Here is a 57,466-nt window from a genome sequence, read left to right as displayed (position 1 = left end):
TACGCGCTGCGCCGTGGCTTTCTGATTCCGTTTCGGCAGTTTCCGTTTCACTTTCGGCCCGTGCGTGCGATCGCCGCTTGCGGTCGGCATCCCCTTCCCCGACATTGATCCGAAAACGCGGCGCGTCATGCCGCCCCTGGATTTCGAGGAGACGGGATTCATGGACCATGAGGTCGACTACCTGATCGTCGGCGCCGGATCGGCCGGTTGCGTGCTTGCCCACCGGCTCAGTGCCGACGCGCGCAACGCCGTGCTGCTGCTCGAAGCGGGTGGCGAAGACAACAATCCGTGGATCCACGTCCCGGTCGGGTACTTCAAGACCATGCATAACCCCGCGCTCGACTGGTGCTATCGCACCGAGCCGGACGAAGGCGTGGCCGGCCGGCAGATCGACTGGCCGCGCGGCAAGGTGCTCGGCGGATCCAGTTCGCTCAACGGCCTGCTCTACGTGCGTGGGCAGCGTGAGGACTACGATCGATGGGCGGCGCTCGGCAATCGCGGCTGGAGTTATGCCGACGTTCTCCCGTATTTCAGGAAGTCCGAGGATCAGGAGCGCGGCGCGAACGCGTGGCACGGCGTAGGAGGACCGCTGAAAGTCTCCGACCTGCGCTTGCGCCGGCCCATTGCCGACCATTTCATCGCCGCCGCACAGGAAATCGGCATCCCGCTCAATGAGGACTACAACGGCGCGGTCCAGGAAGGGGTCGGCTACTTTCAGCAGACGGCTTATAACGGTTTTCGCTGGAGCACCGCGAAGGGCTTTCTCAAACCCGCGCGCAAACGCAGCAATCTGATCGTGGAAACGCGGGCGCAGGCGAGCCGGATCCTGTTCGAAGGGCGCCGCGCGGTCGGCGTGGAGTATCTGCAGGACGGTGTGAAGAAGACTGCGCGGGCGCGCGTCGAGGTCATTCTCGCTTCGGGTGCGATCGGTTCGCCGCAAATTCTTCAGCACTCCGGAGTTGGCCCGGCTCATGTGTTGCGCAATGCGGGCGTTGCCGTACTGCACGACTTGCCGGGCGTCGGCCAGAACCTGCAGGACCATCTTCAGGTGCGGCTCGTGTTCCGCACGCGCGAACGCACGCTCAACGACGAGGTCAACCATCCGTTGCGCAAGGCGTTGATCGGCTTGCAATACGCGCTCTGGCGCACCGGGCCGCTCACGCTGGCGGCCAGCCAGGTGGCGATCTTCACGCGCTCGAACCCCGCGGTCGAGCGCCCCGACATCCAGTTCCACATGCAGCCGCTGAGCGCCGACAAGCCCGGCCAGGGCGCGCATCCGTTCTCGGCATTCACGGCGTCCGTCTGCCAGTTGCGTCCCCATAGCCGCGGCAGCGTCGAAATCCGCTCCGCCGACCCGCTTCAGTACCCCGCCATTCGCGCCAACTATCTGTCCGATGCGCGCGACCATCCCGTCGTGATCGGCGGCATTCGCGTGGCGCGCCGCATCGCCGCCGCGCCGTCGCTTGCGCCGCACATCGTGTCCGAGTTCGTGCCAGGCGAGCGGTATCAGAGTGATGCCGAGTTGCTGGAAGCCGCGCGCCAGTTCAGCCAGTCCATCTATCACCCCGCGGGCACCTGCAAGATGGGCCGCGACGCGACCGCGGTCGTCGACGATCGCCTGCGCGTGCATGGCCTCGCTGCGCTGCGCGTCGTCGACGCGTCGATCATGCCCGAGCTTGTTTCCGGCAACACCAACGCCCCCGTGATCATGATCGCGGAGAAAGCCGCCGACATGATTCTCGAGGACCACGCGAGCCTCACCGAGCCGCAACGGGAGCATGCCGAGGCCCACCCCTGAAGTCACCACACTCAGGGGCTCAAGCAAGTAGTTCATTCAGCACCGAAACGACACGCAGTAAATAAAGGATACCTGACGAAAAAACCGGATTTTCAAGGAACCGCACCGCACCAGGTGCGCCCAAAAAGGAGACAGCCATGAACGCATTGCCCCGCACCGACGCCAGGCAGATGAGGCGCGTGGTCGTCGCGAGCCTGATCGGCGCGACCATCGAGTGGTACGACTTCTTCCTCTACGGCGTCGTCGCCGGCATCGTCTTCAACAAGCTTTATTTTCCGAGCGGCGATCCGCTCATCTCGACGATGCTCGCCTACGGCACCTTCGCGGTGGGCTTCCTGAGCCGTCCGCTCGGCGGCATCGTGTTCGGTCACTTCGGCGACCGGCTCGGCCGCAAAAGCATGCTGATCATGACGCTCTCGATCATGGGCGTCGCCACCGTGCTGATCGGCACCGTGCCGACCTATGCGCAGATCGGCCTGTGGGCGCCCGCGCTGCTGCTCGTCCTGCGCGTCGCGCAGGGCCTGGGCCTGGGCGGCGAATGGGGCGGCGCCGTCCTGATGTCGTTCGAATACGCGCCCGAGGGCAAGCGCGGCCTCTATGCGAGCATTCCGCAGATCGGCCTCGCGATCGGGCTGTGCCTCGCGTCGGGCGTGGTCGCGCTGCTTTCGTCCGTGCTCAGCAATGCGCAGTTTCTCGCCTGGGGATGGCGCGTGGCGTTCTTCCTGTCCTTCGCGCTCGTGGCGATCGGCATGTATATCCGCCTGCGTGTGCTGGAAACACCCGAGTTCGAACGCGTGAAACAACAGGGCGCCGAGGTCCGCGTGCCGATCGCCGAGGTGCTCTCCCGCTATCCCGGCAACGTGCTCGCCGGCATGGGCGCGCGCTTCATCGACGGTGTGTTCTTCAACGTCTTTGCCGTTTTCACGATCGCCTATCTCACGCAGACGCTCAAGCTCTCGCGCACCGACGCCCTGCTCGCCGTGATGGCCGCCGCTTTCACGATGATCTTCACGATTCCGTTTTTCGGCCGCCTTTCGGACCGCATCGGCAGGACCCGCATCTACTTCTGGGGCTCGCTCTTCACGGGCTTGTCGTCGTTCTTCGGCTTCTGGCTCATGAAGCACAGCGGCGGCTCGCCTGTGTTCGTGTGGATCGCGGTGATCATTCCGCTAGGCGTCATCTACGCGTCTGTGTACGGACCCGAGGCGGCGCTCTTCGCGGAGCTGTTCGACGCCAACGTGCGCTACTCCGGCATCTCGTTCGTCTATCAGTTCTCCGGCATCTTCGCGAGCGGCATCAGCCCCATCATCGCGACCTGGCTCTTGCAGCGCAACGGCGGCGATCCGTGGCTCATCTGCCTCTACACGATGTTCGCGGGTCTCGTGAGCGCGCTCTCGGCCGCCTGGGTGGGCCGTCGCCATCACACGCGACATCTGGCCATGAGCGGGGTGCGGTAAAGGGTTCGCCGCGCTGCGCGCGCGGCATGGAATGCGGCACTAGGCGGCGGCATGCACGCAACACGCGAGCAGTCCGTCGCGCAACGTCGCTTCGGTTTCCGGATCGATGAAGCCGATGAAGACGATGACGCTCTCCGCGCTCGCCGCCGCATGCTCGCTCTGCGCGGGCGGCGTCATGCGCAGCCGGCGGGCAGCGACCTGGCACACGCGGGTGCCGATGCCGCCATCCGCATCGGCCACGCGCACGAAACCCTTCGCGCGCAGGATCGTGCGCGGCAGCGCCTTGAGCCATGCACGCAGGCGCGCCTTGTCCAGCACGTCGGGCGCGGCAAGCGTCACGCTTGCGAAGGCGGGCAACACGCCGGCGTTCGACCCGAGCGGCTGGTGCTGCCAGCGCCTGGCATCGGCGAGCGCGCGCGTTTGCGGCACGCTTGCGTCGAACAGCAGCGCGGGCGGGACGCGGCCGTGATCCGCGGCCACGACGATGTCGGTGGGCGCCAGCGCGCACACGTCCGCGACGGCTCGCTCGCGCGCACCGGCCTCGATCAGATCGAGCTTGGTGACGATCACCGCACTTGCGCTGTCGATCTGCTGCTGCGCCATCGTGCCGACCAGCGGATCGGCGAGCGTGTGCACGAACTCGAGCGCATCCGCAATCACGAGCACCGCCGTGAGACGAAACGCGCCGTTGAGCAAGCCCACCTGGGCGATCTTCGCTGGGTCGGACACGCCGCTCGCCTCGATCAGCAGCAGGTCTGGCCGCTCTTCGCGCGCGGCCAGACGAGCAAGCGCATCGACGAGCGCACCCCCGATCGTGCAGCAGATGCAGCCGTTGTCGAGCTCGATCACGTCGTCGCTGCGCGCGCGCACGAGCCGGGCGTCGATATTCACGGCGCCGAAGTCGTTGACGAGCACCGCAATGCGCTTGCCGTGCGGCGCCTCCAGCAACTGGTTGACCACCGTGGTCTTGCCCGCGCCGAGGTAGCCGCCGATCACCGCGAGGTCGATCGGCGCGTGCGCGGTCGCGGGCGTGGCGGCGGGATTCATCGCGGGGCACGCATGACGCGTCCGCCGAGCACTGTGCCCCACACCGGCACGTCCTTCAGTCGCTCGGGCGCACAGGTGCTCGGGTCTTCGTCGAGCACCGCGAAATCGGCGAACTTGCCCACCTCGATGCTGCCGATCAGGTGATCGAGCCGCAGCGTGTACGCGGCGCCGAGCGTGATCGCATGGAGCGCCTCGTCGACCGTGAGCCGCTCCGCCTCGCCCAGCACGCGGCCGCTGGCCGTTTCGCGCCGCACCGCGCACCACGCGGTAAACAGCGGGCTCAACGCCGTGATGGGCGCGTCCGAATGCAACGCGCAGGGAATGCCCATGCGCTGCGCCGAGCCGGCCGGGTCCATGCGGTTCGCGCGGTCCGGGCCCATGGTCTGGCCGTAGTGCGCATCGCCCCAGTAGTAAATGTGGTTCGCGAAGAAGTTCACGCACAGGCCCAGCGCACGGATGCGCCGCAACTGCGCCGCGTCCGCCATCTGGCAGTGCTGCAGCGTGTGCCGGTGGTCGAGCCGCGGATGGCGCGCGAGCAGCGTCGTCAGCGCGTCGAGCACGACCTCGGTCGCTTCGTCGCCGTTGGTGTGGATATGCAGCTGCAACCCTGCGCAGTGGTACGGCTCGAACACCTCGACCAGTTGCGCGGGCGGAATCAGCCACAGGCCGTTGGGCTGCCCGCCCGCATAGCCTGGCCAGCGCACGCGTGCCGTGAAGCCCTGGATCGAGCCATCGACGATGAACTTGACCGGCCCGAAGCGCAGCTTGTCGGTAGTGCCCGCCATCGCCTCCAGCACGCCGGCTGCGCTCTGTGTTGGATTACGCTGCGGCGCGAACGCGGGCACGATGCGCACCGGGTACTCGGGGTCGGCCGTGACGCTGTGCAAGGTCTGGTTGCCCTGGGGCGAGAGATCGTTGACGAGATCGGTGGCCGTCGTCACGCCCGAGAGTTGCGCAACGCGGCCGAAATTCCAGACCGCGTGCGGCTTCTCGCTGGCCGCGATCGCGAGCTTGCCGCCAATCACCTGGTAGATCGGGAACATCGCCGCGAACTCCTGCAGTTCGCCCGTGGGCCGGCCCTGCGTGTCGCGCGCGATGCCGTCCACGTCGGTGTCCTCGTCGATGCCGGCGAGCGCGAGCATCGCGCCGTTCACGTTCATCAAATGCACGCTCGCATGGAGAATCGCGATCGGGCGGCTCGCCGAGACCGTGTCCAGTTCGCGTGTCGTCAGACGCGCCGCACCGAAGTAGATCGGATCGAAGCCCCACGCGAGCAACGGGCCGTCGTCGGTCATGGCGCGTTCGGCTTCCGAGAGGCGTTCAAGCACCGCGTCGAGCGTGCGCAGCCCGTGCCACAGCTTGCCGTCCGGCCCGCGACGGTCGTAGTAGCCCACGTAGACCGCATCCCATACCGCGCCTTCCATCAGGTGGCAATGGCCTTCGACGAGCCCCGGCATCAGCACCTTGTCGCGCAGCGTGTCGTCGCGCGTGCAGGCGCCGTATTGCGTCTCCCACCGCGCGGCGTCCTCGCTCGTGCCGACCGCGAGAATGCGCCCCTCGCGCACGGCCACGTGCGTCGCGTGCGGCTGGCCGGGGTTGAGCGTGAGGATGCGGCGCGCCGCGAAAACGGTGACCGGCTGACCGGCAGAAGCAGACGAGGCTTGCGGATTCATTGACAGGCTCAACTCCTATGAATGATGGTGAAGCGGATCGGGCATGCCATAGCGCCGCCCGGACGGCCGCAACAGGATATGTCCCACGAAGACGACGAGCACGTTCACAGCCAGGCACACGAGCCCGAGATTGATGCCGCCGAAGCCGATATGCAGCACGTAGCACACGATCGCGAGGCCCTGGCCGCAGACAATGCCGGCCGCCACCGCGCCTGGCCGCACCTGGCGTCCGGCGAGCAGGATCAGCATGCCGGGGAGGAACTGCGTCACGCCGTAGTAGGTCAGGTTGATGAGCAAGAGCATGAGGTTCGGCGTGAGCAGCGTGGTGGCGATCGACACCAGCAGATAGGCCACGATCACGAATTTCGCGGTGCGCTTCTGGCGCGTCTCGGGCAGGTTCGGAATGAGATTGCGCGTGACGATCGGCCCGATCGCGAGACAGATGCCCGCCAGCACGAGCAGCCCCGAGAGGGCGGCGCCCGCCGCGACGAGGCCGAGCAGCCAGTCGGGCAGCAGGTGGACGGCGGCCGCGAAGAACGCGTCGTTGGGCGAGGCGAGCTTGAGGTTCGCGCTGATCGCATAGTACGAGGCCACCACGAGGAACGGGTACATCATCATGTAAAGCGGCATCGCGATCTGGGTCCGGCGGATCGTGTTGGGCCCGCGCGCCGTGAAGAAGCCCTGCGCCGCGAACGGCATCATGTAGAAGCCGAGAGACTGGAACAGCATCGTGCTCATGGAGAAGCGCAGCTGCGGCGGCGTCATCGCGTTGCTCACCTGATGGCTCGCGGCATGGAACACCTCGTGCGTGCCGCCGGCCATCCACGCGGCGGCCACGCCGGTCACGACGATCGCGAGCAGCATCAGGATATCCTTGAGCACGGCAATCCAGGCGGAGGCGCGCACGCCGGAAATGGCGATATAGGTGAACGCGAGCGCGGCGCAGACGACGATCAGCCAGACCGGCTGAACGTGCCAGCCGAGTCCCTTGAGTGCGGACACGAGGCCCGTGAACTGAAGTTCGCCCCAGGGGATCAGGAACAGGATGGACGAGCCCGCGACGATCAGCTCGAGCACGCGGCTGCGATAGTGGCCCTTGAAGAGGTCCGCCTGGGTAATGGCGTTGTGCCGCTTGCCGGCCTCCCAGATGCGCGGCCCGATGAAATAGCCGATCGGGTAAGCCAGCAGGATGTAACCGAGAAACCAGATGCCGTAGGTCGGCCCTTTCGCATAGATGCCCCCCGGAAAGCCGACCATCGTGCCGATGCTGTAGATCTCGCCTGCCGTGAGGAAGAACACGAGCGCGACGCCGAACTGGCGCGACGCGACGAAGAAGTCGTGCACGCTCTGCTTGCCGTGGCCGCGCCGGGAGCGGATGGCGAGATACAGCGAAAAGGCGATGAGGAGCGAGAAGACGAATGTGGACATGCGCGGCTCTCCAGGGTGGAGACGATGGGATGGGCGGTGGCGCGCGGATGCGGTCTGCGCCGCGGGCGCTCGCTAGTGCTCGTTCGCGTAGCGGTGCCGGTCGAAGCAGCGCCAGCAGATGAAGAGACACCCGGAGGTCAGCAGGAACCAGGCGAAGATCCACGCGTAGATGAAGGGCACGCCGAAGACGTAGCGGTCCTGCTGTGCGGCCACCCACGGCAGCGCGCCGATGACGCCCAGAAAAGGGAGGCCGATTCCGATCAGATACCTGAGCATCCTTGTCTCCTTTTGGGGGCCCGGGCGCGCTGCTCCAGTCGCGAGCGAGGCTGGCCAGGCCGTCTTGTTGTACCGAGTATCGGCTGACAAAAACGCGCGCGGCTAGTGCCAGACGCGCCTTATCGTTGAGTCCAGGCCGCGTCCAGCTCGCGCCCAGGCCGGCGCCGCCTCGTGCGGACGCCGCTCAGGCGCCGCGCCGATAGCTGAGATAATGAAACCGCCCCAGCCTCAAACCCCACTCCAAGGAGCCACTGTGAGCCAATCCGCATCCTCGTCCGCCCCCAATCCGGTACGCCGTGTCGCGTTCCTGGGCCTCGGCGTGATGGGCCATCCCATGGCCGGTCATCTCGCCAAGGCCGGGCTCGACGTCACGGTCTACAACCGCACCGCCGCAAAGGCCGCGCAATGGGTCGCCGAATACGGCGGCCGCGCGGCCGCCACGCCGCGCGAAGCGGCCCAGGGCGCCGATCTGGTGCTCGCCTGCGTCGGCAACGACGACGACCTGCGCAGCATCGCGCTCGGCGCGGACGGCGCCTTCGCCGGCATGGCCCGCGACACCGTGTTTGCCGACCACACGACCGCCTCCGCCAACGTCGCGCGCGAACTTTCGGCCAAAGCCGCCGAACATGGCCTGCATTTCATCGACGCGCCCGTGTCCGGCGGCCAGGCGGGCGCCCAGAACGGCAAGCTCACGATCATGTGCGGCGGAGAAGCCGCCGCCTTCGAGCGCGCGAAGCCCACGCTCGCCCACTACGGGGCGGCCGTGACGCTGGTGGGCGCAGCGGGCGCCGGCCAGCTCGCCAAGATGGTCAATCAGATCTGTATCGCGGGCCTCGTGCAGGGGCTGTCCGAGGCGATCAACTTCGGCGAGCGCGCCGGGCTCGACATGGCGCTCGTGCTCGACGTGATCGGCAAGGGCGCCGCCGCGAGCTGGCAGATGGACAACCGCGGCCAGACCATGATGGCCAACAAGTTCGACTTCGGCTTCGCCGTGGACTGGATGCGCAAGGACCTCGGCTTCTGCCTCGACGAAGCGAAACGCAACGGCGCGGCGCTGCCGGTCACGGCGCTCGTCGACCAGTTCTACGGCGACGTGCAGCGCCTGGGCGGCAGCCGCTTCGACACGTCGAGCCTCATCTGGCGCCTGCGCAAGCTCGACGGCGGCGCATAAGGCGTACCTGGGCGACGGCCCCCGCAAGGCACCGGAAGCCCCCGGACGCCTTCAGGGCCGCCGCACGTAGTGCCTCACGCCTCGCCTCCCCTGCGAGGCTCAACGCCACCAGCGCAGCGGCCGCCGCAGCGTGTGCCGCTCGAGCCGCACGGTCGGCATGCTGTCGAGGAACGCGAACGCCCCTGCCTCTTCCGGGCCCATGCGCCGCTCGCGTTCCTCGTCGGCCTCGACCGTGCGCGCGGTATCGATGAAGAGCGCCGCGACGATCCCCAGCGCCAGCAACCCGGCCGAGATCAGGAACGGCACGTTGTAGCTGCCGGTGTGCTGGATCAGGTATCCGAACACGACCGGCGACACCATCCCCGCAATGCCGAAGCCCGTGTTCATCATGCCGCCCGCCGTGCCCGCGTACTTGCCGGCGATATCGAGCGGCAGCGTCCACAGCACCGGATTCGTGATCTCGAGGAAGAAGAACGAAGCGGAGAGGAACAGCACCGCGACCATCGGGTTCGAGACGGACACCATGGGCAGCAGGAAAATGAGCGAGCCGCCCATGCCCGTCACGAGCACCGAGCAGCGCGCGAAGCGCAGCCGGCCCGTCCACTTGTAAATGCGGTCGGAGACCACGCCGCCGAGCGTGTCGCCCACCACGCCCGCGAGCAGCGGCAGCGCCGTGAAGAGCGCGAGCTGCTTGAGATCGAAACCGCGCGACTCCTTCAGATACGACGGCAGCCACGTGAGATAGACCCACAACAGCCAGCCATAGCAGAAGTCGACGAACGTGACGAGCCACATGCGCCGCACGAGCGCGCGCCACGGCGTCGCCTGGCGCTTCGCGCGGTCGCAGTCGCCCTTGCAATAGCCGATCTCGGCGGTTTCCTCGGGTGTGACGCGCCGGTTCTGTTCGGGCGAGTTCGTGAATACGAAGAGATAGAGCACCGTCCACATGAGGCTCACGATGCCGAGCAGAATGAACGCGTCGCGCCAGCCGCCTGCCACGACCACCGCGAGCACGAGCGGCGGTGTGATCGCGCCGCCCAGGCGCGCGAAGCTGTGCGTGATGCCCTGCGCGAAGCCGCGTTCGCCCACCGGCATCCAATACGTGAAAGCGCGTGTGGCCGTGGGAAACGCCCCGCCCTCGCCCACGCCGAGCGCGAAGCGCAGCCCCACCAGCATCGCGACACTACCGGCAAAGCCCGTGGCGAGCGTCGCCGCGCCCCAGATCAACGAAAGCACGGTGAGCACGATCTTCGGACCGAACTTGTCGGAAAGCCAGCCGCCGATGATCTGCATGACGGCATAGGGATAGGCGAAGGCGGAAAAGACCAGGCCGAGCTGCACCGCGCTCAGGCCCATTTCGTGGCGGATCAGCGGTCCCGCGACCGCGATATTCACGCGGTCGATGTACGAGATGAAATACATCAGACACATGACCGCGAGAATGATATGGCGCGTCTTGACGCGCTGCGCGTGCTGCTTCATGTCGTCGTCTCCTGAGTCTCTCTTTTGTGTCGCCGGGTCGGATGCGCGCATTGGCGCGCGAGGCGCAGTCGTGTATCAGCCCGAGGGCGTCACGAGCTTCAGCCGTTGGACCTTGCCCGAGGGGCCGCGCGGCAGTTCGTTCACGAAGCGGATCTCTTTCGGCGTTTTGTAGCGGCCCAGTTCGCGCAGGCAGTGCTCGCGCAGAGCGTCCGGGTCGGGCGCGCCGTGCCAGTGCGCCTCGCGCGCCACCACGAACGCGACGATCTCCTGCCCATAGGTGGGATCGGGCACCCCGACGGCCGCCGCGTCGAGCACGCCCGGATGGCGCAGCAGCGCCTCGTCGATCTCGCGCGGCGCGATGTTCTCGCCGCCCTTGATGATCAGTTCCTTCGAACGGCCGTTGATGTAGAAGTAGCCCTCGTCGTCGCGATAGCCGAGGTCGCCGGTGTGCAGCCAGCCGTCGGCGGTGAACGCCTTCGCCGTTTCCTCGTGGCGCTTGTAGTAGCCGCGCATGAGCTGGGCGCCGCGCAGCACGATTTCGCCGCACTCGTTCGGTCCGCATTCACGGCCGTCACGATCGATCACGCGCGCTTCGCCGCCCGATGGCAGGCCGATACTGCCAATGCGGCGCTGCGATGCATCGTACGGATTGCTAAAGACGGGCGCGGCGGTCTCGGTCATCCCCATCGTTTCGATGACGCCAATGCCGAAGCGCGCCTCGAAGGCGCGATGATGATCGGCGGGCAGCGCGGCAGACGCGCTGCGACAGAACTTGAGCGCCGAGAGGTCGAGCCCGCGCGGTTCGTCGCCGTTGAGGAGATAGGCGACGATGGTCGGCACCACGTTGATCCACGTGCAGCCGTAGCTGGCGGCGTCGCGCCAGAACGTGCGCCCGGAGAAGCGCGGCGTCAGCACGACCGAGCCCGCGTGCCAGAGCGGCGCAAGCAAGGTCACGACGAGGCCATTGATGTGATAGAGCGGCAGCGATGCCAGCACGCGGTCGTCGTCGGCGAGCCGGTGCTCGAGGCTGATGTTGCGCGCGTTCGCATGGAGGCTTGCGTGGCTGAGCAGCACGCCCTTCGGCGAGCCGGTCGTGCCTGAGGTGTACATCAGGAGGGCGATGTCGGCCCCATCGGGCCCGGACCGGGCTTCTTCCACGGGCGCTGATTCCAGGACCGGGAGGCCCGCGAGGCTCGCCGCCGCCGGCACAGCGCTCGCCTCATGGGCGGTCACAGTTTCGAGTGCGGGCAGCACCGGCAAGGCAACGGCATCCGGCTCCGTACGCACGAGCGCGATGTTGCGCGACATGCCCTGCTCGCGCAGCGCGGCGAGCGCCGCCGCGAGCGCGACGCTGGTCTGCGCGCTCGCGAAGATCATCCGCGTATCCGAATGCTCGACGATATAGGCCAGCTGCGACGCCTGGCAAAGCAGGTTGAGCGGATGCGCGATCAGTCCGCTGTACATCGCGCCGAGCAGCAGCGTGGCAGTCTGGATGCCGTTGCCCATCAGGACCGAAACGACGTCGCCCGGCTTGAGGCCGGCGTCGCGAAAGCGGCTCTCGAGCGCGCGGCAACGATCGAGCAGTTCGCCGAAGGTCAGCGTCGCGCCCGCAGTGGCGCTGTCGGCGGCTGCGTCGGCATCTTCCGTGGGGCCTTCGTCGGGCGCGGCCAGCAGGAAGGGCTTGTCCGGGTACTGCGCGGCGCGGGCTTCGATCAGCGCGCGGATCGTGGCGGGCGCGCTCATTGGCCGAACCTCCGGAAATAGTCGCCGAGCAAGGTGTCGAGCTCGGGTACGTGTTCCGTGATGGGGTACGCCACCCGCGTGATGTTCAGGTACTGGCGAAAGCCGAGATTGTCCGAGAAGTTGTTGCGCCCCCAGGTCCCGCAGCCCATCGAGAGCGAGAACGGCAGGCCGTTGTCGAAGTTGCCGCCCGTCGCAAAGCAATGCGCCTGGTTGACGATCACGCGCGCCACCGGCAGCGTCGAACCCAGCGTCACGGCTTGCTCCGGGTCGTCCGTATGCAGGCCGACCGAGTGGCCCGCGCCCATATACGCGTAGAGGCTGCGGACGATATCCGCCGCAGCGTCGAAATCGCGCGCGCGGTAGACCGTGAGCACCGGCGCGAGCTTTTCGCCCGAAAAAGGATGCGCTGCGCCGAAGCCGCTCTCCTCGACCATCAGGAACGCGCCTGTGTGCGCCGCGACCTCTGCCACCTCGTCGAGGCCGGCGGCGCGCGCGATCTGTTCCGCGGATTTTGCGGTGCAGCGCGCAGAGAGCTTGCCGTCGGTCCACATCGCCGCCTGCAACCGCGCCTTTTGCTGCGCGTCGAGCAGCACGCCGCCACACGCGGCGAGTTCGTGCAGCATCGCGTCGTAGACCGCCTCGTCGATCACGACGCTGTTCTCCGACGAGCAGCTCGTCGCGTTGTCGAAGGTCTTCGACGCGGCAATCTTGTGCGCCGCATCGCGCAGGTTCGCCGTGCGCGTGACGATCGACGCGACGTTGCCGGCCCCCACGCCGAAGGCCGGCGTCCCGCTGGCGTAGGCCATGCGCACATTGGCCTGCGAGCCCGTCGCGACCACGAGGTCGGCTTCGCGCATCAACGCGGCGGTGGCGACCTTGTCCACCGGCGCGGGCAGCATCTGGACGAGCGCCGGGTCCTGCCCCGCTTTGGCGAACTGCGCGTGGATGAAGCCGATGAGCGCCTCGCACGCGCCATAGCCCTTCGGCGAAGGCGCGACGATCACCGCATTGCCGCATTTGAGCGCGTTGACGATCTTGTTGACGGGCGTCGCGGCCGGATTGGTGGACGGCGTGATCGCCGCGACCACCCCGACCGCGCGCGCGATTTCGACGATGCCTGTGGCCTCGTCACGCGCAATCACGCCGCAGGTCTTTTTCCCATGCAGGTCGCGCAGCAGCCCGAGCGTCTTGCGGTAGTTCTTGCGGAACTTGTCGTCGGCGTTCCCGAGTCCCGTGTCGCGCACCGCCAGCTCGGCTAGCTCGCGGTTTCGGCCGGGCTCCATGATCGCCCACGCGGCTGCTGCTGCAGCGGTGTCCAGGGTTGCCTGCCCGGCGAACTCGAACGCTTGCTGCGCGGCACGCGCGCGCGCCACGAGCGCGGCGATCTGCGGCGCGGGCGCTTCGGGTTTGCCCGCACCGGCGGCATTGGCGACGGTCTCTCTCACATTCATCGGCGCGCTCCGATCAAATAATTGGCTGTACTGCCAATCTATTCATCGGCGCGTGAATGCGAGTCCCGATTCCCGCACATTCGGTGACACTCGGCTATGACGGCGCGGAATATGCGATTTTCGGGACTTTCACCAGTCCCGAAAATCGCATTGGGAGATGCACAATGACGGGAAAGCTGGCGTCGACCGCACAACGCAACCGACGCAGGAGACAAGCGTGTCCACATCGAACCAATCGAATGCGGCGGCAGTCCGCGCGTTCCGCGTGCTGGAAACGCTAGCCCAGGCGGGCCGTCCGTTGGCGATGATGGATCTGGTGGATGCGCTCGGCTTGCCCAAGCAGACCGTGCACCGCATCCTGGCGCAGCTCACCGACGCGTGGCTCGTCACGCGCGGCGCCAACGACAAGCTCTACGAGTGTTCGGCGCGCGTGAGAATGATGGCGGTGAACGTGCTGATGCATGCGGGGCCGGCGGCGGCGCGGCATTTGCTGCTCGAACAGCTCGTCGAAAAGATCGGCGAGACCTGCAATCTCACCATGCTCGCCGGCAACGACGTGGTCTATGTCGACCGCGTGGAGACCGAATGGCCGCTGCGCATGCATCTGCAGCCGGGCTCGCACGTGCCGCTGCACTGTTCGGCGAGCGGCAAGCTGCTGCTGAGTTTTTTGCCCAAGGAGCGGCGCGACCGCATGATCGACACGCTGCCGCTGCGCGCGCATTCGGAGCAAACGATCACCGACCGCGAAGCGTTGCGCAAGGAGCTGGCGGTGACACGACGGCGGCAACTCGCGATCAACAATCAGGAGCATTTACAGGGCTTGATCGCGATCGCCGTGCCCGTGATGCTGGACCGCAACCGTGCGTGCGCGGCAATCGCCGTGCAGGCGCCGGTCGGGCGCGTCGCGCTCGACGATCTGCTCGCCTTCGTGCCCGACCTGAGGCATGCCGCAACGGAAACCGCGAAGACGTTCCGCGAGTAGCGTGCGTGTAGCCGCCGGTTAAGGCTCGAGGCTGGATGCCTCCCACTCCACTAGGAACGCTGATAGTAGAGATTCTGCGGATGCCGCGCTTCGGCAAAGAAAAACCAGCGCTCCGCCACCAGTCCCGCGTACTGGATCACAGCCGCGAGGCAAAACACCGCGAACGAGAGCCCAACGGATCGAATGCCGCCGCCGATCGCCACGAGGCAGAAAGGAGCGAGGAACGCCGCGATCAGGAACGTCCACTTGATGCGTTTGAGCGCGCCTGGCGTCTTGCCGTGAAAGAACTCGCGCAGATTGAAGGCGCCTGCCGTAAACCCGCGCGACTTCTGCTCGACGCGTGCCGCGCGAATGCCGGTCGCGCTTTGCACGGTCGATTTCGGGCGCAGGCGCGCGTTGCGGACCAGCGAGGCCGTACGCGACGCGCAGCCCGCCAGCGTCAACACGCAGGCGCAGACGGCGAGCGGCACCGCCATGGCCGGTGCAAACTTTGCGGCGCACGCGGTCGCGAGCGTGAAGCCGGACGCGCAGCCGAGCAAGACGAAGTTGACCAGCGTGAGCGGCGTCGCCCATTCCTGCAGAAAGCGCAGACACGCGTAGATCATCGCGGTGCACACGAACAGCAGCAGGCTCGCGACGACAGCCACGCCCCCTATTGCGAGGGAATACGACGCCCCTAGCAGGTGCGCGAGGCCATAGGCGAACGTGCAGGCCAGAAACGCGGGAAGACACAGACATTCGCGCGACAGCCACGAGGTGCGCCACATCGCAATGGCCCGCCATGCCCGCTCGGGATGGCCGAGATGGAAGAACGACGCCACGAGCCCCAATGCGCCCAGCGCGCACGAAAGCGCCGCGCCGACGACATAGAACATCGCCGGAACCGCCGCCACGTCGCCGAAGCCGAGCCGTTGCGACAGTTCCACGCCGACGAGCGCGATCAGCAACCCCTGGCCCGCACCGCTCAGCGTGGTGAGAAACACCACGGAAAATGCCGGATTCATACCGTTCTCCACTCTTCGATTCGGGGCGCGCCATGCGGGCGCGCTGACGTGCTCATACGCGCGTGGCGATCGACGCGAGATTGAGCGCGCCGTGTTCGACCTGCGTTTCCAGCGTTTCGGTCTCCCCCGCGCCCGCTGTCTTGCACGAACACGAGCCGCTGCCGCAGGACGTCACCGGTTGACGCGGCAAATAGTGATTCGACGGCCGGGTTCCCCACTCGGGCATCAGCTGATAGCCGCCCCGTTCGCGGATCGCCTTCGACACGACCGACTCCGGATCGTGAATGTCGCCGAAGAGGCGCGCCGAGGTCGGGCACGCCAGCACGCACGCGGGCTTGCGGTCGCGCTCCGGCAGCGCTTCGTTGTAAATGCGGTCGGAGCACAGCGTGCACTTGGTCATTTCCTTGCGCGCTTCGTCGATTTCGCGCGCGCCGTAGGGGCAGGCCCACGCGCAGTACTTGCAGCCGATGCAGCGGTCGTAGTCGACCAGCACGAGGCCGTCTTCCTTGCGCTTGTAGCTTGCCCCGGTCGGACAGACCGGCACGCACGGCGGGTCCTCGCAGTGCAGGCACGACTTGGGAAAATGAATGGTGTCGGCAAGCGGATACTCGCCGGCTTCGAACGTCTGCACCCGGTTGAAGAACGTGCCCGACGGATCGGCGTCATACGGGCGAAAGTCGGCAAGACTGCCCGCCTCGCCCGACGTGTTCCATTCCTTGCAGCTCGTCACGCACGCGTGGCAGCCCACGCAGACGTTCAGATCGATCACGAGCGCCATCTGTGTCATAGCATGCTCTCCGTTTCACTTGCGTTGCGCGGCTTTCGCAAGACGCGCGGCAAACTCGCCGCGCCCGGCGAAATATGTCTGCACGACGCGATGGATGAAGCCCCCCGCGCCACCGGTGCCAACGGCGCCCGGCAGCGCGGGCATGGGGGCGAACTGCGGTAGCGTGTGGTCGGCGTGCGCCTCTGCCGGGTAGATGCGCACGCGCACGTCGTACCACGCGGCCTGCCCCGTGATCGGATCTGAGTTCGAGGTGCGCGTGTGATCGGCGCGCTTGACGGGAAGCTCGTCGGCGATCAGGTGGTTCAGCAGGAAGCCACGCTGCGATTCGTTGGCGTCGGGTCCGAGATTCCAGGCGCCCGCCGACTTGCCGATGGCGTTCCACGTCCAGACCGTGCCCGGCTCGACCGCTTCGCTGTAGCGCGCGAGGCAGCGCACCTTGCCCCACTGCGATTCGACATAGATCCAGCCGCCGTCCTCGATGCCCTGCGCCGCCGCCGTGCGCGGATTCATGTACAGATAGTTCTCGCCATGAATCTGCCGCAGCCAGGCGTTCTGCGAGTCCCACGAGTGGTACATCGCCATGGGACGCTGCGTGACGGCCGCGAGCGGATACTGCGCGTGATCGGTCGCGTCGTGCTCGAGCGGCGCATGCCAGAACGGCAGCGGGTCGAAGTATTGCTCGATGCGCGCGCGCAAATGCTCGGGCGGCTGCCGGCCCTTGGTCTTGCCCTGGGCGGCGAGCCGGAACTTCTGCATCACGTCTGAGTAAAGCGCGATCACGATCGGCTCGTTGAACTTGCGAAAGCCCTTTTCGACGGCGAAATCCAGATAAGGCCCGTTGCAGTTACGCATGTACTGCAGCGACTCGGGCAGCGTGTAGTGGTAGACGCAGTTGTGCTTCGCGTACTCCTCCCACTGCCGCGGGTTCGGTTCGCCGACCAGCGCCTTGTCGCCGTCCTTGCCGCGCCAGCCGATCAGGAAGCCCACGCCCGAGCCCGGCGCCGTCTGGTGATTGATGATGAAGTCCGGATAGTCGCGGTATTTGCGCGTGCCTTCGGGCGTCGTGAAGGCCGGCAGCTTCAGGCGGCTCGCCAGCTCGACGAGCACCTCCTGGAACGGCTTGCATTCGCCCGTCGGCGGAACGACGGGCACGCGCACGGAGTCCACAGGACCATCGAATTCGGAAATGGGCCGGTCGAGCATCGACATCGCGTCGTGGCGTTCGAGGTAGGTCGTGTCGGGCAGAATCAGGTCGGCGAAGGCCGTCATCTCCGACTGGAACGCATCGCACACCACGATGAACGGAATCTTGTACTCACCGTTCTCGTGCTTGTCCGCGAGCATCTTGCGGACTTCCATCGTGTTCATCGACGAATTCCACGCCATGTTGGCCATGAAGATCAACAGCGTATCGATGGGATATGGATCGCCGCGCCACGCGTTCGTAATGACGCTATGCATCAAACCATGCACGGCGAGCGGGTACTCCCACGAAAACGCCTTGTCGATGCGCACGGGCTCGCCCTTGGCGTCGATAAACAGATCTTCCGGCGCGGCGGGCCAGCCCAGCGGACCGTTCGCGAGCGGTGTGTTCGGCTTCACGTCGTCGGGACTGTTGGGCGGCTTCGCGGAGGGCGGCACGGCGCGCGGATAAGGCGACTTGTGGCGGAAACCGCCGGGCCGGTCGATGGTGCCGAGCAGCGACATCAGCACGGCGAGGCCGCGTATCGACTGAAAGCCGTTCGAATGCGCGGCGAGCCCGCGCATGGCGTGAAAGGCAATGGGCGCACCCGTCACGGTTTCGTGCGTTTCGCCCCAGGCGTCGGTCCACTGAATCGGCAAGGTGACCTTCTGATCGCGCGCGACATCGGCCATTTCCTGAGCCAGCCGGCGGATCGTCGCGGCGGGAATGCCGGTGATCTGCGCCGCCCACTCCGGCGTGCAGTCGGCAACCTGCTCACGCAGCAACTCGAACGACGGCGCGACCGGCGTGCCGTCCGCGAGCGTGTAGCGCCCTTCCAGCGCGGGTCGCACGCCCGGCGCGTGATGCGGCACTTCGCGCTGGCTCGCGGCGTCCCACCAGAGGTGATTCTGCGGAAAGAGCGGATTGCGCACTTCGACCGTCGGGTCCTGCACGAACAGGCCATATGTATCGCGGTCGGCGCGCAGGTCGAGCAGTTCACCCGCATTCGTATAGCGCTCGACGAACTCGCGGTCATACGCATTCTGTTCGATCAGCTCACGCATGAGCGCCATGAACAGCGCGCCATCCGTGCCGGGACGGATCGGCACCCACTCATCGGCGATTGCCGCGTAGCCCGTGCGGATCGGATTGATGGCGATGAAGCGGCCGCCCGCGCGCTTGAATTTCGAAATCGCAATCTTCAGCGGATTCGAGTGATGATCCTCCGCGGTGCCGATCATGAAGAACAGCCTCGCGCGGTCGAGGTCCGGTCCGCCGAACTCCCAGAACGAGCCGCCCATCGTATAGATCATGCCGGCCGCCATGTTCGCCGAGCAGAAGCCGCCGTGCGCCGCATAGTTTGGGGTGCCGAACTGTTTGGCGAACAAGCCTGTGAGCGCCTGCATCTGGTCGCGGCCCGTGAAGAGCGCGAATTGCCTCGGGTCGGTCGCGCGCAAGTGCGCGAGGCGCTTTTCGAGCATGTCGAATGCGGCTTCCCAGGAGATGGGCTCGAACTGGGCGGTGCCACGCAGGGCGTCCGGTTTGCGCAGCAGCGGCTGCGTGAGGCGCGCCGGCGAATACTGCTTCATGATGCCCGACGAGCCTTTGGCGCAGATCACACCCTGATTAAGCGGATGCTCGGGATTGCCGTCGATATAACGAACCTCGCCGTCGCGAAGATGCACGCGTATGCCACAGCGGCACGCGCACATGTAGCACGTCGTGGTCTTGACCTCGAGCTTTTCATTCTGCGTGCGGGGCTGATGTTCCATCGCTCCTCCAGATACGCTTGCGGTGCAGCTGCACAAACTTTGTGCCGATAGTGAATATCGTATAAATGAGCGGCCAATAGAAAAACTCGCAATTTGCGATCTCATTCATCAGCGCGCCCGATAGTTGCGGGCGGCGCGCGTGGAGTGACGTCTGGATTCGAAACTGGACGGGGCTGCGGGGAACGAGGCCGCGCGGCGGCAGAGCGCGTTACGCGCGCATGAGCGTGGGTTGCTCCACTTCATGACCGAACAGGAGACTGACGATTTCGCGTGTCGGCACGCTGGTAATCAGTGTCGATACCTTCTGGGGACGAAACCAGCGGCACCTTAGGATCTCGTTGCTCGGCGCAGGTCTCGCGTCGTCGTGCAGCACGGAGAAAAAGACGTGGTGCCGCTTGTTGAGCCCGCCGAACTGGAACAGGTATCCCAGCTCGCAGCCCTCGAGCGTGGTTTCTTCGGCGAGTTCACGCAGCGCAGCGTCCGCTGGCGACTCTGCACGCCGGATCGTGCCGCCGGGCAGCGACCATCTCGATCGTCCCCGTTCGACGAGGAGAATCCGTCCTCGCTGCCAGCACACGACAGTGGCTCGTTCTTTCATGCTTCGCGTTTCATGACAGATGCCTTCTGCTTCGTATGAGTCGATCGTTGTCCGCCCATCTGCGCCTGTTCGATCGCCTGGCGGACCCGCGGTAGGGGGTAGCAACGATCGAGCCCGAAGTCAGGGCGATACAGGGTCGGTACTAAAAAGTGCATCGAGGAGGTTCGACGCCGAGCGGTCCGCGAGCCGCGCCAGCGACTCGACCATGCGGACCTGGCAGTCGGCGAGCGCAATCGCGCGCACGCCCGGCGAGCCGCCGAACTCCGTGCGCGCGATGACACCCACGCCAACGCCCTGCGTAATCGCGGTTTGCAACGCTTCGCGACCTTCCACGTACAGCACGGGACGCACTTGCAGGCCCTTGCGGACCAGTTCCGCTTCGAGCAGTTGCTGCGTGACGGATTGCGTTTCGCGGAAGATCATCGGTTCGAGCGCGAGCGCTTCATAGCTGAGCACAGCCTGCGTGGCCAGCGCGCTGCTGGCAGGAACGACAGCGACGAGCGGCGCCTCGCACAGCACCCGCGTTTCCAGGCCGGCATGCACGACCCGTGCGGCAGAGATCGCGGCATCGACGACGCCCGCCAGCACGCGCTGCATGCACTCGGTCGCGTTGGCCACCGAGAGTTTCACCACGATCCCCGGATGGCGCATCCGGAACGCGCCGATCAGCCTCATCGCCAGGTCCGGTGCGTCGGCGACGAGGGAAAGCTCGCCCGACTCGAGCTCGCCCGCGGCTTCGAGCAAGCGGCGGGCGTCGCGCTCGCAGGCCACCATCTGGCGTGTCACCGCGTAGAGACGCCGGCCGAGGTCCGTCGGTTCGACACCCCGCGCGGTGCGCTCGAAAAGCTGGACGCCATAGTCCTGTTCGAGGCGCCGCACGTGATCGGAAATCGCCGGCTGGGTAAGCGCAAGCGCGCGGGCCGCCTTCGAAAAGCCGCCCTGCTCCGCCACCGCATGAAATGCCCGCAATTGCGCGTAATGCATGTTGCCACCCTGGGAGGACGATGCCGTTGACCCGCTCGCGAGCAGCCCTTCGGTTGCCCGCAATGACTCAGTCAACTCTTCATGCGCAACGAGCGCGGATCGTATGGCGCTTGCAGATGCAGCGTCGCCGGAATCGGCTCTCCCGCCACGTCGATCGTGTAACGCCCCTGGGCGAGCCACGCGGCATCGACAGGCCCATCCGAGCGCGAGACATAGCCCATTGCAACCGGGCAACCCAGCGTGTGGCCGAAGGCGGCCGACGTTACCGAGCCAACCGGTTTGCCGTCGCGCAGAATGCCTTCGCCGCCCCATAGCATGCGATCGCTTGCGCCGTCGGCGCTGAACACGGCGAGCCGACGCTGCAACGGCTGGTCGCGCAGACGCAGCAGTGCGTCGCGCCCGCGAAAGGCGATGTCCTTGTCGAGCTTGCACGCAAAGGCGAGCCCGGCTTCGAAGGGGTTGTGCTCGGGCGAGAGGTCGCGGCCCCACGCGCGGTAGCCCTTTTCGAGGCGCAACGACTCGATCGCGTAGTAGCCCGCATTCACCAGCCCGAACGCTTCACCCGCCGAGTGCAGCTTCTCGTAGACGCCCACGGCGAATTCGACGGGAACGTATAGCTCCCAGCCTAGTTCGCCAACGTAGGACACGCGCGTTGCGCGCATGGTCGCGTAGCCGATATCGACCTCGCGGCTTTGGCCAAACGGGAAGGCCGCGGGACGCCAGTCGGCTTTCGACACACTCTGCAGCAGCGCCCGCGAGTGCGGCCCCATCACGGCGAGCACCGCGTACTGGCCGGTGACGTCGACGAGCACGCAATGCCGGTCGTGCCCGATCGCCTTCTCGAGGTAGTCGAAGTCGCGCGTCGCCTGCGCGGAGCCTGTGACGACGAGATACTGGTCTTCCGCCAGGCGCGTGAGCGTCACGTCCGACTCGTAAGCGCCGCGATCGGTCAGGATGCCGGAATAGATCGTGGTGCCGACCGGCACGGCGACGTCATTGGCGACGATGCCCTGCAGGACCGCTTCCGCGTCACGCCCCTTGACGAGCAGCTTGGCAAACGACGTCATGTCGAACAGCGCAACGCGCTCGCGGCAGGCGCGGTGCTCCGCGCCGCTCCACGCCAGCCAGTTCTGCTGGCCGAACGCGTACTCGATGCGCGCCTCGGCGGGCTTTGGCGCGAAGAAGTTGGCGCGCTCCCAGCCCATCTTGCTGCCGAAACAGGCGCCATCGGCGGCGAGCAGCGCATGGAGCGGTGAGCGACGGAATGGCCGCGCCGTGTCGAGTTCCCGATTTGGCCAGGGCATCGCATAGTGCAGGCCTAGTGTTTCCTTTACGCGGTCGTGCAGCCAGGTGTCGTTGCCGTTGAAGCGCGCAAAGCGGCGGATGTCCACGGGCCACAGATCCATGGTCGGCTCGCCGGCCTCGATCCACTCGGCGAGCGCCATGCCGGCCCCGCCTGCCGAGGCGATCCCCATCGAGTTGAAGCCCGCGCCGACGAAGAAGCCGCGCAACTCGGGCGCCTCGCCGAGAATGAAGCTGTTGTCCGGCGTGAACGATTCCGGCCCGTTATAGAACTGGCGAACCTGCGCGGTTTCGAGCGCCGGCACGCGCTGCAAGGCATTTTCCATCAGCACTTCGAACTGATCCCAGTCGTCGGGCAGCAACTGGAACTCGAAGCTCTCCGGAATCCCGTTCATGCCCCACGGCTTCGCATTGGGTTCGAAGCCGCCCATCACGAGGCCGCCCACCTCCTCCTTGAAGTAGATAAAGCCGTCGGGATCGCGCATGACGGGCAAATCGGGATGCACGCCCGCGATGCGCTCGGTCACGATGTAATAGTGCTCCGCCGAATGCAAGGGCACCGTGACGTCAGCCAGCCGGCCGATCGCCTTCGCCCACTGCCCCGCGCAGTTCACGACGAGGTCGGCGTGCAACGTGCCTTCGTCGCCGTCCTTGTTGCGCCACGTCACCCCGGCGACGGCGCGCCCCGCGTGCGTGGCGGCCGTGTGCACAGCCGTGATTCGCGTGTTCTCGACCACGCGGGCGCCGCGCATGCGTGCGCCGCGCGCGAGCGACTGCGTCAGGTCCGTCGGATTCGCCTTGCCGTCACCCGGCAGCCAGACGGCGCCAAGCAGGTCGTCGGTGCGCATTACCGGCCACAACTCGCCCGCCTCGCGCGGCCCGATGACGTCGCAGGTCACGCCATAGGCGCGCGCTGACGCCGCCGTGCGTTTCAGCTGGGTCATTCGCTCCGGCGTACGCGCCACCGAGAGCGACCCACACGGCTTCCAGCCCGTGGCGAGTCCCGTTTCAGCCTCGAGTTCGGCATAAAGGGCCGTGGAATAGCGAATGAGCTTCGTCACGCTGTGCTGCGCGCGCAACTGGCCGACCAGGCCCGCCGCGTGCCACGTCGTCCCGCACGAGAGCGCGCCCTGTTCGAGCAGGACGATGTCGCTCCAGCCGAGTTTCGCGAGATGGTAAGCCACGGAGCAGCCGACGATACCGCCGCCGACGATCACGACGCGCGCATGCGCAGGGACAGGGGTAGGCATAGGGTGGGCCTCGATGCGAAGTGAAATGCGTTGCGAGGACAGCTACCGCGCCAAATAATGCAACACGACGCCACAAAAAACAACTCCATTTGCCACGAGCCCTGGTCGCTTGCCGTGGGGTCTCTGCCTCGTCTGGGTGGCGTGGCACCGCGCGACCGTCAAAAAACAACGGTGATTTGCCACGTCTTCGAGAGCAACGAACGGTTCGGCAATTTGTGGTATTTTGTGGCTTACCCTTGTGCGTCCAGTTCACGGGCACCGCCGCGCTTTCCTTTCCTGAAAGGCAACACCATGCCAGATGACCGCGCCGCCCCACCCCTTGCTCCACCCGCGCCGCTGAACCGCCGTCTCGCCGTCGGACGCACCGATTACATTCTGCAAAGCCTCGATGTGCGCGGCTCAGTGAGCGTCGCCGACATGAGCATGACGCTCGGCGTCTCGCGCGAAACGATCCGCCGCGACCTCAAGGCGCTCGCGGAACAGGGCCGCGTGAGTCTGGTCCACGGCGGCGCGGCGAAGCGCCCGGTTGACGAGCCGTCGCTTGCCACGCGCGAAGCGGCGAACGCAGCGGGCAAGGCGGCCATCGGCGCCGCGGCGGCGCGGCTCGTCGCCGACGGCATGGTCGTGCTGCTCGATTCGGGCTCCACCACGCTGGGCCTCGCCGCTGCGCTCACGAACCACAGCGACCTCACCGTCATCACCAACAGCCTGCCGATCGGCCTGCTACTGTGCCGCGCGCCGGGCGTGAAGGTGATCGTGCTCGGCGGCGACATCGAGCCGAACGACGAAGCGGCATTCGGCATCGAGACGATGACCGCGCTCGCGCACTATCGCGTCGATCTCGTTTTTCTCGGCGTGAGCGGTATCTCGCCGGAAGGCGAATTCACCGACTACTCGCGGCTCGCCGCCGAGCAGCGGCATCTGATGATGAACGCCGGCAAGGCGGTCTACGTGCTCGCCGACCACACCAAGTTCGAGCACGGCACGCCCGTGCGAATCACGCCCGTGCCGCACATCGCAGGCGTCGTCGTCGATGCGCCGCCGCCTCCGCGTATCGCTCGTGTGTTCGAACAGCAGCAGTGGCGCGTGATCGTCGCGACCGGCGAGCGCTGAGCCGCATACACGGGCGTTTGCCCATCCACTCCACGTCGTTCCCCTGCGCGCACGCAGTGCCGGGCCGCGCTGCGGCCTGCCGCGGCGCATCTGACTCAGTCACTGCCGATGCATCAGCGTATCCCCTGGTGTTGTGGCAAATAGTGGCATATTGACTGTTTTTGTTGCACGTCCTAAAGTGACTTCAACACGCAGTCAGTCAGAACAGACCTTCACGGAGACACCCCATGACGGCAATTTCCACGGCTTCCTCCCCTGCAGCTTCAGAAACCGGCGATCCGCTGCTGCTCACACCCGGCCCACTCACCACCTCGCGCACCGTCAAAGCCGCAATGGTTCACGACTGGGGCTCGCGCGATGCGAACTTCATCGCGATCAACCGCTCAGTACTCACGCGACTCGTCAGGATAGCGAATGGTTCGGACGACTGGGCGACGGTACCCATGCAAGGCTCGGGCACCTTCGCCGTCGAAGCCATGCTCACGACCTTCGTGCCCGCCGATGGCGAAGTCCTCGTGCTGATCAATGGCGCCTATGGCAAGCGGGCGAAGCGCATTCTCGACATCGCCGGGCGCAGGACGGTGGTGCACGAAACCGCCGAAGACACGCCGCCGGACCTCGCCGCGGTCGAAGCGCTGCTGGCGAGCAACCCTTCCATCACGCACGTGTTCACGGTTCACTGCGAGACGACCTCGGGCATTCTGAACCCCATCGCGCAGATCGGCGCACTGGCGGCCAGATACGGCAAGGGCTATCTCGTCGATTCGATGAGCGCCTTCGGCGCGCTGCCCATCGACGTGCAGGCCATGCACATCGACGCGGTCGCCGCATCGTCCAACAAGTGCATCGAAGGTGTACCGGGCCTCGGCTTCGTGATCTGCCGGGTGGAGGCGCTCAAGCGCACGCAGGGCAACGCCACCACGCTCGTGCTCGACCTGCACGACCAGTGGCTCAACATGGAGAAGACGAGCCAGTACCGGTTCACGCCGCCCACGCACGTGATCGTTGCCTTCCACCAGGCGCTCGATGAGTTCGATGCCGAAGGTGGCGTAGCCGGTCGCGGGGGACGCTATCGCAACAACTGCCGGATCCTGCTCGACGGCATGCGCGCGCTCGGCTTCCGGCCGCTGCTCGCGGATGCGCTGCAGGCGCCGATCATCGTCACGTTTCACATGCCCGAGGACCCGCGCTTCGTCTTTGCCCAGTTCTATGAAAGTTTGAAGGCGCGCGGCTTCGTGATCTATCCGGGCAAGCTGACCGTGGCCGACTCGTTCCGTATCGGCTGTATTGGCCGGATCGGCGAAAAGGAAATCCGCGCCGCACTCGCCGCGATCGGCGAGGTCCTCGAGGAAATGGGCATGGTCGGCCAGATCGAAAAGACAGCCTGAATGGAGATGCAATGAGCACGCTGAACGACACCGCAGTGGCCGTGAACGGCCGCGAATACCGCTTTCCCGCCGCACCCGTCGTGGTGATCTGCCTCGACGGCTCCGAGCCGGCGTATATCGAGGAGGCCATCAAGGCAGGCCGCGCGCCGCATCTGGCGAAGCTGCTGCGCACCGGCACGAGCCGCATTGCGCAGTGCGTGATCCCCAGCTTCACCAACCCGAACAATCTCTCGATCCTCACGGGCCGCCCGCCGAAAGTGCATGGTATTGCGGGCAACTACTTCTACGACCGTGCGAGCGGCGAGGAAGTGATGATGAACGACGCGCGTTTCCTGCGCGCCCCCACGATCTTCGCGGCGTTCCACGACGCCGGCGCGAAAGTGGCGGTCGTTACTGCGAAGGACAAACTGCGCACGCTGCTCGGCAAGGGGCTCGACTTCGCGAGCGGCCGCGCCATCGCGTTCTCGGCTGAAAAGGCCGATCAGGCGACGCGCGAGCAAAACGGTCTCGGCGACCTGCTCGCGTTCGTCGGCAAGCCGCTGCCCGACGTCTACTCCGCCGATCTTTCCGAGTTCGTGTTCGCCGCCGGCGTGAAGCTTCTCGATACGTTCCGCCCCGACCTGATGTATCTCTCGACGACCGATTACGTGCAGCACAAAGCCGCGCCCGGAGCGCCGAAAGCGAACGACTTCTACGCGATGTTCGACCGCTATGTGGGCGAACTCGACGCCGCAGGCTGCGTGCTCGCGATCACGGCGGACCACGGCATGAACGACAAACACCGCGCGAATGGCGAGCCCGATGTGCTCTATCTCCAGGATCTGTTCGACGAGTGGACCGGCAAGGGCCGCGCGCGCGTGATCCTGCCGATCACCGATCCCTACGTCGCGCACCACGGCGCGCTCGGCTCGTTCGCCACCATCTACCTGCCCGAGGGCACCGACGCCGCTGGCGCGGCGACGCTGCTCGACAAGCTGCGCAACACCGCGGGCGTGGAACTCGCGCTGACGAGCGAGGCGGCATGCGAGCGCTTCGAGCTGCCGCCTGACCGGATCGGCGACCTCATCGTGGTCGGCACGCGCGCCAAGGTGTTCGGCACGAGCGCCGCGCGCCACGACTTCTCTGGCCTGACTGAACCGCTGCGCTCGCATGGCGGGATCTCGGAGCAGGACGTGCCGCTCATCGTCAACCGCCAGACCGACTGGCCGCAGGGCCGCGCGCTGCGCAACTTCGACATTTTCGATGTCGCGCTGAACCACGTCGCACAAGCCGCCGCCGCTTGACACACGTATCAACACGAAGCCCCCCGCACGCCGCCGCTCGCATTCGCGAGGGGGCGTGCCCAACCGGATCATAGAACGAGGTAAGCGATGAACGTCATGACCAAACCCGCATTCAGGCAGGAGTCCATGCGCATCGCCGGCCGGAAGGTCTCGACCGACGAAGTGATCGAAGTCTTCAACCCCTACACGAACGAAGTGGTCGGCACCGTGCCCGCGGGCCGGCCCGAACACGTGCAGGAAGCGTTCGCCAAAGCCCACGCCGCGCGCCCGCACCTCACGCGCTTCGAGCGCCAGCGCATTCTCCAGACCACCGCCGAAGCGCTGCGCGACCGCAAGGAGGACTTCGCGCGCCTCATCACCGCGGAGTCTGGTCTGTGCTGGAAAGATTCGCTCTACGAAGCAAGCCGCGCTTACGACGTCTGGTCGTTTGCCGCGCAACTCACGATCAAGGACGATGGCGAAGTCTACTCGTGCGATATCAGCCCGAACGGCAAGAACCGCAAGATCTTCACGACGCGTCTGCCGCTGCTCGGCGTGATATCCGCCATCACGCCGTTCAACCATCCGCTGAACATGGTGAGCCACAAGCTCGCGCCGGCCATCGCAACCAACAACCGGGTGGTGCTCAAGCCCACCGAACTCACGCCGCTCACCGCGCTCGCCCTCGCCGACGTGCTCTACGAAGCGGGCCTGCCGCCCGAGATGCTGAGCGTCGTGACCGGCAATCCGCGCACGATGGGCGACAGCATGATCACGGACCCGCACTGCGACCTGGTCACGTTCACCGGCTCGGTACGTGTGGGCAAGTACATCGCGCAGCACGCGGGCTACCGCCGCACCGTGCTGGAACTGGGCGGCAACGACCCGCTCATCGTCATGGAAGACGCCGACCTCGACCGAGCCGCGCTGCTCGCGGTGACGGGCGCGACCAAGAATTCCGGCCAGCGCTGCACGGCGGTCAAACGCATTCTCGTGGTGGAAAGCGTGGCGGATGCCTTCGTCGAACGTGTGCTCGTGCACGCGAAGAAGCTCAAGTGCGGCGACCCGATGGACCCGAGCGTCGACGTGGGCACGGTCATCAACGAAGCGGCCGCGCAACTGTTCGAGCGCCGCGTGGCCGACGCCGAAGCGCACGGCGCACGCGTGCTCTACGGCGCCCCCCGCCAGGGCGCGCTGTTCGCCCCCACCGTCGTCGATCACGTGCCCTACGACTGCGAACTCGTGCGCGAGGAGACCTTCGGCCCGGTCATCCCGATCATTCGCGTTCCCAACCAGATCGAAGACATCATCCGCATCTCGAACTCGACCGCCTACGGCCTCTCCTCGGGCGTCTGCACGAACCGGCTCGACTACACGACGAAGTTCGTCAACGAACTGGAGGTCGGCACCGTGAACGTCTGGGAAGTGCCGGGTTACCGCACCGAGATGTCGCCGTTCGGCGGCATCAAGGACTCCGGCAACGGCTACAAGGAAGGCATGGTCGAGGCGATGAAGAGCTACACCAACGTCAGGACCTGGTCCATGCCCTGGGAGTAACGGCAGCAACCGGCAGGATTGCGACGCAAGCCGCCAGCGCGCGGCCCTACGAGGTTTTTTTCAGCATCCGAACTCAAGGAAGGTTGAATATGAAAACTCAACTGATCGCCGCGGTGACCTGTGCCTTCGCCTTCGCAGCGGGCTCCGTGCATGCACAATCCGGCGTCGTGACCATCTATAGCGCGGACGGTCTGCACGACGGCACGCCGAGCTGGTTCGGCAACCAGTTCGAAGCCTTCACGAAGGCAACGGGCGTCAAGGTGCAATATATCGAGGCCGGGTCGAGCGGCGTGGTGGATCGCCTCGGCAAGGAGAAGTCGAATATTCAGGCCGACGTGCTCGTGACGTTGCCGCCGTTCATGCAAAAGGCCGCGGCCGACGGCCTGCTGCAGCCCTACTCGCCGGCTGGCGCCGACATGATCGCCGCGCGCGACAAGGACGCCAAGGGGCTGTATGTCGCCATGGTCGACAACTACCCCACGTTCATCTACAACTCTGCGGTGCTCAAGAGCGCGCCCAAGGCCTACACGGACCTGCTCGCCCCGCAGTTCAAGCAGAAGGTGCAGTACTCGACGCCGGGCCAGGCCGGTGACGGCACCGCGCTGATGCTGCAGACCTTCCACGCGTTCGACGGCAAGGACGGCGGCTTCGCGTATCTGCGCAAGCTCCAGGTGAACAACCTCGGGCCCTCCGCCTCCACGGGCAAGCTCACGGCGCTCGTGAACAAGGGCGAACTCTACGTCGCCAACGGCGATCTGCAGATGAACCTCTCGCAGATGCGCGACAACCCGAACATTGCGGTCTTCTTCCCCGCCGGTCCGAGCGGGCGCCGCGCCACCTTCTCGCTGCCCTACTACATCGGTCTCGTCGCCGGCGCGCCGCATACGGACAACGGCAAGAAGCTGATCGACTTCCTGCTGAGCGCCGAGGCCCAGCAGGACGTGAGCAAGTCCGCCTACGGCATGCCCGTGCGCACCGACGTGCATCCCACCGACGCCAACTTCAAGACGCTCAGCGCGATGCTGCAGGGCGTCGAAATCTGGGAGCCCGACTGGAACCAGGTCATGCACGACCTGAAGTCCGACGTGGCAACTTACAACCAGGCGATCTCGAGCAACTAATGGCCAATACATTCACCATGGAACGCGGGCCTGCGCCGCAGGCCCCCGCGGTGCCGGCGGCGGTCGCGCACGGCGCAAGCGGAATCGGCTTCGAGAATGTCTCGGTGACGTACGGCGGCCAGACCATTCTCGACTCGCTCACGCTCACCGTGAAGCCCGGCGAGATCGTCGCGCTCATCGGCCCCTCGGGCTCCGGCAAGACGACCGCGCTGCGGGCCGTCGCGGGCTTTGTGCAGCCGAGCGCGGGACGCATCATGATCGGCGCGCGCGACGTGACACGTCTGCCGCCGTATGCACGCAACATCGGCATGGTCGTGCAGAACTACGCGCTTTTTCCGCACATGCGCGTGGAAGACAACGTCGCCTTTGGCCTGCGTGCACGCGGCACCGATGCGGACACGATCCGCACACGGGTGCCCGAGTGCCTCGGCCTCGTCGGCATGTCGAAGTATGCGAAGCGCTATCCGCGCGAACTCTCCGGCGGCCAGCAGCAGCGCGTGGCGATCGCGCGTGCGCTCGCGATCCAGCCCCAGGTGCTGCTGCTCGACGAGCCGCTCTCCGCGCTCGACGCGCAGATCCGGCGCTCGATGCTCGACGAGCTGGCGAAGCTGCATCGCAGCCTGCCCTCGCTGACCGTGCTCTATGTGACGCACGATCAGACCGAGGCGCTCACGCTCGCGAACCACATCGGCATCATGCGCGACGGCAAGCTGGTGGCCCACGGCGAGACCCAGGGGCTCTACCGGCATCCGCCGAACCGCTTCGCGGCGGAGTTCCTCGGGCGTGCGAACGTGTTGCCGGCGCAGCAGTTGGAGCCCACGACCGACGGCTTCGCGCGGGTGCGCTGCGGCGACTTCTCGATCGTCGGGCGCAATCATCACGGCCTGCCCGCCGCCAGCACGTGTTATGTGTGCGTGCGGCCACACGATCTGCACTTCAGGCCGCGCACGGAAGCGTCCAACCGCGTGACGGGCGTCGTGCAGAGCGTGCAGTGGCTCGGCGAACTGCACAGCGTCGTGCTCGATGTCGGCGGCGAGGCCCTGCGTCTCACGCGTGCGCCGCTCGAAAGTCCGCCGGAGCCCGGCACTGCGATGTCCGTTCATTTCGACGCCGCGGACGTCACGCTCGTACCGGAGGTCGAAGGCCATGGCTGATCTCGTCATTGCACCGCCCGCTCCAGCCGGCCGCTCCCCGGCCAGCTGGCGCGGCCTCTGGATCGCGCCGCCGCTCGTGGTGCTGGCGGCAATCTTCTTCTACCCGTTCGGCCTCATCGCGCTGCAGGCGCTGGGCGGCGGGGCCGACTCCAGCACTCACACGCTCACGCTCGCGAACTTCGCGGCCGTGCTGCATTCGCGACAGTTCCTGAGCGGCCTGTATCACACGATCGCCATTGCGGTCAGCGCGTCGGCGGGCTGCCTCGTGCTGGGCTTCGTGTTCTCGCTCGTGATCGCATTCGTGCCGTTTCCTGGCGCGCGCTTCGTCGGCCGTCTGATCGATACGTTCATCGCACTGCCGACCTTTCTCGTCGCGCTCGCCTTCACGTTCGTGTACGGCTCGGCGGGCCTGTTGAACCAGTCGCTGATGACGTTCTTCCACCTGAACCTGCCGCCCGTCGACTTCCTGTACACGCAGTGGGGCGTCGTGCTCTCCGAGGTGACGGTCTATACGCCGTTCATCATGCGCCCGCTGCTTGCCTGCTTCTCGCAGATCGACAACGCGCAGATCGAAGTGGCGAGCAGTCTCGGCGCGAAGCCGCTGCGCATCATCCGGCAGATCATCCTGCCCGCCGCGCTGCCCGCGCTGCTCGCCGGCGGCAGCCTGTGCCTGCTGCTGACCGTCAACGAGTTCGGCATCGTGCTGTTCATCGGCGCGAAAGACGTGATCACCCTGCCGCTGCTCATCTACGGCAAGGCGATTCAGGAGTTCGACTACACCACGGCCTGCGTGATCGCCGTCATCAACATCGCGCTGTCGCTCGGGCTCTATGCCTGCTACCGGACAGTCGTGTCACTTTGCGGAGGTCGCCGTGCTGCTTTGGGCTAAATGGGCAAAGGTGTCGACCTGGAGTGCGACGGCGCTGCTATTCGCCGCGATCTATGGATTGCCGGTCGCGATGATCGCGCTCGCCAGCGTGAGCGGACAGTGGAACGGCATCCTGCCGAGCCACCTGACGCTCGCCCACTACGCGCGGGTGTTCCACACCGATTCGGCCGACCAGTTGCGCGTGAGCGTGCTCACCGGGGCGTTGGCCAGTGCGGCGGCGCTCGTGAGCGGCACATGGGCGGCACTCGCGCTGCGTGGCATGAAGGGTATGCCGAAGCGCGTGCTCGACGTCGTGTTCTTCGTGCCGAGCGCCGTGCCGTCGGTCTCCATCGGGCTCGGGCTGCTCGTGGCGTTCAGCCAGCCGCCCGTCCTGCTCAACGGCACGGCGTCCATCGTGTTTCTCGCCCACTTCCTGCTGATTTCGGCGTTCACGTATGGCAACGTGTCGGCTGGGCTCTCGCGGCTCGCGCCGGAGTATGGCGAGGTCGCCGAAAGCCTCGGCGCGCGGCCGTTCTACCAGCTGACCCGCGTGACACTGCCACTCATCGCGCCGTATCTGCTCGCGTCGTTCAGCCTGAGCTTCGCGTTGTCGATGGGCGAGCTGGGCGCGACGCTGATGATCTACCCGCCCGGCTGGGTCACGCTGCCCGTCGGCATCTTCGCGCTGTCCGACCGTGGTGCGATCTTCGACGCGTCGACCCTCACGATGGTGCTGGGCGGCGGCACGCTCCTCGTGCTACTCGCACTGTCGCGCGTCTCGACCAAAGCTGCGGTGCGCTGATGATACTCGAGGAGGCGATCGCGGCAGGCGTGCAAGCGATGTAACCAAAAACAACACAAGGGAGGCGCCGGATGATCCTGATCGTGCTTCATCTCGCGGGCGGTGTCGCACTGCTCACATGGGGCCTGCACATGGTCGAGTCCGGGCTCATGCGCGCGTTCGGGGCGTCGCTGCGGCGCTTCATGGCGCGCAGCCTCGGCAACCGCTTCAACGCGTTCTGTGCGGGACTCGCGATCACCGGCGCGCTGCAGAGCAGTACGGCAACCGGCATGATCGCGTCGTCCTTCGCGGCGCGCGGCCTGATGGGAGCGGTGACGGGACTCGCCGTGATGCTCGGCGCGAACGTGGGCTCGACGCTGATCGTGCAGGCGTTCTCGCTCGACCTCAGCTGGATCTCACCCGCGTGCCTGCTGATCGGCATGGCCTTGTTCGAAAGGGGCAAGGGCTCGCGCAACCGCGACATCGGCCGCGCATCGATCGGCCTCGGACTCATGCTGCTCGCGCTCACGCTGCTCGTCTCGACGGTGCAGCCCGCGGAAACCGCGCCCGCGCTGCGTACGGTGCTCGGCGCGCTGTCTGGCGAGCCCGTGCTCAACGCCGCGCTGGCGTGCGTGCTCACATGGGCCGCGCATTCGAGCATTCCGGTCGTGTTGTTCGTGATGTCGCTCGCAAAGCTGCATACAGTGCCTCTCGACATCGCGATCGCCATGGTGCTCGGCGCGAACGTCGGCAGCGCGCTCAGTCCGTATTTCGAGGCGGCGAAGGGCGACGACCTCAGCCGCCGCAGGCTGCCCGCCGGCAACCTGCTGCTGCGCGGCGGCGTGTGCGTGCTGCTGCTCGCCGTGTGCTCGCCGCTCGCGCGCCTGCTCGACACGCTGCCCGGCGACGCCAGCCGCACGATTGCCGATTTTCACACGGGCCTGAACGTCGCCATCGCGATCGTGTTCATCGGACTGCTCGATCCGGTAGCGCGTCTGCTGGAGCGCATGATGCCCTCGCCCGCTGCGGGCGACGACGCGGGCTCGCCGCGCTACCTCGATGAAAGCGCCCTGCAGTCTCCGCCGCTGGCGCTGGCGTGCGCGGCGCGCGAAGTGATCAGGATGAGCGAGATCGTCGAGGCCATGCTGCGCGAGAGCGTTCCGGTGCTGCTCGCCAATGACCGCCGCGCGGTGAGCGATATCGCGAGCCGCGACGACACCGTGGACGTACTCCACGACGCGATCAAGCGCTACGTCACCGAACTGACCCGCGAGCCGCTCAGCGAAGAGGACCGGCGCTGGGCGTCGGACATCATGACCGCCGTGATCAATCTCGAGCATATCGGCGACATCATCGACAGAAATCTGCTCGAGATCGCGCAGAAGAAGATCAAGATGCAACTGAGCTTTTCGGCCGAGGGCACCGAAGAGCTGCGCATGCTGCACGACTCGGTGATCGACAGCTTTCGCCGGGCCCAGGCCCTGCTCGTGACGGGGCGGACGCAGACCGCGGCGCAGCTCATCGCCGACAAGCAGGCACTGCGGCAACTCGAACGATTGACGCGCGAGCGCCACCTCGAACGGCTGCGCGAAGGCCAGCCGGACAGCCTGGCCTCGAGTTCGCTGCACCTCGACGTGCTGCGCGATCTCGTGCGCATCCAGTCGCATATTTGCGCGCTCGCCTATCCTTTGCTGGAACGCGATAAAGCGGATGAAGCGGCGGCGCAGACTTGAGCGTGCGCCGCTAGCCCTGGCGGTTGCTATAGCGGCGCAAGCGCCGGTTGTGGTTGGTGATTCCGTGCCATCCACTCGCTGAAGAGCTTCACCTTCGGCTGATGTGCCACGCACTCGGGATAGACAAAGTAATAGCGCGCGCCCGTTTCGATCACCGTGTCGAACGGCATGACGAGCCGCTTCGCCACGAGGTCGTCATCGACCAGCGTGCGGTCGCCGATCGCGATGCCGAAGCCCTGCATGGCGGCGTTCGTCGCCAGGTCGAGTGTCTCGAAACTCGGCCCCAGGTTCGCGTCCACCTGGGTCGCGCCGACCTGATCGAGCCACTGTCGCCAGTCACGATGGTCTCGCGTCGGATGCAGCAGCGTGAATTGCGAGAGATCGTCGAACTGGGCGAGCGGCTTGCTGTTCAGCAGTTCCGGCGCGCACACCGGCGTAATCTGCTCGTCGAAGAGCGGCACCGCGTGAACATCGGCCCCTGGGGACGAGCCGTAGATGATCGCGGCGTCGAACGGCTCGGCCTGGAAGTCGACGTCATGCTGCCAGGTTGCCGTGATCAGCACCAGCAAGTCGGGGTGCTCGCCCTGAAACCGCATGATGCGCGGCAACATCCAGCGCATGATGCAGGTCGGCACCTTCATGGCGAGATCGGTGCGCTGCCGCGTCAAACGCGCCGACGTCTCCTCGATGCGCGCGAGGCCCTCCTTCACGACGGGCAGCAGCATCTCGCCTTCGGTCGTGAGCGTGAGCCCTTTCTTTCCCCTGATGAAAAGCGGAAAGTTGTAGTAGTCCTCCAGCGAGAGGATCTGCCGGCTCACCGCGCCCTGCGTGAGACATAGATGTTCCGCGGCACAGGTGAAGCTGCGGTGGCGGGCCACCACTTCGAATACCTGCAGTGCGTTGAGGGGAGGAAGGCGTCGCATGGAATTCGCGTTTCCGATTTAACCGAAGCGGCCTAGTGAAGGATTTTTGAAAGGAAGTCCTTCGCGCGGCTCGACTTCGGCTGCGCAAAGAACGCCTCCTTGAGATCGTCTTCGACGATACACCCCTGGTCCATGAAGATCACGCGATTCGCCACCTTCTTCGCGAAGCCCATCTCGTGCGTCACGCACATCATCGTCATGCCTTCCTGGGCGAGTTCGACCATCACGTCCAGCACCTCGTTGATCATCTCCGGGTCGAGGGCCGAGGTTGGCTCGTCGAACAGCATGGCGATCGGGTCCATCGACAACGCGCGGGCGATCGCGACACGCTGCTGCTGACCACCGGAGAGCTGGCCGGGAAACTTGTCCGCATGAGCGCGCAGGCCCACGCGATGCAGCAGCCCCAGGGACTTTTGCGCGGCCTCGTCCTTGTGCCGGCCAAGCACCTTCACCTGGGCGAGCGTGAGGTTTTCGGTAATCGACATATGCGGGAAGAGTTCGAAATGCTGAAAGACCATGCCCACTTTCGAACGCAGCTTCGACAGATTGGTCTTCCTGTCGCCCACCGACTCGCCGTTGATCCTGATCTCGCCGTTCTGAAACGGTTCGAGGCCATTGACCGTCTTGATGAGCGTCGATTTTCCCGAGCCCGACGGCCCGCACACCACGACGACTTCGCCTTTTTTCACTTCCGTCGTGCAGTCGGTGAGCACCTGGAACTGACCGTACCACTTCGATACGTTGCTAATGGTAATCATGTGGAAACCTGCTTCTGAAAAGCGTTGAAGTTCATGCGTTCAGCGGTGACGGGCACGCTGGTAGCGGCCTTCGAGCACACGTGCGTACCACGTGAGCGGAAAGCACATCGCGAAGTACAGCAGTGCGACCATTGCGTAGATCGGGAACGGACGAAATACGGCGTTCGTGATCATGGTTCCGGTCTTGGTCAGCTCGGTCAGGCCGATGATCGACGTGAGCGCCGTACTCTTCACCACCTGCACGAGAAAGCCGACCGTGGGCGGCACGGCGATTTTCCATGCCTGCGGCCAGACGACGTAACGCAGCTGCTGAGGCCATGTCATGCCGAGGCTGGCCGCGGCGCTCCACTGCCCTCGTGGCACGGCTTCGACGCAGCCGCGCCAGATGTCGGCCAGGTAGGCGCTCGTGTAGAGCGTGAGCGTCACCGTTGCGGCCAGCCATGGCGACACTTCGATTCCCACGAGCGGCAGCCCGAAGAACGCGAGAAAGAGCTGCATCAGCAGTGGCGTGCCTTGAAACAGCTCGACGTACAGCACGGCGATCCGACGCAGCCAGGCCAACGGCGACACGCGCATCGCCAGCAGCACGAGGCCCGCAATGCCGCCTCCAACGAACGCGCAAAGCGAGAGCAGGACGGTCCAGCGCGCGGCCAGCAGCAGATTGCGCGCGATATCCCAGAGAGTGAACTCGACCATTACGAACGCTCCTTCGAAAGGCCGGATGCCGCCATGCGGGCGCGACCGGAAAACCACGCGCGCAGGGATGCGCGCGAGGCGCCGGCGCCGCGCGCCGTGCGTCCGGCGAAGAGGCCCTTGCCGAGCCTGTTGATGAGCAGCCGCAGCACGATCGACAGCAAGAGATAGATCAGCGTGACGATCACGTAGCTCTCGAACGAGCGGAAGTTGCGCGACTGGATGAAGTTGGCTGCGTAGGTCAGGTCGGGCACGGAAATCTGCGAAACGACGGCCGAGCCGAGCATGACGATCAGCACCTGGCCCAGCAGCGCCGGGAAAACGTTGGCGAGCGCCTGAGGTAGCACCACGTGGCGGAAAACCTGCCGCCCCTGCAAGCCGAGCGCCATGGCCGCCTGGCGCTGGCCGCGAGGGACAGAGTCGATGCCGGCGCGCACGATCTCGGTCGCGTAGGCCCCCAGATTCACGGTCATCGCCAATACCGCCGCCTGCATCTCGTTGATCTGCACGCCCAGCCCCGGCAGCCCGAAAAACACGAAAAAGAGCTGCACGAGAAAAGGCGTATTGCGGATCAGCTCGACATAGGACGCCACCAGCGCGCGCACCCACCTCGGGCCCGCGACGGCAAGGCTCGCGCCGGCAATGCCGAGCAGGCCGCCCAGCACGGTCGAGACCGCCGTCAGGCCGAGCGTCACTTCCACGCCGCGCGCGAGCATGCCCGCGTAAAGACCGAAGTCACTAAAGTCGAATGTGTAAGTCATCGCTGCGCCGTCTGTCGTTCAGGTAAGCGGGAGCCGGAGCGCATCAAAGACTGGCCGGCAGCGGAGCGCGCAGCCACTTGAGCGAGATGGCGTTCATCGAGCCGTCCTTCTTTGCGGCGGCGATGGCATCGTCGACTTTCTGCTTCAGGCGCGGCTCGTTCTTGTTCAGCCCCACGTGATCGGGCGAACTGAACAACGAGAACTTCTGCTCCGGATCGTTGGCGGGATGACGGGCCATGATGGTCGCGCCGACATCGTTGCCAACCACGAGCAGTTGGGCCTGACCGGACAGGAAAGCGGAAATCGCGCCGTTCGGGTCGTCAAAGCGCTTGATGACCGCGGAGGGCGGCGCCACCTTGGACACGCTGAGATCTTCGAGCGTGCCGCGTGCAACGGCGACCGTCTTGCCGGCCAGATCGCCCGCATTCTTCACCGCCAGCGATTTCGGACCGAATACCGCGAGATAGTACGGCGCATATGGCTGCGAGAAGTCGATGACCTTCGCGCGCTCGGGCGTCTGGCCAACCGAGAGCAGCATGTCCGCCTTGTGATCCGCCAGATAGGCCATGCGGTTGTCGCCCGTCACCTGCACGAGTTCGACCTTTGCATTCAGGGCCTTGCCGATCAGATTGGCCACGTCGATGTCGTAGCCCTGCGGCTTCATGTCGGGCCCGATCGATCCAAACGGCGGATAGTCCTCGAAAACGCCGACGCGCACGACACCCGATTTCGCAATCGTGTCGAGGGCATCCGCGTGCGCGAGCGGTGCGAACGCGCTGAGGCCAGCCATGCCGGCCAGCGCGAAGGCTGCGATGGTGCGAGCCGCCAGGCGCTGCACGCGGTTCGTGGTGACGTGAGTGGTGTTCATGACGGATGTCTCCTTCCAGCTGCTTCTTTGGGGGTAAAAAATTTCGACGCGAAATTTCAGTGCGCGGTATGCGCCGGAATCAGCCTGCACGCGTGGGCCGGCATCTCGGCGAGCACGGGGCGCCCCACTTCGAAGTCCGGCGTTTCGCGGGGCGTGGTGGCGGCGGTGAGCGTGAAGCCCCCGCAATCGATCGTTGCTTCGATCTGCGCGCCCACGTCGCGAACGAAGGTCACCTTGCCGGCGACGACGTTCGGGCCGGGATCCGCCGTCATGGGCCGCACACACACGTCTTCCGGGCGAATCAGCAGGCGGATGTCGCCCGAGCGCTCCGGCGCGCGCATCGCGCCATTGACGGCGATCCGCTGGCCGCCCGGCAGCGCGATGCCGGCGTCGGCTTCGAGCGTCACGGGCAAGATGTTGCCGAGGCCGATGAAGTCCGCCACGAATTCATTCACGGGATCGCGGTAAATGTCGAGCGGCCTGCCGACCTGGGCGATACGCCCTTTCTGCATTACCACGATCTCGTCGGCCATCGTCATCGCTTCGCGCTGGTCATGCGTGACCATGATCGTCGTGATGCCGAGCCGCTGTTGCAGCAGCCGAATCTCGACCTGCATCGCTTCACGCAGCTTCGCGTCGAGCGCCGAGAGCGGTTCGTCGAGCAGCAGCAGTTTCGGCGACGAGGCAATCGCCCGCGCAATCGCCACGCGCTGGCGCTGCCCGCCGGAAAGCTGCGTAACGGGCCGGTTCGCCATGTGCGGAAGCTGGATCAGCTCGAGCAGTTCGGCCACGCGCTTCGCTTGTGCGCGCTTGTCGACGCCGCGCAAACGCAGCGGATAGGCGACATTGGCGGCAACGGTCATATGCGGGAACAGCGCAAGCGACTGAAACACCATGCCGAAGTCGCGCCGGTTGGCCGGCACCTGCGTGAGGTCGCGCCCCGCGAACAGCACCGATCCGGAAGTCGGCGTCTCCAGGCCCGCGATGACACGCAGCAGGGTTGTCTTGCCGCAGCCGGACGGCCCGAGAAAACACACCAGCTTGCCGTCCGGAACGTTGAGATCGACGTGGTCGACCGCGAACGCGTTGTGAAAGCGCTTGGTGATGGCCTGCAAAGACAGATGAGTCATGAGAGTTCCTTTGTGCCCGGGGACCGCGTGAGAGGCGGCGATCAGAGCGCCACGCCTGCGTCGCCGACGAGCTTTTCGAGCAGCCAGATCAAGGCGAAGTCGATCAGCACGATGAAGACCGCGAACGAAAACACGGTTGGGTCGAGCGACGACACGGTGCGGCTGTAGAGCCAGACAGGCAGCGTCATCGTGTTGATGCCGTAGAGGAAGAACGTCACCGTGAATTCGTTAAACGAAATGATGAACGCGAACAGCATGCCGGCGAGAATGCCGGGACGCATGAGCGGCAGTACGACGTCGACGAGCGCACGCCGCGGGCTCGCACCCATCACGCAGGCGGCTTCCTCGAACTCCGGTCCGATCGACGCAACCGATGCCGCGCAGTTCTTCACCGTGAACGGCAGCGCCAGGATGACGTGCGCAATGACGAGCCGCCCCATGCCCAGTTCCACCGGTAGGACATTGAAGACGAGCAGCAGCGAAAGCCCCAGCATCACGAGCGGATAGACGAGCGGCAGCGCGACCAGTTGCTCGATCACGGCCTTGCCGCGAAAGCGGTAGCGCGAGAGCGCGTAGGCAGCGGGCACGGAAACGGCGGTGGCGATGAACATCGTCGAGACCGCGACGATGAGGCTCGTCGTGAGCGCGGTGCCCATGGACAGCACGTCGCTCGCGTCGGGCGACACGAAGGTGTGCCAGGCGGCCCGATACCAGTGCAAGCCGAAGCTCTGCGGCGGAAATTCGAGCGTGTCGGCATTGCCGAACGACATCGTGATCATCGTCAGAATCGGCAGCGCGGCGAGAAAGAGCACGATCGTCGCGCACCATCCCGTCACGCGGCTGAGGCGGCCGGGCATCGTCAGGGGAATACGCAAGGCATTCATGAGCGGGACTCCGCGTGGCGTTGCAGGTTGCGCACCAGCCGTTGCGAGATGGCCATCACCGCAAGCGTCGCGGCCATCAGAACGACACCCGAGGCAGACGCCGCGGGCCAGTTCAGCAACGGCGCGACCTGATCGTGCACGAGTACGGCGAGCATCGGCACGCGGCGTCCGCCCAGCAGCAATGGCACCGCGAACGCGCTCGCGTTATAGGCGAACACGAGCAGCGCGCCCGAGACGATGCCGGGCATCGCAAGCGGCAGCATCACGTGGCGCAGCGTCTGCCAGCGGCTTGCGCCGAGGGTAGCCGCCGCCTCTTCGTACGAGCGCGACACCGCACGCATCGCGCTCGAGATGGGCAGCACAGCGAGCGGAAAGGCCGTTTGAATCAGTCCGAGCAGCACACCGTTCTCGCGATACAGCCACAACACGGGGCGCCCGATCAGGCCGGTGGCCATGAGCACGTGATTGACGAGGCCCGCCGGCCCCAGCATCACGAGCCACCCGTAGCCCTGCAGCAGCAGGTTGACCAGCAGCGGCAGCAGTACGCCGGCCAGCAGGAGGCGTCGCGCGGTGCGCGACTGCGTACGCGCCATCGCGAGTGCCACCGGAATCGCCAGCACGACCGCAACGATCATGCTCTGGAAGGCCAGGCGCAAGGTCAGCCAGAGCGAGCGCAGGAAGTAGGCGTCCCCGAGGTCGACGTAATTCTGCAGCGTGAAGGCATGCCACTCGTTGCCCGGAACACCGAAGCTCATGCGCAGCACGGCGAGCGCCGCCGCGATGAGCACGGCGAGAAACGCGAGGATCGGCGCGAGCAGCAGCAACGGCGGCACGCGCGGCAGCGCCGTTGCGGTGGCGGGCTGGGCCGTCGACTCGCCGGCCTGCGCCGGCGTGCCCGCGCGATGTGAAGAGAGGGCTGACATGGCGCTCACGCGGAAAAGATCTCGGTGAAGCGCTTGATCCACGCAGGCTGCAACGCGGCGAGCGCCTTGTCGTCGTGAAGCACGGCCTTCTCGGCGATCTGCTGCGGCGACGGCACGAAGGCGCGGCTTTCGGCGGGAATGATCGCGCGCGAGTTCACCGGACCGTTGAGCACGTCGGCGGCCATGCGGCCCTGCACGCCGGCATCGAGCGAATGATTGATGAACGCGTGGATGAGATCGATATCGCCGGGATGCGACTTCGGAATCACCGTAAACATCAGCTGGGTCGCGAAGCCCTCTTTCATGCCGTAAGTCACGGCCATCTTGTACTCGGGCTTGCGGATCTGCTCCGGAAAGAATGCCGGTGCATAGATGCCGCCGATGTCGAGCGAGCCGGTGCGGAACAGGTCGGCGACCTGGTTCGGGTTCTCGCCGAGTGTCAGCACACGGTCCTTCAACTGGGCGAGTTTCTCGAAGCCCGGATCGATATTCTGCTGCGAACCGCCCGCCATCTTCGCGGCGATGATCGCGAGATCGACCGCTTCCGCCCATTCGGGCGGCGGCAGGAACAGGCGTCCCGCATACTTCGGATCCCAAAGGGCTTCGTACGTCGAGGGCGCGGCCTTCACGGTGGACGTGTTGTAGATGAGACCGTCCGACCACAGCAGGTAGCCGACGCCGAATCCGTTGGCGCCCGTGCGGTATTGCGGTGCGACGTCTTTCAGGTTCGGCAGCTTGTTCAGGTCCGGCTTCGTCAGCAGGCCCGCATCGGCAAGACCGGAGGCGCCGACCCCGGCAAGCGTGATCACGTCGTAGGTGGGCCGGTCGCCGGCCGCCTTGAGTTTCGCGACCATGCCGGAGGTGCCATCGGCGCGGTCGGCGATGACCTGTGCACCGGTCTTCTGGCTGAACGTGGCGGCGATGTTGCGCAAAGCCGCTGCGCCGGTGTCGTCGGACCAGGTGAGCAGCCGCAGGGTCTTGCCCGCATAGCTCTTCTCCTGTGCCCTGGCAGTACTGATGAATGGCATGGGCAGCGCCGATGCCGCCAGAGCCGTGCCGATCGCCTTAATGGCCTGCCTTCTCCCCAGCTTGATCCCCTGCATGGTCATCTCCTGATTGAACCGTATGGGCGCTGCCCAATGCGCGCTGCCATTACCAAAAATCACGCGAACGTGCTACGTGAATGGACTCTACGTGCGTCAAAAACCCGCAACAAACGAAATCTCTGCATGCGGGCCATGACAAAAGCTCATGCGCCGCGAACGCATTCCACAGCGCCGGCGGCCCCGGCAGGCATGAGCACCTGCTTGATTTCCTGGAAGGCGGCGAGCCCGAACGGACCCAGCTCGCGCCCGATGCTGCTGCGCTTGTAGCCGCCCCATGAGGTCTGAGGAAAGATGACCTGCGGCGCGTTGATCCACACAACGCCCGCTTCCAGTTCGGCCGCCACTCGCCTGCTCCGCCCTGCGTCGCGCGTGACGACCGTGGCGACCAGGCCGAACTCGGTGTCGTTGGCCGCGCCGATCGCCTCGTCCTCGCTATCGAAGCTGCGCAGGCACAGCACGGGGCCGAAGATCTCCTCGCGCCACAGCGGGCTTTCGGCCGGGATATCGACGAACAGGGTCGGTTTCACGAAGTAGCCGGGACCTGCCGGCGCCTCGCCTTCGATCACGAGACGCGCGCCGTCGGACTTGCCGCGCGCGATGTAGCGCTGCACGCGTTCGAACTGCGCGCGGTTGGTGAGTGGCCCCATCTGCACGCCGGGCCGGAATGGATCGCCCACGACCGTGCGCGTTGCGCGGTCGGCGAGACGCGCGGCGAGCGCGTCCGCTATCGGTCGCTCGACCAGTACGCGCGACGTGGCCGAGCACATCTGGCCGCCATTGAAGAACGCGCCGCCCGCCACGAGGTCGGTGGCGAGATCGAGGTCCGCATCGGCGAACACGATGATGGAAGACTTTCCGCCCAGTTCCAGACTCACGCCCTTGATGGTGTCCGCAGCGGTCTTCATGACCTGCGCGCCAACGGCGGTGCTGCCGGTAAAGGAAACCTTCGCGACGAGCGGGTGTGCCGCCAACGGCGCCCCGACTTCGGTGCCCGTGCCCGTCACGACGTTGACCACGCCCCCCGGCACACCGGCGTCCGCAATGATCGCAGCGAGCGCCAGCTCGGGCAGCGGCGTGATTTCGGAGGGCTTGAGAACGACTGTGCAGCCGGCCGCAAGCGCGGGCGCGAGCTTCCATGCCGTGGTGACCATCGGGAAATTCCACGGCACGATCAGCGCGGCCACGCCTGCCGGCTCGCGCCGGACGCTCGCCTGATAGTCGTCGCTGGGAATTGCGACCCCGGACTCGCCGATTGCGTCGAGTTGTTCGGCGAGCCCCGCGTAGTACTCGAAGGTGGCGATCACGTCGCTCACGTCGATTCGCGCTTCCTCCAGCGGTTTGCCATTGTTGAGCGACTGCAGCGCCGCCAGATGCTCGCGCCGGTCGCTCACGCCGCTCGCGATCGCACGAAGCAAGCTGGCACGCTGCGCGCCGGTTGTCTTCTTCCAGGTGCGGAAGGCCCGTGCGGCGGCACGCACCGCGCAATCGACATCGGCGGCGTTGCCGGCCTCGACCTGGGCAATCGTTTCCTCGGTCGATGGGTTGACGACCGGCAGACGCTGCCCGCCCTCGCCCGCGCACCAGAAGCCGTCGATGTAGAGCTGCGTACGCAGCTCGAACCCTTCATGCTGTTTCATGCCGGCACCCGCGCAAACCAGTCGGCTTCGTTCACTTCGATCACTGTCGGGATGTCGCGCGACACGGCCTGCTGCAGCTCGGCGGCAAGCGCATCGGGCGTATCCACGCGAGCAGCCACGCAGCCGAAGCCACGCGCCAGCGCGAGGAAATCCGGCGTGTGGATATCGACGCCGACCGGCACGATGTCGCGCGCCGTCATGTAGCGGCGTATCTCGCCGTAGCCATAGTTGTTCCACAAGAGCACCACCACAGGCACCCTGGCTTCCACAGCGCTGGCGAGTTCCGGCAGCGTGAACTGCAGCCCGCCGTCGCCGATCAGGCAAACCACGGGACGATCGGGCGCGGCGAGCTTCGCGCCAATCGCCGCGGGAAGCCCATAGCCCAGCGTGCCGTAGCCAGTCGACGAGTTGAACCATGAACGCGGCTGCGGTGCGTCGTGCACGAAGTTGCCCGCATACACGGGGCTGGTCGAGTCGCCAGCGATGATGACATTCGGCAACGTGGCAGTGATCGTATCGACAAGGCGCTTCTGCGAGCGCGTTGGCGCGTCGTAGCCGGCCTCCACGGCCTGCCGCGCGAGCGCGACCCGCTGCGCGCCCCAGTCGCGCTGACGCGCCGACATGATGCCTTCATGCAGCCGCGTCGACAGGCTGCCAAGCGCTTGCTGCGAGTCGGCGGCGATGGCCACGTCGGGACTGAAGTTGCGCATCAGTTGCTGCGCGTCGATGTCGATGCGGATCAGCCGGCCCTCGATCGAAAAGCCGCCGTCGAACACCACGTCGTAGTCGGTTTCGCCCAACTCGGTGCCGACCGCGAGCACGACGTCCGCTTCGCGGACCAGCGCCCGCGTGGGCGGCAGCGATTGCGTCGAGCCAAGCAGCAGCGGATGCTCTGGCGGCAGCAGGCCCTTGGCGTTGATCGTCAGCGCAACCGGCGCCTGCAGGCGTTCAGCGAGTTCCTGCAGTTCGGCCGCGGCGTGCAGCGCGCCTCCGCCTGCGAGAATCAGCGGACGTCGCGCCGTGGCGAGCAGGTCTGCGGCCGCAGCGAGGGCCGCCGGGCATCCCGCCGGCCTCGCCGGCCTCGCCGGCAGCGCGGCTGGCAGCAGGTTCATGCCGCGAGCGGGCGCGACGATCACATCCAGCGGAATCTCGATGTGCACGGGCCGCGGCCGCGCGCCGCCGAAAACGGCAAATGCCCGGGCCAGCACCTGGGGCAGCTCCGCAGCATCGAGCAGTGTGTGCGAAAACGCGGTGAGCCCGGCGAACACGTCGCGCTGCGACGGCAGTTCGTGCAGGCGTCCGTCTCCGTTACCGAGTTCGCGGCGTGCATTTACACTCGATATCACCAGCATCGGAATGGAGTCGGCATACGCCTGCGCCATCGCGGTCGCGATGTTCGTCATGCCCGGCCCCGTGATGATGAAGCACACGCCAGGTTTTCCGGTCACGCGTGCGTAGCCGTCCGCCATGAAGCCCGCACCCTGCTCATGGCGCGGCGTGACGTGGCGAATGGACGAAGCCGCGAGACCCCGATAAAGCTCGACCGTATGCACGCCCGGAATGCCGAACACGTACTGGACGCCGTATCCTTCGAGCAGGGTGACGAGTGCCTCGCCGCAGGTTTGGCCCGTTGTATGGGGCCACTGAATTGGCCGCGCGCCGGCTTCCTCGAAGCTGGCGGTGAATTCCGGATAGTTCATGGATGGTCGCGTTCCTGGTTGGTACCGCCCGATGCCGATGCCGGCCCGGCTGGCCTATGCACACGCATCTGCGTCGTTGTCCAAACCATTCTCGGCGGCGCCGCGCGGCGCGGACAATCGATATGTTTTCATGAGGTGCATGAGCTTCTTGCATGACCTGAGGAAAACCCGCCTATGCACGGCGAGGTGCGAGGGTTTACGCCGATCCATGACGGGAGGGCATGCGTCCCATGAAATTATTTCGGTTGTTCGTGTCCCGCCGTCGCGCGGAAAATGCATTCATCGAATGCTTTTAAGCAACTGACTGAATACAACTGGAGCGAATCATGAACACGGAATATTTCCAGCCCCTGGGCGGCAACGCGATGCCGCGCTGCGGCGGGATCGCGACGATGATGCGACTGCCCAACGTGGAGAATGCCGAAGGGCTCGATGCCTGCTTCGTCGGCGTGCCGTTCGATCTGGGCACATCGAATCGCACCGGCGCGCGCTACGGGCCGCGCCAGATTCGCACCGAATCGGTGTTGCTGCGCCCGTACAACATGGCGACACGCGCCGCGCCGTTCGATTCGCTGCGCGTCGCGGATATCGGCGATGTCGCGATCAATCCGTACAACCTCCCCGATTCGATCGCCCGGATCGAGACGGCCTACGACGCCATCCTGAGCCACGGCGCTACGCCGGTCACGCTAGGCGGCGACCATACGATCACGCTGCCGATCCTGCGTGCCATTCATCGCAGGCACGGCAAGGTCGGCCTGATCCACGTCGACGCGCACGCGGATGTCAACGACACGATGATGGGGGAGAAGATTGCGCACGGCACGCCGTTTCGCCGCGCGGTCGAGGAAGGTCTGCTCGACTGCCGGCGTGTGGTCCAGATCGGTTTGCGCGGCACCGGCTACGCCGCCGAAGACTTCGACTGGTGCCGCGAACAGGGTTTTCGCGTGGTGCAGGCCGAGGAGTGCTGGAACCGCTCGCTCGAACCGCTGATGGCAGAGGTGCGCGAGCGCGTTGGCGGAGGGCCGGTGTATCTGAGTTTCGATATCGACGGCATCGACCCCGCGTACGCGCCCGGTACCGGCACGCCGGAGATCGCAGGGCTGACGGTCCCGCAAGCCCTCGAAATCATTCGTGGCGCGTGGGGGCTTGACCTGGTGGGCGCCGATGTGGTCGAAGTCGCGCCGCCGTACGATCCGTTCGGCACCACCGCCCTGCTTGCCGCCAATCTCGCTTATGAAGCGCTGTGCGTACTGCCGGGTGTGAAGCGCCGCGCGTGAGTCGGGTCGCTCGCCTCGTAGCAATCCATAAAAACGAGCGCATTGCAACCAAAAGGCGTCGCACTACGCTGGCCTGGTGGACATAGATGAACCACCGCGCGTCATTAGCATTCGACAATCCATTCGTAGTGCCACGCAGATCTGCGTTCCTATAATGGCCCGGCGTACCAACTCATCCTTACACCCCGGAGCCATTCATGATTCGACGCACCCTGCCCATTCTCGCCGCGCTCGCGCTCGTGCTGCCGTTGGCCAGCGGCCCCGCCTTCTCCGCCGGCGCGCCGACGCCGCTCAAGGTGGGCGTGGCGGGCGGCGTAGACGAGCAGATCTGGGAAGTCGTCACGCAGGTTGCGAAGAAGGACGGGCTGGACGTGGAGGCCATCGTCATCAGCGGCACCGCGAGCCCGAATGAGGCGCTGAACAACGGCGATCTGAACGCCAATTCCTTCCAGCACATTCCGTATCTGCGCGATCAGGTCAAGTCGCGCGGCTACAAGATCGTGGCGGCTGGCGACACGTATATTTCGCCCATCGGCTTTTATTCGAAGAAGTACAAGTCGCTCGAGGCGCTTCCTGTTGGCGCAACGGTCAGCATTCCTGCCGACCCGAGCAACCAGACCCGGGCCCTCGTGATCCTGCGCGATCACAAGCTCATCACGTTGCGCGACGGCTTCGATCCCTACACCGGCACCGCTTCGCTACAGGACGTGCGCGCCAACCCACGCAAGCTGAATTTCGTCGAGGCCGACCCGCTGGTCCAGGCGCGCTCGCTGCCCGACGTCGATGCCGCGGCCATCGTCAATAATGTGGCGTCCGAGGCGGGACTTTATGCTACGCGCGACGGCATCGCGGTCGAGCACAAGGAACACAACCCCTACGTGAACATCATCGCGGTGCGCGAGCGGGACCGCAACGCACCGTGGGTGCCGAAGCTCGTCAAGGCATATCAGTCAGAGGAAGTCAGGCACTTCATCCAGACACACTTCAATGGGTCCGTGATTCCCGCATTCTGATAGTTCACATACCTGCGCATGCTTCCATCGAGGTGAAAGCTTATGTCGCCAACCCTGGCTGACCGCTACGTGCAGGCCCTGCTGCAGACCCTGCTAATGGTGGGTGCCTCCATGCTGATCGCGATCGTCGCCGGCATGCTGCTCGCGATCGTGCTCACGGTGAGCGCACCAGGCGGGCTTTATCCGCGACCGCTCCTGCACAAGGCGCTCTCGACCGCCATCAACATGTTCCGCGCGATCCCCTTCATCATCCTGCTGGTCGCGCTGCTGCCCGTCACGCGCTTCATCGTCGGTACGACGCTGGGCGCGTGGGCCGCCGTCGTGCCGTTGAGCGCGAACCTGATTCCGTTCTTTGCGCGCATCGTCCAGGTCAATCTCGGCGGTGTGGAGCCTGGGCTCATCGAGGCCGCGCGCGCGATGGGCTGCAAACGCTCCCAGATCGTCCACCACGTGCTGTTGCCCGAAGCGCTGCCCGGCATTCTCGGCGGCGTCACGGTAACCGCAATCGCGATGATCGACATGTCGGCGATGGCTGGCGCCGTCGGGGGCGGAGGCCTTGGCGACATGGCGATTCGCTACGGCTACGAACGCTACGAAACCCAGGTGATGATCGTCGTGATCTTCATACTGGTCGCGCTCGTATCGGTGATTCAGCTGGTCGGCGATTATTTCGCACGCCGGGTCGATCGCAAGCGCTGACGCCGCCGAATACGCGGCACGCGCGCGCAACCCGTGCCTCGAAGCAGGCATCGGGTTGGGCGGAGAGAGTGCGGGGTTTAGTGGCGGTAGGCGGCGAGCGCATCGCGCGCCTGGAAGGCACTGTATGTGAGTTGTGCGGCCGCGAGGCCCGCGAGGCCGAAGGTGCGCGTCAGGCTGAATGCGGAAAAGCCTTCGGGCACCGGCACTCCCAGCGCCAAGGCGTCGGCGAGCGTCTCGCCCGCGACCGTGGTGGGCGCCATGCCGTGGCCGCCGAACGCGATGGCATGCCAGACGCCGTCGGCGTCTCGACCGATTTGCGGCATCTTGTGCCGCGCGTAGCTCATCAAGCCCCCCCAGGCGTGCTCGATCTTCACATCCGCCAGTTGCGGATACACGCGTGCGAGGTCGCGCTTGAGCAGCCGCGCGATGGCGTCCGGACCGCGGTCGAGCACCGAGATCCGGCCACCCCAAAGAATGCGCGTGTCCTTCAGCGGCCGGTAATAGTCGAACGCGAAGCGCGTGTCGTAGACCGCATAGGGCGCGTCGATCGCATCGGCGAGGCGCACACCAAGCGGCTCGGTGGCGATCACATAGGTCGCGATCGGCAATACCGCGCGCTCGATACGCGGTGCGACGCCGCGCGCATAGCCGCCACCGGCGAACACGACATCCTTCGCGGTGACGGTGCCGTGCGGCGTACGCACGACGAAGCCCGCGCCGTTCCGCTCGATCGCGCGCACCGGCGACTGGTCGTAGATTCGGGCGCCGCCCTGCGCCGCGGCGTTCGCAACGCCGAGCACATACTTCAGTGGATGGAAATGAAAAGCGTTGGGCTCGAACAGGCCGCCGTGATAACGCGTGGTCTTCAACTGCGCGCGCAACGCGTCCTTGGTTACCGGCTCCCAGTCGACGCCAAAATCGCGCTTCATCAGCGTGCGCGTGGCGTCGAGCCGCGACGGATCATCGAACCAGTTCGCAAGCATGACGCCACGATCGACGATCTCGCAATCGATGCCGTAGCGCGCGATGCGCGTGCGGATCAGGTCCACGGCGTCGACCGTGAGCCGGTACAGGGCGCGCGCCTGGCTGTGCCCGAGCGTGCGCAGCAGTTCGGCATTATCGAGGCTGTAACCGCCGAACACGAAGCCGCCGTTACGTCCCGATGCGCCAAAGCCCACGCGCTCGGCATCGAGCACGACGACGTCGCGCACGCCGCGCTCGACTAGCCCGAGCGCGGTATTCAGGCCGGCGAGGCCGCCGCCGACAATGCAGATTTGCGTATCCGTCTTGCCGGTCAGTTGCGGGTAGGACGGGCGAGAGACGGTGGATTCGTAGTAGTTATTCATGCGATTGCAGAATTTCGATGTGCGAAAGGAAAACAGGAGAAGGTCGACGCCAGCAGCGCGGGATCACACGTCCGAAGCCGCCTTCACCTGATTCACCTGGCTGGCAATGCTCGCGGGATAGCCGGCGCTCGACGAAGTCTCGGTCGAAGCCGCCATCTGGCGTTCGATCCACGGCGCGATCTCCATGTCTTCGTAGCGAACCCGCCGACATTTGCGCACGATCGAATAGCCCAACCAGACCACGAGAAAGAGCGGCAGGCCGATATAGGTCGCAGCCACATCTACCCAGTCTATCTTATTGGCAAGGAAAGCCTGATAGTTCTGGCCGAGCGTGACAACGGTACACAGCACGGCGGCGAGAATCGGGCCGAACGGGAACCATTTCGCGCGATACGGCAATTGCTCGAGGCGATAGCCCTGCTTCAGGAATCCCTTGCGGAATCGATAATGGCTGACCGCAATGCCGAGCCACGTGATGAAGCCCGCCATTCCCGACAGATTCAGCAACCAAAGGTACATCGTCTTGTCGCCATAGAGCGACGAGAGAAAGCACAGTGCCCCGACCGCAGTCGTCGCGTATAGTGCGTTGCGCGGCACGCCGCCCGGCGAGAGCTTCGCAAACAGCCGGGGCGCGCGGCCTTCCATGGCGAGGTTGTACAGCATGCGGGTCGACGCATACATGCCGGAATTGCCGGCGGACAGCACGGCGGAGAGGATGACCGCATTCATCACGCCGGCCGCGAAGGCAAGACCGGCACGCCGGAATACGAGCGTAAACGGACTCACGCCGATATCGGTCACGTCGCTCTTCAGCAGGTTGGGATCCGTGTAGGGAACGAGCACGCCAATGACGAAAATCGCGAGCACGTAGAAAAGCAGGATGCGCCAGAAGATCTGCTTGACGGCGCGCGGGATCGTCGAGCCCGGATTTTCTGCTTCGCCCGCCGCAACGCCGATCATCTCCGTGCCCTGGAACGAAAAGCCCGCGATCATGGCAACTCCGAGCATCGCGCTCCAGCCGCCGGCAAACGGCGCGTCCTTGATCGTGAAGTTTTCCCAACCATTGCTGGGGCCGCCATGCAGGATGCCGAAAATCATCAGGAGGCCGATGGCGATAAATGCAAGCACGGTCAGCACCTTGATCAACGCGAACCAGTACTCGGCCTCGCCGAAGCCGCGAACCGACAACGCGTTGAACGAGAAAACCACGGCCAGAAAGAGCGCGCTCCACCAGATGCCGGGCACGTGCGGAAACCAGTAGCCCATCACGAGTTGCGCCGCGACCAGTTCGACTGCGATCGTCACGGCCCAGCTATACCAGTAGTTCCAGCCAATGGCGAAACCGAAGCCCTCATCGACGAACTTCGCACCGTACGCGGCGAACGAGCCCGAAACCGGCATGAACGCCGCCATCTCGCCGAGGCTCGTCATCAGAAAATAGACCATCAGGCCGATCACCATGTACGAAAGGATCGCGCCTCCGGGTCCCGCCTGCGAAATCGATGCGCCCGTGGCCACGAACAGGCCCGTGCCAATGGAGCCGCCAATGGCGATCATGCGCAGGTGGCGCGCTTGCAGGCTGCGATGGAGTTTGGGCTTCCGGGGTCTCGAGCTGGATGGATTCTCAGTATTCTTGCCGGATTGTGAACGCATGACGTGCGCTGTCTCCATGTCGACTTTCAGAGGCGAAGCACGTCTGGCCTTTCCGCTGCCCTCTTGCGGGGTTCACGCACGGGACCGACCGACGTACGTGCCGTCTTCATTTTTTTGGGGTGGCCGCACGCCTGAAACGAAGCGGCCGGGAATGCGCCTGCGGTGTGCAGCACACACGCGACGCCGGACCGAGTATAGGGATTGGGAAACGCAGGCGACAAACGATATTTAAGAACTAATTGATGCACTTTTTTCATCAAGCCTGCGAAATCGCCCACCGCGCTCCTTTTACGTACTCCGCCACCTTCCGCGCGTACCAGTTGGTGAAGTTGGTCAGCATGAACTCCGAAGGCGCATAAGGCCCCGGCGTATACGCTTTCGAATTCACGCCGCGCTGATTGTGCATCACCAGCGTGGCGTCCTGCTCGTTCGTCGCGCGCCATACCGCTGTGAGCGTCTCTACGTCGTAGTCCACGCCTTCTACGGCATCCTCGTGCACGAGCCACGTCGTCTTGAGCGCCGTCTGCGTGGCCGACAGGGGTAGCACGCGAAAATGGATGATATGGTCCGAGAGGAAGTGGTTCCAGTTGTTCGGAACCCTGAACATCCGTACCGAACCGAGATCGGGCTCGGTCAGGCCGCCCAGCAGCTTCTTGCACGCAGGGCGCCCATCGGCGGTGAACGAGACCGCGCCGCGATGGAACGGCAAGCGGATGCAGCGGAATTCCGTGCCGCCGTCCGCGGGCAGATGCGGTAACCCGAAACGGTCCCAGAGTGCCGTCTTTTCCTGCATCAGGAGCTGGAAATCGCGGTTCGCGCGCGGGTCGTCCGGCAGCGCGAATTCAATCAGCGTGGCGAGCAGTTCCGGATGGCTTCCCACGCAGTGATAACACTCGCGATTGTTCTCGATGACGAGTTTCCAGTTTGCCTCTTCCACGATCGTCATGGAAAAGGCGACCTTGGTACGATCCGGCTGGTGCGGCGCGATATACGGCGTGACCGCCGCCTTGAAGCGTGAGATGTCGGGCGGCGTGTCGGCGATGCAGACATACACCATCCCGCAGATGATCTCGACATGAACGGGACGCAGGCCATGGGCGCCGCGATCGAAACCGGCGGGCATCTGACGCGCGCTCAGCAAGTTGCCGTCGAGCTCATAGACCCACTGATGGTACGGACAGACCAGCCGCTTCGCGTGCCCCGCCGGCCGGGTGCAGAGCACAGATCCGCGATGGCGGCAGGTGTTGAAGAACGCGCCCACGTCCCCGCCCTTCCCGCGCAGCACGACCACCGAAGTCTTGCCGATATCCAGCGTGACGTAGTCGCCTTCGCGCGGAATTTCGGCCGCGTTGCACGCGAACAGCCATTCGTTCGAGAAGACCGCCTCGATGTCGAGTTCGTGCATGGCAGGGTCCGTATAGAAGTCTCCTGCGAGGCTGTAGCCTTCGCGCCTCGCCTCCAGCAACGAACGAACATGGGTAAAATCGATCACGCCAAATACTCCTTTTCAGTCGGATTCCACGAGACGTTCGCCTGCACCCACATCGCACCAGGCGTTATCGGCGATCTCCGGCACCGGCCGCGCTGCGCCGCCGAACCCGGCCTGCGCGAACGTTTCGACCAGAAAGTCCACGCACACTTTCACTTTCGCCGACTGCGCGAGCCGCTCCGGAAACACCGCCCAGACGTTGGCGGGCTGCGTGACCTCGGGCAATACGCGCTGCAGCCGGCCTTCGGCCAGTAGCGGCCCCACGTCCCAGATCGAGCGCAACACGACGCCGCGCCCGGCCAGCGCCCATTGCACCGCGGCTTCGCCATAATTCGTCGAAAGCGGGCCCGTCACCTTCACGGCAGTCGTCTTGCCTTCTGCATCGAGCCGCCAGACGCCGAACGGATGATCGCGCTCCTTGATCGCGAGGCACGCGTGCGACTCCAGCTCCGCGATGGTCTGCGGCGTGCCATGTTGCGCGAGGTACGAAGGCGCGGCGCAAAGCACCCGGTAGTTCGTCGCGAGCCGCTTCGTGATCAGATGGCCCGCGATGTCGTCGCCGATGCGCACATCGAGATCGAAGCCCTCGCCCACCACATCGATCACGCGGTCGAACAAGTCGAGCTGCACGTTCAGTTGCTGATACCGGTCCGACAACGCCGCCAGCGCCGGCGCGACGAACTTGCGCCCGAAGCCGAAGCTGCTCGACACGCGCAACGTGCCGCGCGGAATGCGCCGCGTGCTGGAGACGTCCTCGACGAGCTGGTCCACGTCGTCGAGGATCTTCTCGGCCCAGGAAAAAACGCGCTCGCCCGCCGCTGTCATCGCCACGCGGCGCGTGGAGCGATGCAGCAGACGCGTGCCGAGCCTTGCTTCGAGTATCCCGACGCGCTTGCTCACATATGCCGCCGAGGCGGAGAGCGCGTCGGCGGCCGCACTGAAGCTCGACTTGCGGGCGACCGTGCAGAAGACCCGCAGGTCGTCCAGCTCCGGGGTGGTAGCCGTTTTCATCAGAACGTGTGGCGCATGCCGATGCGCACATCGGCCTGCGTGGTCGTGGAAGACGGCGTGAAGCTATAGCCGATCACCGCATCCACGCCTTCCGACGCCTTCAGCCAGTCGCCCGAGATATAGACGTCCGTACTCTTCGACAGCAGGTAATGCATCGCCGCCGAGAGCTGGTTCCAGTGGTGGCCGTCGAAGTGCGTGTACTGGTAGCCGCCTACGAGACTCGCTGCGGGCGTAATCTGCCAGTTCGCCCCGCCCTCGGCGACCTGCATGTGCTCGCTTTCGCCGAACGCCTTGATCTGCGTGTACGTGAACGCGCCCATCAGCGTAACCTTGTCGACTACGTAGCTCGCACCTACGCCGAAGGCCCCCTGCTTGTCCACGGGGAACGGCGTGCTGGCATAGAGCGAGCTGACGGTGCCCGTGGCGGGATCGACACTCACGGTCGGCCTGCCGAAGAACGTGCGCACGCCGATCATGTTGTAGGGATCGAACGCGTAGATGCCCGACGGGTTGTTCAACTGCGTATAGGCCGTACCCATCGAGAACGCGCCGTGTTGATACTGCGCGCCCACGCTCCACGCGCTGCCCGTGTGGAAGTCCCCCGGCGTATTGCTGAACGAGTACATGCCGCCGAACTGGAAGCCGCCGAACGTACTCGACATGAACTTCACGGCGTTCGGCAGATGGTCGCCGTTCATGCGGTCGAAGTCGCCCTGGTTGATCGCGTAGCCGCTCGCCCATGACGAGGCGTTGTACAGGTAGACGAACTCCTGCGTCATGTCGATCTGGTTGCCGAATGTGAGCGTGCCCCAGTCGTTTTGCAGACCTACATAAGCCTGGCGGCCAAAAAGCGATCCGCCGTTCGTGAGCTTGCCGTTGCCAATGTGAAAGCCGCTCTCCAGCTTGAAGACGGCCTTCAGGCCGCCGCCCAGATCCTCGGTTCCGCGCAGGCCCCAGCGGTTTCCGTACGAAACACCGTCGTCGAACTTCACCTGATACGAACCGCCGGCGTTGCTCACGTAAGTGACGCCCGCGTCGAGCACGCCGTAGAGCGTGACGCTGCTTTGTGCACGGGCTGCCACCGGAAGCGCGGCGAGCGCGAGCGCAGCCGCGTGCAGTGCGGCAAGCCGCATTGTGTTCATCGATTTCATGTTGTAGTCGCTGTGGTGGCGCAATCAGTTCAGGCCGCGGTCGGCTTCGCGCACGAGTTGGCGTTCTTTTTCAATGTCGAGCGAGCGGCAGGTCCACAGATAGACCAGCGCGGCAACAGGCAGGCCCACGAGCATCGCGATGTCGGTGCCGCCAAGCGCATTGGCGACCGGGCCGGTGTAAAGCTCCGTCTTGAAGAACGGGATCATCGCGACGAAGCCCACCGCGTAGGCGGTCAGGCCGCGCCAGTTCCAGCGGCCGTAGATGCCGCGCGGGTTGAAGATCTCGCGCACCGAGTAATGCGAGTGACGCACGATGAAGAAGTCGACCAGGTTGATCGCGGTCCACGGCGTGAACAGGTAGCCGAGAATGCCGAGGAAATCGCCGAACTTGCCCATGAAGTTGTCCGACGCCGCGAACGCGAGCGACGTCGCCGTGAGGGCTACCACGATGAGGCTCACCACGCGCTTGGTCGCGTTCGACTTGAGCGGCTTGAACGAGTCGGTGATGCTGAGCAACGTGAGCGACGCGCCGTAGAAGTTCAGGCCGGTAATGGCGAGCAGCCCCAGCAGCGAAAGCAGCAGCGTGACCGTGCCGAAGCCCGGAAAGATCATGTCGCCCGCGCGCTGGACCGCATCGGAAATCTCGATCTGCGCGTTGAGCGCCGCCGCGGCGGTGCCCACCAGCATCATCCAGACGCCGCCGATGAACGCGCCAAGGAAGGTCCACCAGAAGGTGGCACGCACGCCGGTAGTGGGCGGCAGGTATCGCGAGTAGTCCGAAACGTAGATCGACCACGAGAGCTGATACGCCGCCGCCGAGAAGAGCTGCACGAGGAACGGTGTGGTCTTGAAGCCGGCGAGGCTCAACTGGCCAGCGGGGAACGGCACCTTCACGCACATGCCGATACTGAAGATCGTGAGCGCCGCGAGCAGCGCGAACGCGAGCCAGCGCTGCGCCTTGTGGATCAGGTCATAGCCGAATACCGCGAGCGCGACCGCAATCACGGTGAAGACGATGTAGCTCAGATGCGGTTCGGTACCGAGCAGATGATGCGCGGTCTGCCCCGCCATCAGCTGGTTGAACGAGTTGTAGCCGATATAGGTGACGAGCGCGACCACCCACACGAGCAACGCGCCCATATAGCCGAACTGCGGGCGCGACTGGATCATCTGGGGCAGCCCGAGCTGCGGCCCCTGGCTCGAATGGAACGCCATGAAGAAGGTGCCGAGCACGTTGCCGAGCACGATGGCGATCGCGCTCCACAGCAGGTTGCCGCCCATGCTGATGCCGATCGCACCGGCCGCGATGGTCGCGAGGTTGGCATCGCCCGTGAACCATACGGGCCACAGGTGCCACGCCCGGCCCTTGCGTTCGGCGAGCGGCACGTAGTCGATCGAGCGTGATTCGATTCGCGATTTGGCGCGCGACGGCTCATTGGCCAGCGCTTCGGCTATTGCCTCTTGGGACATGTCTCCTCCAGTTGTGGGGTGGCTCGCGCGAGCCCGCATGACGCGGCTGCGCTTCCCGCGCCGGCCCCGATACCAGAGGTTCCAGTTTCCAGACACGGCGCGGTTATCCTGCGGTTAATCTAAAACCAACAGTTAACAATGGTACGCACCGTAGAGGGTTTCGTCGCACTATCGCATCCTCCTATTGACGCCCGGGGAGAAATCGATTTGCTTGCCAAACGTCAATGGACGTTGATTTATAAGAACAAGAATACGGCATGCGCATCAACGGAAGAGGCACATCCCTCAGCGTCAAGGGATAACCCTGATCCACTGTCGCCGAAATTTCACTTATATTTTCGTTAACCTTTAGTTTCATCGTAACTGTTAGTTAACCAACCCCAGTACGGCGGACCCCATGACCTACCTCCCGATCGAATTCCACAAGCAACCCGAACAGCCGAAACTGCCGGCCGACTTCTGCGCCAACCCGGAACTCGCCTGGACCATCCCGGCGAGCTACTACACCTCCGAGGCGGTATACAAGTCGGAAGAACAGAAGATCTTCGAGAACGCGTGGATCTGTGTCGCGCACCGCAGCGAACTGGCCGAAGCGAACGCCTACGT

Annotated in this window: 47 protein-coding genes (1 of these 47 cut by a window edge); 17 read left to right on the top strand and 30 right to left on the bottom strand. The window is 65.5% G+C overall.

Features of this window, described 5'->3' with window-relative positions; translation table 11 throughout:
- Nucleotides 1-160 precede the first annotated feature (160 nt).
- Entirely contained in the window at nt 161-1,798 is a 1,638-nt protein-coding gene (locus AB4Y42_RS18370) for a GMC family oxidoreductase (protein WP_368694956.1), read from the top strand.
- Between the two features lie 137 nt (nt 1,799-1,935).
- Complete coding sequence (locus AB4Y42_RS18365; RefSeq protein ID WP_321922481.1) at nt 1,936-3,255, top strand: MFS transporter; 1,320 nt, start codon at nt 1,936-1,938, stop codon at nt 3,253-3,255.
- A 39-nt stretch (nt 3,256-3,294) separates the two neighbouring features.
- Here the strand turns inward: AB4Y42_RS18365 and AB4Y42_RS18360 are convergent, their stop codons facing one another.
- The 4 genes from AB4Y42_RS18360 to AB4Y42_RS18345 form a co-directional block, all read right to left on the bottom strand.
- Nucleotides 3,295-4,302, bottom strand: coding sequence for a GTP-binding protein (locus tag AB4Y42_RS18360; protein ID WP_368694937.1), 1,008 nt, complete (start codon nt 4,300-4,302; stop codon nt 3,295-3,297).
- Complete coding sequence (locus AB4Y42_RS18355) at nt 4,299-5,975, bottom strand: amidohydrolase (protein ID WP_368694936.1); 1,677 nt, start codon at nt 5,973-5,975, stop codon at nt 4,299-4,301. The genes AB4Y42_RS18360 and AB4Y42_RS18355 overlap by 4 nt, the downstream gene beginning before the upstream one ends.
- 15 nt (nt 5,976-5,990) lie before the next feature.
- A complete protein-coding gene (locus AB4Y42_RS18350) occupies nt 5,991-7,403 on the bottom strand; it encodes a sodium:solute symporter (protein WP_368687778.1) in 1,413 nt (470 codons plus the stop codon).
- A gap of 72 nt (nt 7,404-7,475) precedes the next feature.
- Nucleotides 7,476-7,679: a DUF3311 domain-containing protein gene (locus AB4Y42_RS18345; RefSeq protein WP_324157821.1), complete on the bottom strand. Its 204-nt coding sequence runs from the start codon at nt 7,677-7,679 to the stop codon at nt 7,476-7,478.
- A 211-nt stretch (nt 7,680-7,890) separates the two neighbouring features.
- Between AB4Y42_RS18345 and AB4Y42_RS18340 the strand changes: the two genes are divergently transcribed.
- Nucleotides 7,891-8,850 carry an NAD(P)-dependent oxidoreductase gene (locus tag AB4Y42_RS18340; protein ID WP_368694935.1) on the top strand — a complete coding sequence of 320 codons (960 nt, stop codon included), beginning with the start codon at nt 7,891-7,893 and terminating at the stop codon, nt 8,848-8,850.
- Nucleotides 8,851-8,949: 99 nt separating this feature from the next.
- On the opposite strand, the gene AB4Y42_RS18335 is transcribed toward AB4Y42_RS18340, so the two are convergent.
- From AB4Y42_RS18335 to AB4Y42_RS18325, 3 genes are all read right to left on the bottom strand, one after another.
- Nucleotides 8,950-10,332, bottom strand: coding sequence for an MFS transporter (locus AB4Y42_RS18335; protein WP_368694934.1), 1,383 nt, complete (start codon nt 10,330-10,332; stop codon nt 8,950-8,952).
- Between the two features lie 75 nt (nt 10,333-10,407).
- Nucleotides 10,408-12,075: an AMP-binding protein gene (locus AB4Y42_RS18330; protein ID WP_368694933.1), complete on the bottom strand. Its 1,668-nt coding sequence runs from the start codon at nt 12,073-12,075 to the stop codon at nt 10,408-10,410.
- Entirely contained in the window at nt 12,072-13,526 is a 1,455-nt protein-coding gene (locus AB4Y42_RS18325; protein WP_368694932.1) for an aldehyde dehydrogenase family protein, read from the bottom strand. Before AB4Y42_RS18325 ends, AB4Y42_RS18330 begins: the two co-directional genes overlap by 4 nt.
- 217 nt (nt 13,527-13,743) lie before the next feature.
- On the opposite strand from AB4Y42_RS18325, the gene AB4Y42_RS18320 reads away from it, so the two are divergent.
- The gene (locus tag AB4Y42_RS18320; protein ID WP_246089173.1) at nt 13,744-14,508 is read left to right on the top strand and encodes an IclR family transcriptional regulator; all 765 of its coding nucleotides are present in this window, start codon (nt 13,744-13,746) and stop codon (nt 14,506-14,508) included.
- A gap of 50 nt (nt 14,509-14,558) precedes the next feature.
- On the opposite strand, the gene AB4Y42_RS18315 is transcribed toward AB4Y42_RS18320, so the two are convergent.
- The 6 genes from AB4Y42_RS18315 to AB4Y42_RS18290 all read right to left on the bottom strand — a co-directional run bounded on the left by AB4Y42_RS18315 (nt 14,559) and on the right by AB4Y42_RS18290 (nt 23,388).
- Entirely contained in the window at nt 14,559-15,512 is a 954-nt protein-coding gene (locus AB4Y42_RS18315) for a dimethyl sulfoxide reductase anchor subunit family protein (RefSeq protein ID WP_368694931.1), read from the bottom strand.
- 52 nt (nt 15,513-15,564) lie between these two features.
- Nucleotides 15,565-16,299: a 4Fe-4S dicluster domain-containing protein gene (locus AB4Y42_RS18310; RefSeq protein ID WP_368694930.1), complete on the bottom strand. Its 735-nt coding sequence runs from the start codon at nt 16,297-16,299 to the stop codon at nt 15,565-15,567.
- A gap of 15 nt (nt 16,300-16,314) precedes the next feature.
- Entirely contained in the window at nt 16,315-19,254 is a 2,940-nt protein-coding gene (locus AB4Y42_RS18305) for a molybdopterin oxidoreductase family protein (protein WP_368687787.1), read from the bottom strand.
- A gap of 208 nt (nt 19,255-19,462) precedes the next feature.
- Entirely contained in the window at nt 19,463-19,852 is a 390-nt protein-coding gene (locus AB4Y42_RS18300) for an NUDIX hydrolase (protein ID WP_368694929.1), read from the bottom strand.
- Between the two features lie 120 nt (nt 19,853-19,972).
- Complete coding sequence (locus tag AB4Y42_RS18295) at nt 19,973-20,836, bottom strand: LysR substrate-binding domain-containing protein (protein ID WP_368694928.1); 864 nt, start codon at nt 20,834-20,836, stop codon at nt 19,973-19,975.
- Nucleotides 20,837-20,907: 71 nt separating this feature from the next.
- Complete coding sequence (locus tag AB4Y42_RS18290) at nt 20,908-23,388, bottom strand: FAD-dependent oxidoreductase (protein WP_368694927.1); 2,481 nt, start codon at nt 23,386-23,388, stop codon at nt 20,908-20,910.
- A gap of 291 nt (nt 23,389-23,679) precedes the next feature.
- Here AB4Y42_RS18290 and AB4Y42_RS18285 point away from each other — a divergent pair, with 291 nt between their 5' ends.
- The 9 genes from AB4Y42_RS18285 (at nt 23,680) to AB4Y42_RS18245 (ending at nt 34,365) form a co-directional block, all read left to right on the top strand.
- The gene (locus AB4Y42_RS18285; RefSeq protein WP_368694926.1) at nt 23,680-24,501 is read left to right on the top strand and encodes a DeoR/GlpR family DNA-binding transcription regulator; all 822 of its coding nucleotides are present in this window, start codon (nt 23,680-23,682) and stop codon (nt 24,499-24,501) included.
- A 227-nt stretch (nt 24,502-24,728) separates the two neighbouring features.
- The gene (locus AB4Y42_RS18280) at nt 24,729-25,889 is read left to right on the top strand and encodes a 2-aminoethylphosphonate--pyruvate transaminase (RefSeq protein WP_368694925.1); all 1,161 of its coding nucleotides are present in this window, start codon (nt 24,729-24,731) and stop codon (nt 25,887-25,889) included.
- Nucleotides 25,890-25,900: 11 nt separating this feature from the next.
- Nucleotides 25,901-27,172, top strand: coding sequence for a phosphonoacetate hydrolase (gene phnA / locus AB4Y42_RS18275; RefSeq protein WP_368694924.1), 1,272 nt, complete (start codon nt 25,901-25,903; stop codon nt 27,170-27,172).
- Between the two features lie 87 nt (nt 27,173-27,259).
- Complete coding sequence (gene phnY, locus AB4Y42_RS18270) at nt 27,260-28,708, top strand: phosphonoacetaldehyde dehydrogenase (RefSeq protein WP_368694923.1); 1,449 nt, start codon at nt 27,260-27,262, stop codon at nt 28,706-28,708.
- Between the two features lie 89 nt (nt 28,709-28,797).
- Nucleotides 28,798-29,829 (top strand): 2-aminoethylphosphonate ABC transporter substrate-binding protein, encoded by a 1,032-nt coding sequence (locus tag AB4Y42_RS18265; protein ID WP_368694922.1) that lies wholly within the window; start codon nt 28,798-28,800, stop codon nt 29,827-29,829.
- Entirely contained in the window at nt 29,829-30,983 is a 1,155-nt protein-coding gene (locus AB4Y42_RS18260; protein WP_368694921.1) for an ABC transporter ATP-binding protein, read from the top strand. Before AB4Y42_RS18265 ends, AB4Y42_RS18260 begins: the two co-directional genes overlap by 1 nt.
- The gene (locus tag AB4Y42_RS18255) at nt 30,976-31,872 is read left to right on the top strand and encodes a 2-aminoethylphosphonate ABC transporter permease subunit (RefSeq protein ID WP_324161511.1); all 897 of its coding nucleotides are present in this window, start codon (nt 30,976-30,978) and stop codon (nt 31,870-31,872) included. Before AB4Y42_RS18260 ends, AB4Y42_RS18255 begins: the two co-directional genes overlap by 8 nt.
- Nucleotides 31,856-32,653 carry an ABC transporter permease subunit gene (locus AB4Y42_RS18250; protein WP_133184943.1) on the top strand — a complete coding sequence of 266 codons (798 nt, stop codon included), beginning with the start codon at nt 31,856-31,858 and terminating at the stop codon, nt 32,651-32,653. The genes AB4Y42_RS18255 and AB4Y42_RS18250 overlap by 17 nt, the downstream gene beginning before the upstream one ends.
- A gap of 71 nt (nt 32,654-32,724) precedes the next feature.
- Nucleotides 32,725-34,365, top strand: a complete 1,641-nt coding sequence (locus AB4Y42_RS18245) for a Na/Pi cotransporter family protein (protein ID WP_368694920.1) — start codon at nt 32,725-32,727, stop codon at nt 34,363-34,365.
- Between the two features lie 26 nt (nt 34,366-34,391).
- Here AB4Y42_RS18245 and AB4Y42_RS18240 read toward each other — a convergent pair whose 3' ends face one another.
- The 11 genes from AB4Y42_RS18240 to AB4Y42_RS18190 all read right to left on the bottom strand — a co-directional run bounded on the left by AB4Y42_RS18240 (nt 34,392) and on the right by AB4Y42_RS18190 (nt 45,748).
- On the bottom strand, nt 34,392-35,288 hold the full coding sequence (locus AB4Y42_RS18240; protein ID WP_368687800.1) for a LysR substrate-binding domain-containing protein: 897 nt from the start codon (nt 35,286-35,288) through the stop codon (nt 34,392-34,394).
- A gap of 32 nt (nt 35,289-35,320) precedes the next feature.
- Nucleotides 35,321-36,046: an amino acid ABC transporter ATP-binding protein gene (locus AB4Y42_RS18235; RefSeq protein WP_368694919.1), complete on the bottom strand. Its 726-nt coding sequence runs from the start codon at nt 36,044-36,046 to the stop codon at nt 35,321-35,323.
- A 39-nt stretch (nt 36,047-36,085) separates the two neighbouring features.
- Nucleotides 36,086-36,742 carry an amino acid ABC transporter permease gene (locus AB4Y42_RS18230; protein WP_028207074.1) on the bottom strand — a complete coding sequence of 219 codons (657 nt, stop codon included), beginning with the start codon at nt 36,740-36,742 and terminating at the stop codon, nt 36,086-36,088.
- The gene (locus AB4Y42_RS18225; RefSeq protein WP_368694918.1) at nt 36,742-37,500 is read right to left on the bottom strand and encodes an amino acid ABC transporter permease; all 759 of its coding nucleotides are present in this window, start codon (nt 37,498-37,500) and stop codon (nt 36,742-36,744) included. The genes AB4Y42_RS18230 and AB4Y42_RS18225 overlap by 1 nt, the downstream gene beginning before the upstream one ends.
- Before the next feature lie 43 nt (nt 37,501-37,543).
- Nucleotides 37,544-38,368 (bottom strand): transporter substrate-binding domain-containing protein, encoded by an 825-nt coding sequence (locus AB4Y42_RS18220; RefSeq protein ID WP_368687804.1) that lies wholly within the window; start codon nt 38,366-38,368, stop codon nt 37,544-37,546.
- 56 nt (nt 38,369-38,424) lie between these two features.
- The gene (locus AB4Y42_RS18215; RefSeq protein WP_368694917.1) at nt 38,425-39,498 is read right to left on the bottom strand and encodes an ABC transporter ATP-binding protein; all 1,074 of its coding nucleotides are present in this window, start codon (nt 39,496-39,498) and stop codon (nt 38,425-38,427) included.
- A 41-nt stretch (nt 39,499-39,539) separates the two neighbouring features.
- Nucleotides 39,540-40,382 carry an ABC transporter permease gene (locus AB4Y42_RS18210; protein WP_368694916.1) on the bottom strand — a complete coding sequence of 281 codons (843 nt, stop codon included), beginning with the start codon at nt 40,380-40,382 and terminating at the stop codon, nt 39,540-39,542.
- Nucleotides 40,379-41,305 carry an ABC transporter permease gene (locus AB4Y42_RS18205; RefSeq protein WP_368694955.1) on the bottom strand — a complete coding sequence of 309 codons (927 nt, stop codon included), beginning with the start codon at nt 41,303-41,305 and terminating at the stop codon, nt 40,379-40,381. The genes AB4Y42_RS18210 and AB4Y42_RS18205 overlap by 4 nt, the downstream gene beginning before the upstream one ends.
- A 5-nt stretch (nt 41,306-41,310) precedes the next feature.
- Entirely contained in the window at nt 41,311-42,408 is a 1,098-nt protein-coding gene (locus AB4Y42_RS18200) for a PotD/PotF family extracellular solute-binding protein (RefSeq protein WP_368694915.1), read from the bottom strand.
- Between the two features lie 146 nt (nt 42,409-42,554).
- Nucleotides 42,555-44,048, bottom strand: a complete 1,494-nt coding sequence (locus AB4Y42_RS18195) for an aldehyde dehydrogenase family protein (RefSeq protein ID WP_368694914.1) — start codon at nt 44,046-44,048, stop codon at nt 42,555-42,557.
- Entirely contained in the window at nt 44,045-45,748 is a 1,704-nt protein-coding gene (locus AB4Y42_RS18190; protein WP_368694913.1) for a 5-guanidino-2-oxopentanoate decarboxylase, read from the bottom strand. Before AB4Y42_RS18190 ends, AB4Y42_RS18195 begins: the two co-directional genes overlap by 4 nt.
- Before the next feature lie 326 nt (nt 45,749-46,074).
- Here AB4Y42_RS18190 and speB point away from each other — a divergent pair, with 326 nt between their 5' ends.
- From speB to AB4Y42_RS18175, 3 genes are all read left to right on the top strand, one after another.
- Nucleotides 46,075-47,028 (top strand): agmatinase, encoded by a 954-nt coding sequence (speB, locus tag AB4Y42_RS18185; protein ID WP_368687811.1) that lies wholly within the window; start codon nt 46,075-46,077, stop codon nt 47,026-47,028.
- 197 nt (nt 47,029-47,225) lie between these two features.
- Nucleotides 47,226-48,041, top strand: coding sequence for a MetQ/NlpA family ABC transporter substrate-binding protein (locus AB4Y42_RS18180; RefSeq protein ID WP_368694912.1), 816 nt, complete (start codon nt 47,226-47,228; stop codon nt 48,039-48,041).
- Between the two features lie 42 nt (nt 48,042-48,083).
- Entirely contained in the window at nt 48,084-48,740 is a 657-nt protein-coding gene (locus AB4Y42_RS18175; protein ID WP_368694911.1) for a methionine ABC transporter permease, read from the top strand.
- Between the two features lie 77 nt (nt 48,741-48,817).
- Here the strand turns inward: AB4Y42_RS18175 and AB4Y42_RS18170 are convergent, their stop codons facing one another.
- The 6 genes from AB4Y42_RS18170 to AB4Y42_RS18145 all read right to left on the bottom strand — a co-directional run bounded on the left by AB4Y42_RS18170 (nt 48,818) and on the right by AB4Y42_RS18145 (nt 56,860).
- Nucleotides 48,818-50,086: an NAD(P)/FAD-dependent oxidoreductase gene (locus AB4Y42_RS18170; protein ID WP_368687813.1), complete on the bottom strand. Its 1,269-nt coding sequence runs from the start codon at nt 50,084-50,086 to the stop codon at nt 48,818-48,820.
- A gap of 63 nt (nt 50,087-50,149) precedes the next feature.
- The gene (locus AB4Y42_RS18165; protein WP_368694910.1) at nt 50,150-51,739 is read right to left on the bottom strand and encodes an amino acid permease; all 1,590 of its coding nucleotides are present in this window, start codon (nt 51,737-51,739) and stop codon (nt 50,150-50,152) included.
- Between the two features lie 256 nt (nt 51,740-51,995).
- Complete coding sequence (locus AB4Y42_RS18160) at nt 51,996-53,231, bottom strand: SRPBCC family protein (protein WP_368694909.1); 1,236 nt, start codon at nt 53,229-53,231, stop codon at nt 51,996-51,998.
- Nucleotides 53,232-53,246: 15 nt separating this feature from the next.
- Complete coding sequence (locus AB4Y42_RS18155) at nt 53,247-54,239, bottom strand: LysR substrate-binding domain-containing protein (RefSeq protein ID WP_368694908.1); 993 nt, start codon at nt 54,237-54,239, stop codon at nt 53,247-53,249.
- Nucleotides 54,239-55,390 carry a porin gene (locus tag AB4Y42_RS18150; protein WP_368694907.1) on the bottom strand — a complete coding sequence of 384 codons (1,152 nt, stop codon included), beginning with the start codon at nt 55,388-55,390 and terminating at the stop codon, nt 54,239-54,241. Before AB4Y42_RS18150 ends, AB4Y42_RS18155 begins: the two co-directional genes overlap by 1 nt.
- Nucleotides 55,391-55,414: 24 nt before the next feature.
- Nucleotides 55,415-56,860: a cytosine permease gene (locus AB4Y42_RS18145; RefSeq protein WP_368687818.1), complete on the bottom strand. Its 1,446-nt coding sequence runs from the start codon at nt 56,858-56,860 to the stop codon at nt 55,415-55,417.
- 397 nt (nt 56,861-57,257) lie between these two features.
- Between AB4Y42_RS18145 and AB4Y42_RS18140 the strand changes: the two genes are divergently transcribed.
- Nucleotides 57,258-57,466, top strand: partial view of an aromatic ring-hydroxylating dioxygenase subunit alpha gene (locus AB4Y42_RS18140; protein WP_368694906.1) — the 5' portion only. Its footprint extends 940 nt past the window's final position; 209 of the gene's 1,149 nt are visible here — the first part of the coding sequence; it begins with the start codon at nt 57,258-57,260; its stop codon lies beyond the right edge, outside the window.

The organism is Paraburkholderia sp. EG286B (assembly GCF_040965655.1).
Taxonomy (GTDB): Bacteria; Pseudomonadota; Gammaproteobacteria; order Burkholderiales; family Burkholderiaceae; genus Paraburkholderia.
Note: the sequence above shows the minus strand (reverse complement) of the source record. Positions and strands in the feature narration are given on the sequence as shown.

What these genes read in the sequence shown, in the direction of transcription:
- AB4Y42_RS18370 (WP_368694956.1), top strand. Translation starts at nt 161, where the DNA reads ATGGACCATGAGGTCGACTACCTGATCGTCGGCGCCGGATCGGCCGGT.
- AB4Y42_RS18365 (WP_321922481.1), top strand. Translation starts at nt 1,936, where the DNA reads ATGAACGCATTGCCCCGCACCGACGCCAGGCAGATGAGGCGCGTGGTC.
- AB4Y42_RS18360 (WP_368694937.1), bottom strand. Translation starts at nt 4,302, where the DNA reads ATGAATCCCGCCGCCACGCCCGCGACCGCGCACGCGCCGATCGACCTC.
- AB4Y42_RS18355 (WP_368694936.1), bottom strand. Translation starts at nt 5,975, where the DNA reads ATGAATCCGCAAGCCTCGTCTGCTTCTGCCGGTCAGCCGGTCACCGTT.
- AB4Y42_RS18350 (WP_368687778.1), bottom strand. Translation starts at nt 7,403, where the DNA reads ATGTCCACATTCGTCTTCTCGCTCCTCATCGCCTTTTCGCTGTATCTC.
- AB4Y42_RS18345 (WP_324157821.1), bottom strand. Translation starts at nt 7,679, where the DNA reads ATGCTCAGGTATCTGATCGGAATCGGCCTCCCTTTTCTGGGCGTCATC.
- AB4Y42_RS18340 (WP_368694935.1), top strand. Translation starts at nt 7,891, where the DNA reads ATGAAACCGCCCCAGCCTCAAACCCCACTCCAAGGAGCCACTGTGAGC.
- AB4Y42_RS18335 (WP_368694934.1), bottom strand. Translation starts at nt 10,332, where the DNA reads ATGAAGCAGCACGCGCAGCGCGTCAAGACGCGCCATATCATTCTCGCG.
- AB4Y42_RS18330 (WP_368694933.1), bottom strand. Translation starts at nt 12,075, where the DNA reads ATGAGCGCGCCCGCCACGATCCGCGCGCTGATCGAAGCCCGCGCCGCG.
- AB4Y42_RS18325 (WP_368694932.1), bottom strand. Translation starts at nt 13,526, where the DNA reads ATGAATGTGAGAGAGACCGTCGCCAATGCCGCCGGTGCGGGCAAACCC.
- AB4Y42_RS18315 (WP_368694931.1), bottom strand. Translation starts at nt 15,512, where the DNA reads ATGAATCCGGCATTTTCCGTGGTGTTTCTCACCACGCTGAGCGGTGCG.
- AB4Y42_RS18310 (WP_368694930.1), bottom strand. Translation starts at nt 16,299, where the DNA reads ATGACACAGATGGCGCTCGTGATCGATCTGAACGTCTGCGTGGGCTGC.
- AB4Y42_RS18305 (WP_368687787.1), bottom strand. Translation starts at nt 19,254, where the DNA reads ATGGAACATCAGCCCCGCACGCAGAATGAAAAGCTCGAGGTCAAGACC.
- AB4Y42_RS18300 (WP_368694929.1), bottom strand. Translation starts at nt 19,852, where the DNA reads ATGAAAGAACGAGCCACTGTCGTGTGCTGGCAGCGAGGACGGATTCTC.
- AB4Y42_RS18295 (WP_368694928.1), bottom strand. Translation starts at nt 20,836, where the DNA reads ATGCATTACGCGCAATTGCGGGCATTTCATGCGGTGGCGGAGCAGGGC.
- AB4Y42_RS18290 (WP_368694927.1), bottom strand. Translation starts at nt 23,388, where the DNA reads ATGCCTACCCCTGTCCCTGCGCATGCGCGCGTCGTGATCGTCGGCGGC.
- AB4Y42_RS18285 (WP_368694926.1), top strand. Translation starts at nt 23,680, where the DNA reads ATGCCAGATGACCGCGCCGCCCCACCCCTTGCTCCACCCGCGCCGCTG.
- AB4Y42_RS18280 (WP_368694925.1), top strand. Translation starts at nt 24,729, where the DNA reads ATGACGGCAATTTCCACGGCTTCCTCCCCTGCAGCTTCAGAAACCGGC.
- phnA (WP_368694924.1), top strand. Translation starts at nt 25,901, where the DNA reads ATGAGCACGCTGAACGACACCGCAGTGGCCGTGAACGGCCGCGAATAC.
- phnY (WP_368694923.1), top strand. Translation starts at nt 27,260, where the DNA reads ATGAACGTCATGACCAAACCCGCATTCAGGCAGGAGTCCATGCGCATC.
- AB4Y42_RS18265 (WP_368694922.1), top strand. Translation starts at nt 28,798, where the DNA reads ATGAAAACTCAACTGATCGCCGCGGTGACCTGTGCCTTCGCCTTCGCA.
- AB4Y42_RS18260 (WP_368694921.1), top strand. Translation starts at nt 29,829, where the DNA reads ATGGCCAATACATTCACCATGGAACGCGGGCCTGCGCCGCAGGCCCCC.
- AB4Y42_RS18255 (WP_324161511.1), top strand. Translation starts at nt 30,976, where the DNA reads ATGGCTGATCTCGTCATTGCACCGCCCGCTCCAGCCGGCCGCTCCCCG.
- AB4Y42_RS18245 (WP_368694920.1), top strand. Translation starts at nt 32,725, where the DNA reads ATGATCCTGATCGTGCTTCATCTCGCGGGCGGTGTCGCACTGCTCACA.
- AB4Y42_RS18240 (WP_368687800.1), bottom strand. Translation starts at nt 35,288, where the DNA reads ATGCGACGCCTTCCTCCCCTCAACGCACTGCAGGTATTCGAAGTGGTG.
- AB4Y42_RS18235 (WP_368694919.1), bottom strand. Translation starts at nt 36,046, where the DNA reads ATGATTACCATTAGCAACGTATCGAAGTGGTACGGTCAGTTCCAGGTG.
- AB4Y42_RS18230 (WP_028207074.1), bottom strand. Translation starts at nt 36,742, where the DNA reads ATGGTCGAGTTCACTCTCTGGGATATCGCGCGCAATCTGCTGCTGGCC.
- AB4Y42_RS18225 (WP_368694918.1), bottom strand. Translation starts at nt 37,500, where the DNA reads ATGACTTACACATTCGACTTTAGTGACTTCGGTCTTTACGCGGGCATG.
- AB4Y42_RS18220 (WP_368687804.1), bottom strand. Translation starts at nt 38,368, where the DNA reads ATGAACACCACTCACGTCACCACGAACCGCGTGCAGCGCCTGGCGGCT.
- AB4Y42_RS18215 (WP_368694917.1), bottom strand. Translation starts at nt 39,498, where the DNA reads ATGACTCATCTGTCTTTGCAGGCCATCACCAAGCGCTTTCACAACGCG.
- AB4Y42_RS18210 (WP_368694916.1), bottom strand. Translation starts at nt 40,382, where the DNA reads ATGAATGCCTTGCGTATTCCCCTGACGATGCCCGGCCGCCTCAGCCGC.
- AB4Y42_RS18205 (WP_368694955.1), bottom strand. Translation starts at nt 41,305, where the DNA reads ATGTCAGCCCTCTCTTCACATCGCGCGGGCACGCCGGCGCAGGCCGGC.
- AB4Y42_RS18200 (WP_368694915.1), bottom strand. Translation starts at nt 42,408, where the DNA reads ATGCAGGGGATCAAGCTGGGGAGAAGGCAGGCCATTAAGGCGATCGGC.
- AB4Y42_RS18195 (WP_368694914.1), bottom strand. Translation starts at nt 44,048, where the DNA reads ATGAAACAGCATGAAGGGTTCGAGCTGCGTACGCAGCTCTACATCGAC.
- AB4Y42_RS18190 (WP_368694913.1), bottom strand. Translation starts at nt 45,748, where the DNA reads ATGAACTATCCGGAATTCACCGCCAGCTTCGAGGAAGCCGGCGCGCGG.
- speB (WP_368687811.1), top strand. Translation starts at nt 46,075, where the DNA reads ATGAACACGGAATATTTCCAGCCCCTGGGCGGCAACGCGATGCCGCGC.
- AB4Y42_RS18180 (WP_368694912.1), top strand. Translation starts at nt 47,226, where the DNA reads ATGATTCGACGCACCCTGCCCATTCTCGCCGCGCTCGCGCTCGTGCTG.
- AB4Y42_RS18175 (WP_368694911.1), top strand. Translation starts at nt 48,084, where the DNA reads ATGTCGCCAACCCTGGCTGACCGCTACGTGCAGGCCCTGCTGCAGACC.
- AB4Y42_RS18170 (WP_368687813.1), bottom strand. Translation starts at nt 50,086, where the DNA reads ATGAATAACTACTACGAATCCACCGTCTCTCGCCCGTCCTACCCGCAA.
- AB4Y42_RS18165 (WP_368694910.1), bottom strand. Translation starts at nt 51,739, where the DNA reads ATGCGTTCACAATCCGGCAAGAATACTGAGAATCCATCCAGCTCGAGA.
- AB4Y42_RS18155 (WP_368694908.1), bottom strand. Translation starts at nt 54,239, where the DNA reads ATGAAAACGGCTACCACCCCGGAGCTGGACGACCTGCGGGTCTTCTGC.
- AB4Y42_RS18150 (WP_368694907.1), bottom strand. Translation starts at nt 55,390, where the DNA reads ATGAAATCGATGAACACAATGCGGCTTGCCGCACTGCACGCGGCTGCG.
- AB4Y42_RS18145 (WP_368687818.1), bottom strand. Translation starts at nt 56,860, where the DNA reads ATGTCCCAAGAGGCAATAGCCGAAGCGCTGGCCAATGAGCCGTCGCGC.